The organism is Shewanella holmiensis, assembly GCF_025370255.1.
In the GTDB taxonomy this organism is placed as follows: domain Bacteria; phylum Pseudomonadota; class Gammaproteobacteria; order Enterobacterales; family Shewanellaceae; genus Shewanella; species Shewanella holmiensis.
The window spans coordinates 1-57,671 of the sequence record NZ_JAMTCD010000008.1 but is presented as its reverse complement, the minus strand read 5'-3'; the positions used below and the strand labels follow the sequence as shown (position 1 = coordinate 57,671).

Annotated in this window: 49 protein-coding genes, 1 tRNA gene and 3 pseudogenes (1 of these 53 running past the window's edge); 28 read left to right on the top strand and 25 right to left on the bottom strand. The window is 40.1% G+C overall.

Going from position 1 to position 57,671, the window contains the following annotated elements; translation table 11 throughout:
* From ccoP to ttcA, 8 genes are all read left to right on the top strand, one after another.
* Positions 1-157: the 3' portion of a cytochrome-c oxidase, cbb3-type subunit III gene (gene ccoP / locus NE535_RS08265; RefSeq protein ID WP_261298255.1), read on the top strand. Its footprint begins 800 nt before the window's first position; 157 of the gene's 957 nt are visible here — the last part of the coding sequence; its start codon lies off the left edge, out of view; the stop codon is at positions 155-157.
* A gap of 117 nt (positions 158-274) precedes the next feature.
* Positions 275-754, top strand: a complete 480-nt coding sequence (locus NE535_RS08260) for a FixH family protein (RefSeq protein WP_261298167.1) — start codon at positions 275-277, stop codon at positions 752-754.
* Between the two features lie 23 nt (positions 755-777).
* Positions 778-3,174, top strand: a complete 2,397-nt coding sequence (locus NE535_RS08255) for a heavy metal translocating P-type ATPase (RefSeq protein ID WP_261298166.1) — start codon at positions 778-780, stop codon at positions 3,172-3,174.
* Positions 3,171-3,386 carry a cbb3-type cytochrome oxidase assembly protein CcoS gene (gene ccoS, locus NE535_RS08250; RefSeq protein ID WP_261298165.1) on the top strand — a complete coding sequence of 72 codons (216 nt, stop codon included), beginning with the start codon at positions 3,171-3,173 and terminating at the stop codon, positions 3,384-3,386. The genes NE535_RS08255 and ccoS overlap by 4 nt, the downstream gene beginning before the upstream one ends.
* Complete coding sequence (locus tag NE535_RS08245; RefSeq protein ID WP_261298164.1) at positions 3,383-4,069, top strand: sulfite exporter TauE/SafE family protein; 687 nt, start codon at positions 3,383-3,385, stop codon at positions 4,067-4,069. Before ccoS ends, NE535_RS08245 begins: the two co-directional genes overlap by 4 nt.
* 58 nt (positions 4,070-4,127) lie before the next feature.
* On the top strand, positions 4,128-4,883 hold the full coding sequence (etrA, locus tag NE535_RS08240; protein WP_261298163.1) for an electron transport transcriptional regulator EtrA: 756 nt from the start codon (positions 4,128-4,130) through the stop codon (positions 4,881-4,883).
* 94 nt (positions 4,884-4,977) lie between these two features.
* Positions 4,978-5,907, top strand: a complete 930-nt coding sequence (uspE, locus tag NE535_RS08235) for a universal stress protein UspE (protein ID WP_261298162.1) — start codon at positions 4,978-4,980, stop codon at positions 5,905-5,907.
* A 90-nt stretch (positions 5,908-5,997) separates the two neighbouring features.
* Positions 5,998-6,942, top strand: a complete 945-nt coding sequence (ttcA, locus tag NE535_RS08230; RefSeq protein WP_261298161.1) for a tRNA 2-thiocytidine(32) synthetase TtcA — start codon at positions 5,998-6,000, stop codon at positions 6,940-6,942.
* A gap of 121 nt (positions 6,943-7,063) precedes the next feature.
* On the opposite strand, the gene NE535_RS08225 is transcribed toward ttcA, so the two are convergent.
* Positions 7,064-7,699 (bottom strand): DUF2987 domain-containing protein, encoded by a 636-nt coding sequence (locus NE535_RS08225; protein WP_261298160.1) that lies wholly within the window; start codon positions 7,697-7,699, stop codon positions 7,064-7,066.
* Between the two features lie 176 nt (positions 7,700-7,875).
* On the opposite strand from NE535_RS08225, the gene yvcK reads away from it, so the two are divergent.
* Positions 7,876-8,784, top strand: coding sequence for a uridine diphosphate-N-acetylglucosamine-binding protein YvcK (yvcK, locus tag NE535_RS08220; RefSeq protein ID WP_261298159.1), 909 nt, complete (start codon positions 7,876-7,878; stop codon positions 8,782-8,784).
* 42 nt (positions 8,785-8,826) lie between these two features.
* Here yvcK and NE535_RS08215 read toward each other — a convergent pair whose 3' ends face one another.
* The 4 genes from NE535_RS08215 to dnaQ form a co-directional block, all read right to left on the bottom strand.
* Positions 8,827-10,020 carry an amino acid aminotransferase gene (locus NE535_RS08215; protein WP_261298158.1) on the bottom strand — a complete coding sequence of 398 codons (1,194 nt, stop codon included), beginning with the start codon at positions 10,018-10,020 and terminating at the stop codon, positions 8,827-8,829.
* A 357-nt stretch (positions 10,021-10,377) separates the two neighbouring features.
* Positions 10,378-10,454, bottom strand: a tRNA-Asp gene (locus NE535_RS08210).
* A gap of 176 nt (positions 10,455-10,630) precedes the next feature.
* On the bottom strand, positions 10,631-11,968 hold the full coding sequence (locus NE535_RS08205; protein WP_261298157.1) for a TIGR03503 family protein: 1,338 nt from the start codon (positions 11,966-11,968) through the stop codon (positions 10,631-10,633).
* 8 nt (positions 11,969-11,976) lie between these two features.
* Complete coding sequence (gene dnaQ, locus NE535_RS08200) at positions 11,977-12,705, bottom strand: DNA polymerase III subunit epsilon (RefSeq protein WP_261298156.1); 729 nt, start codon at positions 12,703-12,705, stop codon at positions 11,977-11,979.
* Positions 12,706-12,776: 71 nt separating this feature from the next.
* On the opposite strand from dnaQ, the gene rnhA reads away from it, so the two are divergent.
* Positions 12,777-13,250: a ribonuclease HI gene (gene rnhA / locus NE535_RS08195; RefSeq protein ID WP_261298155.1), complete on the top strand. Its 474-nt coding sequence runs from the start codon at positions 12,777-12,779 to the stop codon at positions 13,248-13,250.
* Here the strand turns inward: rnhA and NE535_RS08190 are convergent.
* On the bottom strand, positions 13,247-13,984 hold the full coding sequence (locus tag NE535_RS08190; RefSeq protein ID WP_280925401.1) for a class I SAM-dependent methyltransferase: 738 nt from the start codon (positions 13,982-13,984) through the stop codon (positions 13,247-13,249). The genes rnhA and NE535_RS08190 overlap by 4 nt on opposite strands.
* A gap of 89 nt (positions 13,985-14,073) precedes the next feature.
* Here NE535_RS08190 and gloB point away from each other — a divergent pair, with 89 nt between their 5' ends.
* Complete coding sequence (gloB, locus tag NE535_RS08185; RefSeq protein WP_261298154.1) at positions 14,074-14,859, top strand: hydroxyacylglutathione hydrolase; 786 nt, start codon at positions 14,074-14,076, stop codon at positions 14,857-14,859.
* Positions 14,860-15,012: 153 nt separating this feature from the next.
* Positions 15,013-16,566, top strand: coding sequence for a LysM peptidoglycan-binding domain-containing protein (locus NE535_RS08180; RefSeq protein WP_261298153.1), 1,554 nt, complete (start codon positions 15,013-15,015; stop codon positions 16,564-16,566).
* Positions 16,567-16,697: 131 nt separating this feature from the next.
* On the opposite strand, the gene NE535_RS08175 is transcribed toward NE535_RS08180, so the two are convergent.
* The 3 genes from NE535_RS08175 to NE535_RS08165 are packed head-to-tail and all read right to left on the bottom strand — an operon-like array spanning position 16,698 to position 19,586.
* The gene (locus tag NE535_RS08175; RefSeq protein ID WP_261298152.1) at positions 16,698-17,231 is read right to left on the bottom strand and encodes a BsuPI-related putative proteinase inhibitor; all 534 of its coding nucleotides are present in this window, start codon (positions 17,229-17,231) and stop codon (positions 16,698-16,700) included.
* A complete protein-coding gene (locus tag NE535_RS08170; protein WP_261298151.1) occupies positions 17,231-19,051 on the bottom strand; it encodes an AsmA family protein in 1,821 nt (606 codons plus the stop codon). Before NE535_RS08170 ends, NE535_RS08175 begins: the two co-directional genes overlap by 1 nt.
* 52 nt (positions 19,052-19,103) lie before the next feature.
* Positions 19,104-19,586 carry a putative 4-hydroxy-4-methyl-2-oxoglutarate aldolase gene (locus NE535_RS08165; protein ID WP_261298150.1) on the bottom strand — a complete coding sequence of 161 codons (483 nt, stop codon included), beginning with the start codon at positions 19,584-19,586 and terminating at the stop codon, positions 19,104-19,106.
* A 244-nt stretch (positions 19,587-19,830) separates the two neighbouring features.
* Here NE535_RS08165 and NE535_RS08160 point away from each other — a divergent pair, with 244 nt between their 5' ends.
* On the top strand, positions 19,831-20,145 hold the full coding sequence (locus NE535_RS08160; RefSeq protein WP_261298149.1) for a hypothetical protein: 315 nt from the start codon (positions 19,831-19,833) through the stop codon (positions 20,143-20,145).
* Between the two features lie 255 nt (positions 20,146-20,400).
* Positions 20,401-20,535 carry a hypothetical protein gene (locus NE535_RS08155; protein WP_261298148.1) on the top strand — a complete coding sequence of 45 codons (135 nt, stop codon included), beginning with the start codon at positions 20,401-20,403 and terminating at the stop codon, positions 20,533-20,535.
* 209 nt (positions 20,536-20,744) lie between these two features.
* Here the strand turns inward: NE535_RS08155 and pgm are convergent, their stop codons facing one another.
* Together pgm and seqA are read right to left on the bottom strand one after the other, a co-directional pair.
* A complete protein-coding gene (pgm, locus tag NE535_RS08150; protein ID WP_261298147.1) occupies positions 20,745-22,388 on the bottom strand; it encodes a phosphoglucomutase (alpha-D-glucose-1,6-bisphosphate-dependent) in 1,644 nt (547 codons plus the stop codon).
* 21 nt (positions 22,389-22,409) lie between these two features.
* Positions 22,410-23,117, bottom strand: a complete 708-nt coding sequence (gene seqA / locus NE535_RS08145) for a replication initiation negative regulator SeqA (protein WP_261298146.1) — start codon at positions 23,115-23,117, stop codon at positions 22,410-22,412.
* 308 nt (positions 23,118-23,425) lie between these two features.
* Here seqA and NE535_RS08140 point away from each other — a divergent pair, with 308 nt between their 5' ends.
* The 9 genes from NE535_RS08140 (at position 23,426) to NE535_RS08100 (ending at position 31,082) form a co-directional block, all read left to right on the top strand.
* A complete protein-coding gene (locus NE535_RS08140; RefSeq protein WP_261298145.1) occupies positions 23,426-24,190 on the top strand; it encodes an alpha/beta fold hydrolase in 765 nt (254 codons plus the stop codon).
* A 111-nt stretch (positions 24,191-24,301) separates the two neighbouring features.
* Positions 24,302-24,523: a DUF2788 domain-containing protein gene (locus tag NE535_RS08135; protein ID WP_261298144.1), complete on the top strand. Its 222-nt coding sequence runs from the start codon at positions 24,302-24,304 to the stop codon at positions 24,521-24,523.
* A gap of 8 nt (positions 24,524-24,531) precedes the next feature.
* Complete coding sequence (gene ybfE / locus NE535_RS08130) at positions 24,532-24,804, top strand: LexA regulated protein (protein WP_188839772.1); 273 nt, start codon at positions 24,532-24,534, stop codon at positions 24,802-24,804.
* A gap of 51 nt (positions 24,805-24,855) precedes the next feature.
* A complete protein-coding gene (gene fldA / locus NE535_RS08125) occupies positions 24,856-25,383 on the top strand; it encodes a flavodoxin FldA (RefSeq protein ID WP_188839773.1) in 528 nt (175 codons plus the stop codon).
* A gap of 158 nt (positions 25,384-25,541) precedes the next feature.
* A complete protein-coding gene (gene earP / locus NE535_RS08120; protein WP_280925400.1) occupies positions 25,542-26,729 on the top strand; it encodes an elongation factor P maturation arginine rhamnosyltransferase EarP in 1,188 nt (395 codons plus the stop codon).
* Between the two features lie 51 nt (positions 26,730-26,780).
* Positions 26,781-27,341 carry an elongation factor P gene (gene efp / locus NE535_RS08115; protein ID WP_188839774.1) on the top strand — a complete coding sequence of 187 codons (561 nt, stop codon included), beginning with the start codon at positions 26,781-26,783 and terminating at the stop codon, positions 27,339-27,341.
* 237 nt (positions 27,342-27,578) lie between these two features.
* Entirely contained in the window at positions 27,579-28,793 is a 1,215-nt protein-coding gene (locus tag NE535_RS08110; RefSeq protein WP_261298143.1) for a pyridoxal phosphate-dependent aminotransferase, read from the top strand.
* Between the two features lie 103 nt (positions 28,794-28,896).
* Positions 28,897-29,499, top strand: a complete 603-nt coding sequence (yfbR, locus tag NE535_RS08105) for a 5'-deoxynucleotidase (protein WP_261298142.1) — start codon at positions 28,897-28,899, stop codon at positions 29,497-29,499.
* A 170-nt stretch (positions 29,500-29,669) separates the two neighbouring features.
* Positions 29,670-31,082 carry a TonB-dependent receptor gene (locus tag NE535_RS08100; RefSeq protein WP_261298141.1) on the top strand — a complete coding sequence of 471 codons (1,413 nt, stop codon included), beginning with the start codon at positions 29,670-29,672 and terminating at the stop codon, positions 31,080-31,082.
* A 139-nt stretch (positions 31,083-31,221) separates the two neighbouring features.
* Here NE535_RS08100 and NE535_RS08095 read toward each other — a convergent pair whose 3' ends face one another.
* The 7 genes from NE535_RS08095 to NE535_RS08065 all read right to left on the bottom strand — a co-directional run bounded on the left by NE535_RS08095 (position 31,222) and on the right by NE535_RS08065 (position 46,131).
* A complete protein-coding gene (locus tag NE535_RS08095) occupies positions 31,222-32,901 on the bottom strand; it encodes a glycogen synthase (RefSeq protein WP_261298140.1) in 1,680 nt (559 codons plus the stop codon).
* A 9-nt stretch (positions 32,902-32,910) separates the two neighbouring features.
* The gene (gene glgC, locus NE535_RS08090; RefSeq protein WP_261298139.1) at positions 32,911-34,176 is read right to left on the bottom strand and encodes a glucose-1-phosphate adenylyltransferase; all 1,266 of its coding nucleotides are present in this window, start codon (positions 34,174-34,176) and stop codon (positions 32,911-32,913) included.
* 100 nt (positions 34,177-34,276) lie between these two features.
* The gene (locus NE535_RS08085) at positions 34,277-36,787 is read right to left on the bottom strand and encodes a glycogen/starch/alpha-glucan phosphorylase (protein ID WP_261298138.1); all 2,511 of its coding nucleotides are present in this window, start codon (positions 36,785-36,787) and stop codon (positions 34,277-34,279) included.
* On the bottom strand, positions 36,774-38,942 hold the full coding sequence (gene glgX, locus NE535_RS08080; RefSeq protein WP_425347450.1) for a glycogen debranching protein GlgX: 2,169 nt from the start codon (positions 38,940-38,942) through the stop codon (positions 36,774-36,776). Before glgX ends, NE535_RS08085 begins: the two co-directional genes overlap by 14 nt.
* Before the next feature lie 53 nt (positions 38,943-38,995).
* Positions 38,996-41,278 carry a 1,4-alpha-glucan branching protein GlgB gene (glgB, locus tag NE535_RS08075; RefSeq protein ID WP_261298137.1) on the bottom strand — a complete coding sequence of 761 codons (2,283 nt, stop codon included), beginning with the start codon at positions 41,276-41,278 and terminating at the stop codon, positions 38,996-38,998.
* A 36-nt stretch (positions 41,279-41,314) separates the two neighbouring features.
* Positions 41,315-43,648, bottom strand: coding sequence for a 4-alpha-glucanotransferase (malQ, locus tag NE535_RS08070; RefSeq protein ID WP_261298136.1), 2,334 nt, complete (start codon positions 43,646-43,648; stop codon positions 41,315-41,317).
* A gap of 467 nt (positions 43,649-44,115) precedes the next feature.
* On the bottom strand, positions 44,116-46,131 hold the full coding sequence (locus tag NE535_RS08065) for an NADPH-dependent 2,4-dienoyl-CoA reductase (RefSeq protein WP_261298135.1): 2,016 nt from the start codon (positions 46,129-46,131) through the stop codon (positions 44,116-44,118).
* Between the two features lie 163 nt (positions 46,132-46,294).
* Between NE535_RS08065 and sppA the strand changes: the two genes are divergently transcribed.
* From sppA to ardB, 4 genes and pseudogenes are all read left to right on the top strand, one after another.
* The gene (gene sppA / locus NE535_RS08060) at positions 46,295-48,139 is read left to right on the top strand and encodes a signal peptide peptidase SppA (protein WP_261298134.1); all 1,845 of its coding nucleotides are present in this window, start codon (positions 46,295-46,297) and stop codon (positions 48,137-48,139) included.
* Positions 48,140-48,255: 116 nt separating this feature from the next.
* Positions 48,256-49,269, top strand: coding sequence for an asparaginase (ansA, locus tag NE535_RS08055; RefSeq protein WP_261298133.1), 1,014 nt, complete (start codon positions 48,256-48,258; stop codon positions 49,267-49,269).
* A 311-nt stretch (positions 49,270-49,580) separates the two neighbouring features.
* Positions 49,581-51,022, top strand: a pseudogene (gene ardA, locus NE535_RS08050) (acrylate reductase flavoprotein subunit ArdA).
* 28 nt (positions 51,023-51,050) lie between these two features.
* Positions 51,051-51,404, top strand: coding sequence for an acrylate reductase cytochrome subunit ArdB (gene ardB, locus NE535_RS08045; RefSeq protein WP_261298132.1), 354 nt, complete (start codon positions 51,051-51,053; stop codon positions 51,402-51,404).
* A gap of 190 nt (positions 51,405-51,594) precedes the next feature.
* On the opposite strand, the gene NE535_RS08040 is transcribed toward ardB, so the two are convergent.
* Positions 51,595-52,461, bottom strand: coding sequence for a LysR family transcriptional regulator (locus tag NE535_RS08040; RefSeq protein ID WP_261298131.1), 867 nt, complete (start codon positions 52,459-52,461; stop codon positions 51,595-51,597).
* A 118-nt stretch (positions 52,462-52,579) separates the two neighbouring features.
* On the opposite strand from NE535_RS08040, the gene NE535_RS08035 reads away from it, so the two are divergent.
* Positions 52,580-53,221, top strand: coding sequence for a TetR/AcrR family transcriptional regulator (locus tag NE535_RS08035; protein ID WP_261298130.1), 642 nt, complete (start codon positions 52,580-52,582; stop codon positions 53,219-53,221).
* A 483-nt stretch (positions 53,222-53,704) separates the two neighbouring features.
* Here NE535_RS08035 and NE535_RS08030 read toward each other — a convergent pair whose 3' ends face one another.
* The 6 genes and pseudogenes from NE535_RS08030 to NE535_RS08005 form a co-directional block, all read right to left on the bottom strand.
* Entirely contained in the window at positions 53,705-53,995 is a 291-nt protein-coding gene (locus tag NE535_RS08030) for a type II toxin-antitoxin system RelE/ParE family toxin (RefSeq protein WP_261298251.1), read from the bottom strand.
* Positions 53,992-54,249: a type II toxin-antitoxin system Phd/YefM family antitoxin gene (locus NE535_RS08025; protein ID WP_261298129.1), complete on the bottom strand. Its 258-nt coding sequence runs from the start codon at positions 54,247-54,249 to the stop codon at positions 53,992-53,994. Before NE535_RS08025 ends, NE535_RS08030 begins: the two co-directional genes overlap by 4 nt.
* Positions 54,250-54,623: 374 nt before the next feature.
* Positions 54,624-55,601 (bottom strand): transposase, encoded by a 978-nt coding sequence (locus tag NE535_RS08020; protein ID WP_261298128.1) that lies wholly within the window; start codon positions 55,599-55,601, stop codon positions 54,624-54,626.
* 419 nt (positions 55,602-56,020) lie between these two features.
* A complete protein-coding gene (locus NE535_RS08015; RefSeq protein ID WP_261298127.1) occupies positions 56,021-56,419 on the bottom strand; it encodes a hypothetical protein in 399 nt (132 codons plus the stop codon).
* Between the two features lie 226 nt (positions 56,420-56,645).
* Positions 56,646-57,512: pseudogene (locus NE535_RS08010) on the bottom strand (transposase); the annotation flags it as partial.
* A 10-nt stretch (positions 57,513-57,522) separates the two neighbouring features.
* A pseudogene (locus NE535_RS08005) lies at positions 57,523-57,671 on the bottom strand (IS3 family transposase); the annotation flags it as partial.

Here is a 57,671-nt window from a genome sequence, read left to right as displayed (position 1 = left end):
AACTGACAATGCTTGGTTATATGGTGGCAGTCGTGGCGCTATTGTTGAATCTATTAAGTATGGTCGTGCTGGTGTGATGCCTGCATGGAAAGATATATTAGGTGAAGAGAAAGTTCACGTAATTACAGCATACGTTTATAGCTTATCAAACAAATAGTTACATAAATGAAAAATAAAGGGCCTCGTGTTAATCGAGGCCTTTTTTTTAAGTGATTATTCAGGTTCAACCCTGTAAAATGACCGCACTATAATGATTTTAACTTTAAGGTTCACCATGTCAGATATTCAACCTTGGTATAAACAGTTTTGGCCGTGGTTTTTAATTATACTGCCTCTTTGTGCTGTTGTTGCTAGCATCAATTTGTTATTCATTGCATTAGATAACTCTGACTCATTAGTTGCAGAAGATTATTACAAAGAAGGTAAAGCCATCAACATGGATTTACGTAAAATCAATTATGCTAAGCAGATTGGAATGCAGTATCAGGCCAAAATAGATGACAACATGGTCGAAATAACCCAACATGGCGGCCCTGCTTATACCGCAGCGCTAAGTATCGATTTGTACCACAGAACCATTAAAGAATCTGATATCAGTTTAAAAGTTACGGCCGATGGCGCGGGTATTTATCGAATTCCTTTAGATGAATCGATAAAAGGCCCGTGGGAAATTCGCATTGAAGGGTTTGATGGTCAGTGGCGCATTCAACAACGCATTGATATTACAGACGACGTAGAGTACTGGTTAAATTAATCCCCTGATCTGAGCTGTATATCATGACCACCTGTTTTCACTGTAATGAACCTGTATTAACGGGTGATAAGTTCTTCACAACTATAGATGGGCAAGCACAAGCTATGTGTTGCCCAGGCTGCCAAGCAGTATCACAAGCCATTATCGATTCTGGATTAGCTAATTATTATCGTTTTAGAAGTGAACCAGGCAATCGACAAAACGCATTGGTTCCCGATGAGCTTAATCAATTCAGCGCTTATGATTTACCCGAAGTACAGCAGGATTTAGTTCACCGTCAGGGTGAACTAGATAGTATTTCATTAACCATTGATGGCATTACTTGTGCAGCATGTGCATGGTTAATTGAGCATAAAGTAAAAACCTTAAACGGCGTTACCCAAATTGGAGTTAATTCAACCACGCAGCGCGTCATGGTTAGCTGGCGACCTGACACTATTGCTCTGAGTACAATTTTAAAGCAGATAAGTGATATTGGTTATCAAGCAGCGCCTTATCAGGTTGATGACCAAGAAAAACTGAGTAAAGCTGAAGGACGCAAATTTTTACTTCGCCTAGGATTAGCAGGCTTTGCCACAATGCAGGTAATGATGTTTGCTTTCGCATTGTATTCTGGATATTTCACTGATTTAGACGTTGAATTACGTGATTATTTTAGATGGGTTAGTATGATTTTTGCTGCTCCAGTGGTCTTTTATTCGGCACAACCTTTTTACTTCAGCGCCATAAGAAGCCTACTCTCTGGCAAATTGAATATGGATCTATCAGTATCAATTGCTATTGCTGGTGCCTATATTGCAAGTTGTATTGCAACGGTTAATGGCACAGGAGAAGTGTATTTTGAATCGGTTTCAATGTTCACCTTCTTTTTATTATTAGGTCGATACTTTGAGCAACAAGCAAAGCAAAAAGCGTCTGTCAGCTCAAGTAATTTACACAAACTTATTCCAGTTACAGCCCATCTTATTCAAGATGGACAAACCATAGAAATTGCCGCTAAAAAATTAAAAGTAGATGATATTATTCTAGTGCGCCCTGGCGATATTGTTGCTGCAGACGGTGATATTATCTCTGGATTATCAAGTGTCAATGAGTCGATGCTTACCGGCGAGCAAATGCCAGTAACCAAGAATATAGGTCAAAAAGTATTTGCTGGCACAATTAATATAGATCAACCATTAGAGATAAAAGTTAAAGCGCTCGGTCAAGATCAACTCGTTGCCGAAATTATTCGCTTGCAAGAATTTGCATCAAATAATAATCCTAAAATTGCTTTATTAGCAGACAGATTAGCCAGATATTTTTCAGCAACAATTTTGACCATCGCTACCCTCACCTATTTCATCTGGCTGCAAATATCACCTGACGATGCTTTTTGGATCACGCTATCTGTTTTAGTCGCCACTTGCCCATGCGCTTTGGCCCTTGCAACGCCAACCGCGGTAACCTGTGCCACCGCAATCTTTACTAAACTTGGCATTATTACTCGCAAATCAGGTGTATTTGAAAAACTGCCCCAGATCAATCATGTGGTTTTTGATAAAACAGGTACATTAACTTGTGGCCAATTATCATTAGGAACAGTGAAACTTTTTGCAGATATAGATCAAGAGGCGGCATTGTCTTTAGTGGCGAACTTAGAACAAGGATCGTTACATCCTATCGCACAAGTATTTACCCCGTTTAGTGATAAAAATTTGTTAGTCACCAACATTAACCATCAAGTGGGCAAAGGTGTTCAGGGTATTTACCAACAACAGGTGATAAAACTAGGCTCACTCGCTTTTTGTATACAAAATTCAGACAATTTGAACATTGATGTCCATAGCCACCATCAACATGTTTATTTAAGTATTAACGATAAACTCATCGCTTCATTCGAACTAAATGATCTCATTCGACCTGACAGTGAACAAGTTATTAAAACGTTAAAGGCACAATCAATCATGGTCAGTATGGCCACTGGCGACAGTTCTGGCCATGTTAAGTATTTAGCTGACAGATTGCATATTACCGATATTCACTCAGGTATGAGTCCTGAGTCAAAGTTAAATTTAATCAATACATTACAACAGACCAAACACGTTGCTATGTTTGGTGATGGTATTAATGATGCCCCAGTACTGGCAGGCGCGAATATTTCAATTGCAATGGGTAGTGGCAGTGCAATTGCAAAAAACAGTGCCGATTTAATTTTGCTCGGTGATCATTTGTCACGCTTCAATGATGCCATTACCGTTGCAAAATATACTAACAAAATTATTAAACAAAACTTAGCCTGGGCTTTTGGGTATAATGTTATTATTTTACCTTTAGCTGTAACAGGTCATGTTGTCCCTTACATTGCCGCTATTGGAATGTCGTTAAGTTCTATCATTGTAGTAAGTAACAGCTTAAGGCTGCTTAGGTTAAAATTATGAGTATCATTTACGTACTAATTCCGATTGCGATGCTATTTGTGTTAATTGCAGTCGCTATATTTTTTTGGGCAGTAAAATCGGAACAATTCGATGATCTTGATAGACAAAGTGTTTCGATCCTATTTGATGATGATAATCAAAGCTCTCCTTCAAAACCTAACGCCCCCAAAAATGAACCGTTAACCAAAGAACAACCTGAGCTCCCTTTGTGATTGAGTATAACTATCTCGGTGCTTTCGTCGTTGGGCTAATGGGGGCGGCACATTGTTTTGGCATGTGCGGTGGACTTATCGGTGCGTTTTCAACCAACATACCAAAGCAGCCAGGCAACCAGCTTGCCAATCAACTCAGCTTCTTACTAAGTTACAACCTCGGCAGAGTAATAAGTTACACCATAGCGGGGGCACTTGTTGGTGGCAGTGCTGCCGCATTAGGCCAATTGTTTGCCGTTGATAACTATCTATTATATTTACGTTTTTTTGCCGGTATTATGATGATTTTGACCGGTCTGTATATTGCACAAATTTGGTTTGGCATTGTGTATATTGAGACACTAGGAAAAGGTCTTTGGAAAATATTACAACCACTGACCAAAAGGGTCTTACCCATTAAACATCCTAGCCAAGCCGTTCTGGCAGGCATGGTTTGGGGATGGCTCCCCTGTGGTTTAGTGTATAGCACCCTAACATGGTCTGTTGCTTCTGGCAGCGCACTTAAAGGCGGAATAATCATGTTTGCCTTTGGATTAGGCACTCTTCCCGCATTACTTACGGCAGGTCTAGCGGCTAAAACACTTGCCTCTTGGGTGCAAACAAAGGCGGTTAGATTAGTCAGCGGCCTACTATTAGTTATCTTTGGTTTACAGACAATCTATGTAGCAATGCAGCAACTTTAGTGGCTGCAAAATTTGATTTAGTTTAACATGTTAATGTCATCAAGATTTAGGAACAGATATGTCAAGTGATTCACTCAAAGTTAAACGCCCAAACACTGGTGGTTGTGCCATTCATTGTCATGATTGCAGCATGGGAACGCTTTGTATTCCTTTCACTCTGAATAATTCAGAGCTTGATAAACTTGATAATATTATTGAAAGAAAGAAGCCTGTTCAAAAAGGCGATCAAATCTTTAAATCTGGTGATAATCTTCGCGCGTTATATGCAATTCGCTCTGGAACCATCAAAAGTTATACCATTACCGAACAAGGTGACGAACAAATAACGGGCTTTCATTTAGCGGGAGATGTCATCGGATTCGATGGTATTCATTCGCAAATGCACCAAAGTTTTGCTCAAGCTCTAGAAACATCTATGGTATGCGAAATTCCCTATGACACATTAGATGAACTGTCTGGCAGTATGCCAAAATTAAGACAACAAATAATGCGTTTAATGAGTAATGAAATCATGATTGATCAAGAAATGATTTTATTATTGTCTAAAAAGAATGCCGAAGAGCGTTTAGCTGCATTCATTTATAACCTTGCCAATCGTTTTGGTGAACGTGGTTTTTCGCCTAAAGAATTTCGATTAACCATGACACGAGGTGATATTGGTAATTATCTTGGGTTAACCGTTGAAACCATCAGCCGCTTACTTGGTCGTTTTCAAAAATCAGATTTTATTGAGGTAAACGGAAAATATATCTCAATTATAGATCATCGTGCCTTAGGTTTATTGGCTGGTCATTCGCGTCTATCAACAGAATAGTGAATGTTTGATCTAGCTCAAGTTATATTCATTAGTAAAAGGTGATACTGCTTATATCACTAACTGCTTAAATTTAAATAGCTTTGGAGGTTTTATGAAGGAATATAAAAAAATATTGGTTATTATTAACCCCACTACAGACCATCAAGCCGCCTTAGATAGAGCCATTGAATTAGCCTCTAAAAGCCAAGCAACAATTACTGCCTTTTTATCAATCTTTGACTTTTCTTATGAGATGACTTCTATCTTGTCTGCACATGAACGTGAAGCCATGAGACAAGGTGTTATTGATCAACGCACAGCTTGGTTAAACGAACTCATCAGCAAAATTAATCTTGAAAAAATAGACATAAATGCTCAGGTTGTATGGCATAACCGCCCTTTTGAATCTGTCATTAACTATGCGATACAAGGCGATTATGATTTGATCGTTAAAAGTACCCATGCACATGACAAACTTAAAGCAGTGATTTTTACCCCTACAGATTGGCATTTAATGCGAAAAGCACCTCAACCAGTATTAATGGTTAAAGAGCATGATTGGCCTGTTGCAGGTAAAATACTCTGTGCTATAAATGTCGCATCAGAAGATGAAGACCAACAAAATCTCAACGGCAAAATCATTCAGTACGCGCAAGATTTAGCATTGAAGTTTTCTGCCAGTGTGCATTTAGTTAATGGTTACCCCGGTACACCGGTTAATTTAGCCATTGAATTACCTGATTTTGATGCTAACGCATACAATGACAGTGTCCGTATGCAGCATGAACAACGCGTTCAGTACCTGGCTGATTCATACAATATCCCTATTGAGAATTGTCATGTTGAAGAAGGCTTACCTGAAGATGTTATCCCTGAACTGGCTGAAAAACTGGATGCTGAACTGGTAATATTAGGCACAGTTGGTCGTACTGGTTTTTCCGCGGCACTTATTGGTAATACGGCCGAACATGTGATTGATAGCTTAAATTGTGATTTATTAGCATTGAAACCTGACGGATATAAATCACCTTTAGCTGAATAACTACACTATAACGTAGACTTGTACTTTACCCAGTAACCGATTACTGGAATAATACGCGCCCTGAAACATATAGTTACTGGGCGCATTTTTATGTCTGAAGTCGATCTACAAGAACAAGTTAAAAAAAATACCACCCGCATGAACAAACTGCAGAAACGCTTACGTCGTGAAGTGGGAACTGCTATCGCTGATTACAATATGATTGAAGATGGCGATCTAGTCATGTGTTGTTTATCTGGTGGTAAAGATAGCTATGCCATGCTTGATATCTTAATTAACCTTCAACAACGAGCGCCAATCTCTTTCAACATTGTTGCGGTAAATCTTGACCAAAAACAACCTGGTTTTCCTGAGCATATCTTACCTGCATACTTAGATACATTAGGGATTGCTTATCATATTCTTGAAAAAGATACTTATTCTATTGTCAAAGATAAGATTCCAGAAGGTAAAACGACTTGTTCATTGTGTTCTCGTTTACGCCGAGGCACTTTATACGGATTTGCACAACGCATTGGCGCAACTAAAATTGCCCTTGGCCATCACAGAGACGACATTATAGAAACATTATTTTTAAACATGTTCTATGGCGGAAAGATGAAGGCTATGCCACCAAAATTATTGTCTGATGATGGTGCGAACATGGTGATTAGGCCATTAGCCTATAGTAGAGAAAAAGATATCGCAGAATATGCCGCATTAAAACAATTTCCGATCATACCTTGTAACTTATGTGGCTCTCAGGAAAATTTAAAGCGTGGTGCAATTAAAGACATGCTTAATTTATGGGATAAGCAACATCCAGGCAGAATTGAAACCATATTCACTGCCATGCAAAATACCGCACCATCACAGGGTGTTGATCGAGAAAACTTCGATTTTTTAAGTCTTAAGCGTGATGAGAATGCGCCATTAAAAGGTGATGTTGCAGAGTCTGACTTACCAGCATTCGATTTTCTCGATATTAGTAATAATGGTCATATTGATCTTGATGCAGCGCAACGTATCGATATCGTCACCACATTTAAACCTTAAGCCTAGTGATTACATTCGACAACATTGAATGATCATTCTTGTTAAGGTTATGGATTAGATATTAGCCATCACAGAAATAAAAAGCCCTGTTGATTCAGGGCTTTTTGTTACTGAACTTTAGCTAATTCACCCAAGGGCTTAATACACTAGGCTTATGAGAAAAGGATAATTCCTCCAGCGTTTCAATCTGCTCTGAACTTAACGTAAAGCGAGGCTGAATTGATACCGCTTTGCCATTCATTGTCATAGTTAATGGAGTATCATCTGAAAATTCAAATGTTAACCCCGTTAATGGCTTTCTGAAGTATTTCATTGGAAAACCTTGTAAGGTGTCAAGCAAGCCATTCATATCATCAAGTACTAACTTTAATTCTTTACCCGTGTATTGAATCAAGGTTTCACGTGCCCTGACCTGCATAGCAATACCGCATTGACTAGAGTCGCCCTGCACTTCAATATTTACGAGACCACGATTTGATTTTAAATCGTCATCAAATGGCATAAAAATGCGTTGTTCTTTAGTATAGGTAAGTGGAAACGTTTGCGACTCAGTGCTGATATTCCCTGAAACTATGGTGCAGTTTTCCGATTTAGGTACGCTAAATACTAATTCAACATAGGGATAACTTGCCTTGTTGACCCGTTTTAATGGGTTGTAAAAGCCACTGTATTCTAAAGAAACGGTATCTGAAATTGCATTGAAACTCGTAAACACTAATAACGTTAGCCCTAATACAACACTCTTACGTAATAACATACAACAATCCTGTTCAAACAATAAACAACTACCAAATATGCATTAAATAATGCATTAAATAATGCATTAAATAATGCATTTATTTTGCGTTTATTACTGTAATTTATAATACAATCGTGGCCAATATTCTATCACAATAATTCACTTAAATTCTCAAGGAAAGAGACTGTAATGATATGTTAAATCAACGATTAGCCAGTTTTAATAAAGTAGTTGCGATTGGCGGTGGTCACGGACTTGGTCGCGTTTTAGCCTCGTTATCTTTTTTAGGAGACAGGTTAACGGGTATTGTGGCGACAACGGATAATGGTGGTTCGACTGGGCGCTTAAGGCAAGACCAACACACTATCGCATGGGGTGACTTAAGAAATTGTCTGTCTCATTTAACGCCAAGACCTTCGTTAAGTTCACAGCTGTTTGACCATAGGTTTGTTGGCAACAATGAACTATCTGGACATAATTTAGGTAATGTTATTCTGCATGCCCTAGATCAACTTTGTGTTAGGCCACTTGATGCCGTCAAGCTTGTCAGTTCTTTACTAAAAATCAACACATCAATTATTCCGATGTCTGAAGCCTCTACACATTTAACTGCATTAACTTACTGTGGCAATAAAATTATTGGTGAATTAAGTGTAGATGAAATGAAAGAAGCTCCCGTTGCATTAAGTCTTGAGCCAGAAGTGGATGCCACTATTGAAGCATGTGATGCCATTGTAAATGCAGATCTTATTATACTGGGCCCAGGCAGTTTTTTGACCAGCATCATTCCGCCATTACTCTTGCCCAAAATAGCTAAAAGCATTCAAAATTCACATGCAAAAGTAATATTAATCGATAACTTAACTGATGAGTTTTCTGTCGCAAATCAATTTAGTATTTGTGAGAAAATAAATTGGATCCATCAGGTTGTTGGCGCTGACATTATCAGTGATGTTATTCAGCAATATCAACTACCTTCAACACATATTACCGAGTATCCAGCAATTAAATTTCATCAATTTGATTTAGTCAGCTCACATCATAAAGGCTTACATGATAAAACCGCATTAGGCGATGCTATCTGTCAGATTACTCGGATATAAAAAAGGACTGCATTGGCAGTCCTTTCTACTGAAGTTTAAAAGTTACAGCACTTTTGCTATCGCTTTACACACAGCAGGCATATTGTCTTTAGTCAGACCTGCCACACTAATCCTACCTGAACCGACAATATAAATAGCAAATTCATCACGTAAACGATTCACTTGATCTTTGTTTAATCCTGAGAAGCTGAACATGCCATTTTGACGTGAAATAAAGCTAAAATCTTGGGTAACACCTTCAGCTATCAAAGATTCAACCAATAATGTACGCATTTGCGCAATACGTTGACGCATTTCAGTCAACTCAGCTTCCCATTCACTTCTTAACGCATCATCAGCCAAAATAGTGCTTACAATTAAACCACCGTGTGCTGGCGGATTTGAATAATTTGAACGGATGGTCTTCTTAATTTGACTAAAGCTACGCTCAGCGGATGCTTTATCTTCAGCTACAAGGGTAACGGCGCCAATACGTTCGTTGTATAAACCAAAGTTTTTAGAAAAAGAGTTAGCGACTAATAATTCAGGAACCACCTTAGCCACCGCACGTAAACCTTGAGCATCTTCTTCAATTCCGGCACCAAAACCTTGGTACGCGAAATCAAACAAAGGCAATAATGACTTTTCTAAACAAAGCTGTGCAACCAGTTTCCATTGTTCAATGTTTAAATCTATACCCGTTGGGTTATGGCAACAGCCATGAAGTAATACGATATCGCCAGCAGATGCTTGATCTAAGTCAGCTAGCATAGCTTCAAAATCCATATCATGGCTCGCAGCTACGTAATATTGATATTCCTTAACCGTTAAACCAGCCGATTCGAAAATATTGTGGTGGTTAGCCCAAGTAGGATTGCTCACCCAAATGGTTTTTGATGTTGTATTAGTGGCTAAAAACTCAGCGGCAACACGTAAAGCACCTGTCCCACCTGGCGCTTGCGCAGTCACTGCACGATGTTGATTAACTAGTTCGCTGTTTTCACCGAACAATAAGGTTTGAACAACCTGGTTGTAAGCTTGAACACCTTCGATTCCAAGGTAGTTTTTGCTTTTCTCTATTTCAAGTAACTTAGCTTCAGCTTTTTTGACAGACTTAAGAACAGGCGTTTGCCCTGCTTCGTCTTTATAAATCCCCACCCCTAAATTCACTTTATGGGCACGGTTATCCGCTTTAAATGTATCAGTTAAACCTAAGATAGGATCCGCAGGTGCTTGAGAAACTTGAGAGAAAATCATTACAACATTCCTAAAAATAGTAGAGTACAGGTTAATGTAGCTCTTTATACCACCCTAAAGGAATTCTGAGTAGTGAGAATTTTGATTGATTAATCGATAAAGGCAGTAAACTTAAGATATATCAAAAAAATGACAAATTTATGCAGATTATTAAATAAATCGGCTTAATTCTTGTTATCCACGATTTGAACTTTTTTAATGAATGAGGGAAATTTATCACACTGCAAATAATACTTTAAGGCTCAGATTTGTAGATAAAATGTAACAGAGTTAAAAAGCGCAAACTAAACACACGCTAAGTAATTTTTAAATCAGCCATAAAAAAAGCCTCATCGATTGATGAGGCTTTCTCTAATTTGGCGGAGCGGACGGGACTCGAACCCGCGACCCCCGGCGTGACAGGCCGGTATTCTAACCAACTGAACTACCGCTCCAAATTCTTTATATGCTAATTTACTTAATTAACATACTGAAAACTAGACTTAATCACCATCATAAGATGCATGCTGTTCTCAATTGCGATGAATAATAATGCTGGCGAATTAGATCGTCAACCCTTTTCTTAAAAAATAAATTTGTTTTGTCAAAAAATGAACAACTGCATCAAAATCTAGTGCTTATCATCGGGTAACATCAAGTCGATATCATCTAATGCAAGATTATCTGCTGAGCCTCCCTTTTTAAGCTCTTGCTCTTTCAAGCGTATTTCAGCTGCGGCCAGAGCCTTAGCTAGCGCTTGTTTCTTACGCCAGATAATAAATCCAATAATACCAAACAAGAGCAACACACCATTTACTGTTGCAATCCAGAAAATGGCATCATCTTTAGCCATTTGTTCTTCGATTAAGGCAATTTGGGCCGCTTTCTCAGCCAGTTCATCTGCACTTGGAGGCGGAGGTGGCGGCTCAACCAGGTTAAAGAACATTTCTGGAATATTAAGTAAAACTTCACGTCCACGTATTGCAGTGGTAGCAACGGTGCCTTTCACTCGGTAACTGCCATATTCAGAGACAGCAGGCAGCGGCAGCATGTATTCAGGAGTGGGAATATCCATCAGCACTACAGGAATTTGCAAGCCAGCAGGTCCTACTAATTCAAGTTGTAAATGCGTTTGTGAAAGGAGCACTTCAGCTTCATTGACTGATATAGCCAGATGCCAAGTACCCGTTAAAGGATCCTCTGGCGCAATCATTTTGACGGTAATTGGCTGCCTTGATAATAAAAAAGGCATGTTGTATTCACGTTCAAAAATATTATTACGTGCCGTAACACTTAATTTATAGTGACCTGCGGGTTGTTCAAGATTGGTACTGCCAGTAAATATGCCATCATCGGGACGCTCATCTAAATCTTCGCCGTTATCTTTATATGCTCCAACAATAATCGTACCCGTCGCAAAATTATCATCTCCGGGTAGATGTTCACTGGTGAACTTTGAGGTCCACTCGATCATAAATTCTAAACCAGGCATACGCATGGTCAAATCATCTGCTGTGAGTCTAGAAACTACTTTTAGGCGCTCGCCTTGATATAAAGGTTGCGGTAGCGGTTCAACTGCAATATTGATTTCAGATACTTTTTCAATTTTTGAACCGGGTAAAACATCACCGAGCAACTGCCAAGGTCCGGGAGTGGGATTAGCAATGGCAATGATATCACCCGTGATGCCATCAACCCATTTTACGGAGCTAGGGTGACGCGATGAGTACCATTTGCTGCCATCTGGTTGTACAACGACAACTGGGGAAGAACCATAACCGCGTTGCACGATTAAGGTGACTTGATCCACTTTATGATCAATTCTAAAACGATTTTTTAATTCCATTGCATAAGGTGCAGGAACATATTCACTGAAGGAGTCAGTGTGATTAGCGGCATTCGCTACCACTGGCAGCATAAAACAAACGCTAAATAAAGCGGCGAAAAGTTTGGCACCCGGTATTTTCATTAAACGATTTATCCTCTCCAGAGGCACTTCCCTGATTTAGCAACTAAATCAAGTCTTTGTTCATGTCGTATTATTTCATCGGCCGATGCGTTGATCACTTTAAGATTAAACGCATTTTGTTCTATTCTTTTAATACCGCCAGCCTCTTGCCCCGCTTTCTCACTGGATAAATTAAATTTGATTTGACCACCAGTCATAATCAAATACACATCCGCTAGAATTTCCGCATCAAGCAGTGCGCCGTGGTATGTTCGGCGTGAATTATCTATGCCGTAGCGGCGACATAATGCATCAAGATTATTTTTCTGCCCTGGATGTAAACGTTTAGCAATGGCTAAAGTATCAAGAATGTCGCAGATATCTTTGGTCTTGGGTCCGACGGGATTGAGTTTGGAAAATTCATGATCCATAAAGCTAACATCGAAGTTGGCATTATGTGCGACGATTTCGGCGCCATCAATAAAATTGATAAAGTCTTGAGCTATTTGATGAAACCTTGGCTCACCAGCAACGCGCTGATCAGTAATACCGTGAACTTCAATTGCTTCTGGGTCTATCAATTGCCCAGGATTAATATATTGATGATAAGTACGCCCAGTAAGACGACGATTAATCACCTCTACACAACCAATCTCAATGATCCTATGCCCAATATAAACAGGACCACCGGCTTGGTTCATACCGGTTGTTTCAGTATCTAAAATAATTTGTCGTGATGCGGATGAAATGATATTCATTTATTTAGTCATCTTCATGTTGTGGTTATACTAACGCCAAAGTTTTCTTAATGATTAAGTGTAGCAATTCAATGACTGAACTAAAACAACTTCATATTTATACTGATGGGTCATGCCTTGGTAATCCAGGTCCTGGTGGTTATGGTGTCGTCATGAAATATAAACTACAGCAAAAAGAGTTGTCAGCCGGTTATAAATTAACCACCAACAACCGCATGGAGCTTTTAGCCCCCATCATTGCTTTAGAGTCCTTGTTTGACAGTTGTAATATTATTCTGATCAGTGATAGTCAGTACATGCGTAAAGGGATCACAGAGTGGATACATGGTTGGAAAAGAAAAAACTGGATTACTTCTGCCAATGAGCCCGTTAAGAATGTCGATTTATGGAAAAGATTAGATACCGTCAGTCAAAAACACAAAATTGATTGGCGCTGGGTTAAAGGTCATTCAGGCCAAATCGAAAACGAACGTTGTGATGAGTTAGCGCGCGTTGCTGCTATGGGTAAAAACCTGTTGGATGATGAACATTACCAACCAAACTAACTCTTTGTACGAGGTTTAAAACCTGCTCGTCCAGCACTTGGCGCAGTAGACCAGTTGGTGGATTTAACCTTTTGTTTATCTCTTATGGGTGTTAACGGTGTATCCACTTTTTTTGCCACAATAAGGTAAATTCCGCCTGTACTAGGTAGCCACTTTTCCAGTTGATTATGCCACGCAATTTTACCTGGGTATTCAGTTAATAAATGATGATATACCAATCTTTCATCGGATAATATTTGATACCCTAATAAACCAAGCCAATCCTTTACCCTTGATGGCATAAAAAAATGTCCACACCAAGGGGCTACATTTTGAAACTGGGGCAATAATTTTCCAAAAAAAATAGGGCTTACAGGATTAAATCCGCTCAGAATAATGTGTCCACCCGAGACAACCACCCTGTCAACCTCGCGCAGAACGCGATAAGGGTCTTGCTCAAACTCAAGTAATGAGTTCATTAACACTGTGTCGATAGAACTATTCTGTAATGGTAGGTCTTTTGTAGAAGCTTGGATGGCTCCGCCTTCAGTTTCAAAAAGGCTAAAATGATAATTTATTTGACACTGCAAACTGTTTATTTCAGCACTTAATGGGCCTAATTTTAAAAGATGATAACCAAATAATCTTGGCCACCAGAGATTTAAACGGGCTTCCAACTCGGTTTTCAGTTGATCACCTGAAGCGAACTCAAGCCAGCTTAATGGTGAACAAGCCTCGGTCGGAATATGTGCCAATGAAATCTCCTTGAAATGACCTGATAGATTGCAGTCAAACGCTGTAATGTTTACTCTAACAAATCTGTTAGCGAAACTCGAGAATCATAATGTATAAAACCCACCTAATTCCGGCATTTAACGATAATTACATTTGGGTTATTGAAGACTCTCATGGGGCGGCTTATGTGGTCGATCCTGGATGTGGGCAGAGTGTAATTGACTATTTAACCTCTAATGAGATTCAATTAGTGGGCATTTTAATTACCCATCACCATCAAGATCACACAGGAGGCATTGCATTATTACAGCAAGCCTATGGGCAACAATTGTCAGTTTATGGCCCTGCTAATGAGGCAATTGACGGTTTAACCGTCCGAATTTCATTAGCGGAACATACTTCAACAGAACTCAACCTGAAGCATTGGCAACTTCCTATTCTAGTTTACAGTGTGCCTGGACACACTATTGGGCATATCGCTTATCTTGCAGATGACATTTTATTTTGTGGCGACACTTTGTTTAGTGGCGGATGTGGGCGCTTATTTGAAGGATCTGCGGCTCAAATGAGTAAGTCACTTTGTATATTAGCTGCGTTACCTGATTCAACAAAAGTGTATTGCGCCCATGAGTATACTCAAACTAACCTTAAATTCGCTGTAACTGTAATGCCAAATAATCAAGCATTAAAAACCTATATAGAACAAGTCATTAGCCTGCGAAAACAAGGGTTACCCACGATTCCTTCAAGCATACGATTAGAAAAACAAATCAATCCCTTTTTACGTTGCGACCATAAAGAAATTAAATTAAATGTTAGTTCACATTTTAATCAAAAAATTACAGATAATATTCAAGTGTTTAAAAATTTGAGGCTATGGAAAGATAATTTTTAACCTTACATAAAGAGAGTTTAATAAGACAGGCAAATAAATTTCATCTACAATGCTTGATTCGATATTTCTAGGCTGAGAAAACATCTCGATTAAGTTAGAAAAACATCATATTAGATTTAGGCACTAAATCTTAGGTTTAGGGATTTTTATTCAATGAAAACAAAGTTATCACTACTTTCTGCTAGTGTAATATTAATGTTGGGCTGTCAGTCAATTACCCCTAATGTTAATGACGACGTGATTAACGATACTTCGTCGGCAAAAGTCCCAGCGAAAACCAGTAAACAACCTAGAACCATTGAAGACATCGAACAAGATGTGGCCGAGGTTAATGATGTTTGGCAACGAATTCGTGATGGCATGCAATTAAAAATTGCTGAAAAGGAACTCGTTGATAAATACCGACAGTGGTACATCGACAATCCTAGGCACCTAGAAATTGTCACTCAGCGTGCTGAGCCATTCCTTTATTTCATTCTTGAAGAAATCGAGAAACGCAACTTACCTACCGAATTAGCTTTGTTGCCTGTCATTGAAAGTGCCTATAACCCTACCGCTTATTCACCTAGTGATGCGTCTGGGCTTTGGCAGTTAACTTTACCGACAGCAAATGCATTTAAAGTTAAGACCAACTGGTGGTATGACGGTAGGCGTGATGTAAGAGCATCAACATTAGCCGCATTAGACTTACTTGAATACCTGTATGTTAAGATGGGGAAAAACTGGAATTATGCTATAGCCGCGTATAACTCTGGTGAAGGACGAGTCCTTAATGCCATCAAACATAATAAAAATAATGGTAAAGAAACTAACTTTTGGATGCTAAAACTGCCAAAAGAAACCGCGCATTATGTCCCCCAATTAATGGCGCTTGCTGATATTATTAAACACTCTGATGAATTGGGTATCAATTTACCTGCTATTGAGAATAAACCTCAAATAGCAATTGTGAATATTGAAAGTCAGTTGGATTTAAATTTAGCCGCTGAAATGGCGAAAATTTCAGTTGATGAATTAAAAACACTTAACCCAGGGTTATTACGCTGGGCAACTGCGCCAATGGGACCACATTTATTAGCAGTTCCCGCTGAAAGTGCTAAATCATTCAATCAATCTCTCGCCTCACTTGAACCTGATGCCCGTATTAACTGGGTCAGGTATAAGATCAAATCTGGTGACAGTATTGGTGAAATTGCTCAGCAATTTGAAACCTCTCCAAAAATGATCCGCAATAGTAACGGCATTAAGGGCAATAATATTGTTGCTGGTAAATTCTTAATTATACCTGTGGCCAGTAAAGATCCAGATTTGGCAAGTATGAATGCCGATCAACTACTTGCGCGTAAACCAGTTATTCAATCAAGCAATCAACGCCAAACATACACAGTAAAGTCTGGTGACAGTTTATGGGCCATTGCTAACAAGCATAGTGTTTCGATTGAGCAAATTACCACGTGGAATAAACTTAACAAAGATCAGTCTCTTAAAATTGGTCAAAGCTTAGTGTTCTATCCTAACCAAATTGCTAAAACTGACTCAAGTAATGAAAAAGTGGTCAGCTATAAGGTTAAATCTGGAGATTCTCTAGTACGTATTGCTGCAAGGTATAAAGTCACTGTTGCTGATTTGATTGAATGGAACAGTTTGAAAAAGAATAACTATTTGCAACCTGGACAGATGTTAAAACTGTTAATTAGTAATAGTTAATCATGTAAACGACCAACAAAAAAGCGGTTTAACCTGAGTTAAACCGCTTTTTTAATGTAATGAATATACTAAATGGATATTTATAGTGTTATTCACACAAGTTAACCAACGTATGATCTAAAAACCAACGGTTATTCGGCAAACAGTAATTCTACACTAATATCATTCATGGTCGGTAAACTGCTTTCCAGGGCTTTTCCGGCAAACTTAGCCTGTAATCGGTAACCTTTGGTATTTATTTTTGCCAAGACATCAGCAGGCACATTAAAACTTGCCTTGACTGACTTACCTGCACCAATTGTTACTTTCCTGAGCGCTTGGGTAAACATCATCGTTTCAGACCATGCCCACACTTTAAGGCCTTTAGGATCTATCAACCATAAATCAGCCGTCATGCCCGAATTGAATTGAATAGCAACCCCATGTTCAGCTTGGTTTGTTACTGTTAATGAGACCGGCATTGATTTAGCACTCTGATAAAATGGCACCACATCCAAATGACCATGCAATACAGCTTGACTCATGACTTGCATTGCTTCTCCTGCAGACAACTTAATGATCTGGTTGATGTTTGGTTTGACATGATCGGCTTTAACATCAGAATCCACTGCCCCAGCACAACCAATCAAGGCGAATAACGAAATAGCGCCGAATATTTTGCGCATTACAATCCTCCTAATTTTTTAAATAAACTGTCTTTCAATTTGTCAGTTTCTTTGTTTAATTTACCTTTTAATAAAGCTTGAGTATCTAATCGATATTTAGGCTCTTGAAAACTGCCTGTAATCTTCAACGGAATATCAATACCTGATAAAGCATCTTTCTCTCCCCCCTGTCCTGCAAGTGAACCAACTACTTTAGTGATAAGGCTATAATCAATTTGGTGGCTGATAATGTTTGCAGTCCCTTTACCATCTAAACGAATTAATGGTGAGGCCATAGCAAGATCTGGATTTGTTATTACACCATCAAGTAGAGAAAAACCACCCGCTAAACTGGTAAAATCAGTTTTCAACTCTTGACTGTCTTGCGCGGATAAATCGCCGGCTAACTTCTTTTGACCACTGCGGATCATTTGAGGAATATTGACGCCATACAAAGATCCATCAGCAATCTCAAATTGTCCATTGGCAATGAGTTGCTGTTTAAGCTTAGCGGGAATAAGGCTACTGCCATGACCTTTAACTGTAAAGTTTGCGGTACCAGATAATAAATCCACTTCAGCTAAATCAGTCAATAATGGTCTAATTTGTAAACCGTTAAGTTGATTATTAAATTGATAGCTTGGTACCTTGTTACGCGCATCAATGGATGCTTTAACATTGATATTACCCTGATACAACTCAGCCGTAAGCTGTTTGATATCAATAAGCCCTTGTTTAACTGTGGTGTTTAGCTGCCAATTTTGGGTCAGTAAGTTATCAAGCTTAATTGACTTCGCCTTAAGAGCTAAAGTTAAGTCGATACCTTTAAGTGAGGCAAGATCTGGCTCTGACGTCACTTCAGCATCCTGCTCTGAAGTACCATTTTTATCAGTGTCACTTTCTGCAGATTTAGGCAATAAGGAATTTAAGTCAATGTCACCAAATTCAATATTGAAATCAATTACCGGGACTTTTTTTGCATAGTTAACTGCCAGTTTGGCTGATGCTTGAATACTGTCAACTGAAAGTTTACTGATAACTAGATCAATATTTTTAGTATTTAGTGCCACAGACAAATCAGCCGCTATTGTCGATTTAACGGTTTTATTAGGTAGATTTTCACCCTCAACTAGATTCTCAATTAACAAGTCGCTGATTTGAATATGATCAATCTTCTGTGAAACCTTGATTTTGCCTGAGCCTGATGAAGATAATTTCATATCAGCTAATTCAGCTTCAAATTCGTATTCCATGTCTGCAAATTCACCCAGTGAAAACTCACCTAAGGTAAATGATGTAAGGGTAAAGTGTTGCTCTGAATTTGTTTGCATATCAATAAGATTAATATGCATGTTGGTAATAGATACGCCACCGACATTAAGACTTGATAATGGCATGCTTTTATCAATTTGGTCTGATTCGACGTCTTTTGATTTATCATTCTGAGCAGTTGAGGTTAAACCATCAAAACTGGTATTCCCTTGTTTATCGGTGATTAAATTGAGTGTCAAACCGTCTAAACTTAAATTATCAACTTTAACTTGCTGACTAAATAATGGCAGTAAAGCAACGTTAGCTACGGCCTGATTTACTTGCAACATCTGTTGAGGTTGAAAATTATCAGGATTACTTAACGCAATTGAACCAACGTTGATCCCAAGGGTAGGAAAAAAACTCCAGCTCAAATCCTGATCAATTGTTAAAGTTCGTCCGGTATGTTGCTTAACCGCATCAACGACTTGGGGTTTGAAATCATTAATATTGAAAAACACAGTGAGATACAGCACAGCACAAATAACGATTGCAAATATTGATATCACCAACCATTTTATTAGTTTCATAACCAATCCTTAGCTTAAATTTGTTCAAGATACAGGTATTAAATAATCGTCATTATAGTACTAATGCAGTGTCACTTATTGCCACACCATTTAAGTCAGCATAAACAGTCATGCCATCCTTGACCTCGATTGAATTTATTTCAATGTTAACACCAATTTCGCCTAGATCTTTTTTGTCCGTTTTAATCGGATTAACGCCTAAAGCCTTAACACCAATATTCATGGTATTAATCGTTGCAACATCTCGAATACAACCATATATAACAATTCCTTGCCATCCATTATCCACAGCACTTTGTGCAATCATATCACCTAATAGCGCTCGTCGAGTAGAGCCGCCACCGTCAACAACTAGCACTTTACCCTGCCCTGGCGTTGCCAAAATAGACTTAACCTTTGAATTATCTTCAAAGCACTTAACCGTGACAATTTGCCCGCTAAAAACGGCATGTTGACCAAATGTTTGCCATGGCAAATTGATCAGTTGCAATTCTTGTGGGTATTGGTCAAAAAGATCAGGAAGTAAATCAAGCATAATGCCTCCATGCGACATAAAGAAAAGATTGGATCAGATGTTAAGACTAAATAAATACCTATGAACAAACAAGTGCTTATCTTGCCAAAAGTGAAAGAGTACTTAAGCCACCTGATATTGATGAAGACACATTATCCTCAATGGTGACTCATTTTGTATTACAGGTAAATTAACTGACTAATTTAAGTGACTAATATTTGATTGTTATTTATACTTTGTTTTTTTATTGAGACACAGATTACACATGAAAAATGATTTAGAGCTTGCTCGGGTTATCAATGCCTTTGATGAACTTGAATTTGAGCAGCGTACCACTACCAACCTTGAAAATGCCCGTAACAAACCGCAAATGCGCACTTATATTCAGTCATTGGATTTCAGTCTGCGCCGTCTAAAAATCCTTCAAGAAACGATTAACGAACTTGTTGAAGACAAACAGTCTGATCTATTGCGACAAGAGAAAGTACAAACATATAAAACTAAAATTATTAATTTATCCCGCCAGTACAATATCAGTTATCAAGACGTGCTCAATATTATGGCAAAATCAAAAAAATAAGGATGTATTGATTAATAGGCTCTTTTTGGCTGAATCTTTTAATTCGGTTGTTTTTACCTTTTCTAAGTAGGAAATTTCGCCTATCACGATAAAGATACTGCAACTTTAATATCAACTTCAACATGCAAATATGGCCAATTAAGCATCTGGCATATTAGTGTATAAAACGATTTAATAGTAAATCTCTATAGCTATCATCATTCGAGCAATACACCAGTTATAAACCTTGCTTTAAAACTCGCATCACCAAATACAATGGCTATTTCTGGCGCCGCTTTGGCCCATGAAGGACATGGTGCGCCTGGGTTGTTTCATCATTTTGAAAAAATGGCGCCTGCAATCATTTTAGTCGCTGTAGTCGCAGGTATTATTTGGAAAATGAAAAAATAGTTAGCCAATACTGGCAAACAGCTTCAGCTAAAAAGTATTAATTGACTGGGCATGACATTCAATATGTGATGCTAAATAACCTCGGCTCTGGTAAAGAAAAAGGCTAACCAGTAGCTCAGGTTAACTATACTCGCTTGTTAATCCATACTCGCTGCAAACAAAAACGCACTCAGTTGAGTGCGTTTGTTTATATCATCTCAATGTTTTAGTTAGCCTTTTAATGCGCTATCAATCATTTGCTGTGCTTGTAAAATGATGGCATCTAAATGTTGTTGGCTGATAAAACTTTCGGCATAGATTTTAAACAGAGCTTCCGTGCCAGATGGTCGAGCGGCAAACCAGCCGTTTTCTGTAGTCACTTTAATCCCCCCAATCGGCGCATTATTGCCAGGTGCGTGTGACAAAATTGCAGTTATCGTTTCGCCAGCAAGAGTAGTATCAGTAAAACTTTGACTATTTAATTGCTCAAATTTAGCTTTTTTCTTCAAGCTGATCGGGCTATCAATTCGGCTATAGAAGCTTTCACCAAACTCGGCGGTTAACTCTTGATATCTTTGCGACGGCGTTTTTCCTGTCACAGCAGTCATTTCTAGGGCCAGTAAGGCCAAGATAAAACCATCTTTATCTGTACACCATGTGCTACCATCTCGTTGCAAAAATGCTGCACCAGCGCTTTCTTCACCACCAAACGCAATGGTACTGTTGGCCAAACCATCGACAAACCATTTAAAGCCAACTGGCACTTCCAAACAAGCACGATTTAAACTGGCACATACTCTGTCGATCATGGCACTCGATACCAATGTTTTACCGATTGATAAAGACTCTGCCCATTGTGGGCGATGACGAATTAAGTAATCAATCGCTACCGCTAAATAATGGTTGGGATTCATTAAACCAAATCCAGGACACACAATACCATGGCGGTCATAATCAGGATCGTTTCCGACGCATAAATCAAAGTTTTCGCTGTGTTGTAATAAACCGGCCATGGCAAAAGGTGATGAACAATCCATACGGATCTTGCCATCTTTGTCTAATGTCATGAAACTAAAGGTTGGATCGACCAACTCGTTTACTAAGGTAATATCTAAACCATAACGCTGGGCAATATGCTGCCAATAATAAATACCTGAGCCTCCTAGAGGATCCACACCTAAACGCAAATTGGCTTTTTTAAGGGCTTCAAAATCAATCACCTCAGCTAAAGACTCAACATAAGGCGCAATAAAGTCGGTTTCTTTTACCCAACCTGAAGCAAGTGCAACGCCATAATTGACTTTTTTAACGCCACTTAATTGCTGCGCTAAGTATTGGTTCGCTTTATCTTCAATTTGCTTGGTGATTTCACCTTCAGCAGGACCACCATGTGGCGGATTGTACTTAATCCCACCATCTTGAGGAGGATTATGTGACGGAGTGATAATTAAACCGTCAGTTAAAGCAACAGGTTTATTTTTGTTAGCACTAATGATGGTTTGTGACACCACAGGTGTAGGGGTAAAACCATCATTGGCTTGAATCAGCACATTAACTTGATTCGCCGTCAGCACTTCGACAACAGACATAAATGCGGCATAGGATAAGGCATGAGTATCATAGCCGACAATCATAGGCCCGGTAATGTTAGCGGCTTGACGATAATCAACCACAGCCTGAGCAATAGCCCAAATATGATTCTGATTGAAGCTTGATTTAAAAGCACAACCACGATGACCGGAAGTACCAAAGGTCACTTTTTGTTGAACATCTTCAACATTTGGGATCATTCGGTAGTAGTAACTCATTAACTTAGGAATATTCACTAAATCTGCTGGTAATGCTAACGTCCCTGCTCGCTCATGAATTGCCACGCCGCGTCTCCTTGTTATCGATTAAATGTATTTTGCTATAGTAGAAGCTTGTTGGGCATCACACCCAAGATGGATAAGGACTTCAGATAAAATGGTTTGTTTTTTTGCAGTATTATTATTAGTTGTTACCCAATAACCACTTTGTCCAATTTCTTTCGGATTTGCAGATTGACTTGCATCTAATAATGCTTGTTTTGAACGGGCAAAATATAGACGCCCTTTGCCTTGAATTTGCAATACCTGATCAAAATGACTGCCTGCTTGGTTAGCCAATGCATCAAGCAAAAACATAAAACGACCAACCGCACCCTTCTGCTGACTGATCAAATGTTCGTTAATCACAGCGTTAAAATCCATAGTTGAAGATGAGGCATTAACGGATTTTGTCGCTTCAGCCACTTGCGCGGCAGGAGGGGTTGAAATCGATTCGGTTGTTACTGATGCCTTAACGGGCTCATTAACCTGCTTTGATGTTTCAGCTTTGACTTGAGCGCGATGATTGACTAATTGCTCAACAATGGTTTTTGCCTTATTAAATAAAGCGTCCCTTGCATTGGCGTCAAGCGCATCAAGACCAGGCTGACTAATAGAGTCAGGTGTATGATCGGCAACATATTCAACGGGAAGACCTAACAAACGACGTAAAATCTCTGAAGCACTCTCACCAATTCTTTCAGTCTTGCTTGCAATAAAACGGTAAAGTTCTTCATCAATTTCAATGTATTTCATTTCAATCATCCTTTTGTGTGTCGAAGATATAATCACAATTGCAGTTAACAACGGCGTATAAGACCATACCTTGCGAATTCAATTTATTCTTTTTAGATCGATTGCGATCGTTTATCGTGCCAGTTTAAGCTAAGCCTCGGGCAAGAATAAAGCCCCAAATTGATTAATTGATAGATATTCAACATTAACTGACTACTTTATTCATAAATCGCTATCATGTTGCAGATTAAATCGACAACAAAACTTGATTTGCTCCCCGTCATCACGCAGAATTTGCCGCCATCAGAGTCAGATAGTTAGGCAAGTAAATGCATTACGTCACCTCAGGCAATGGCGAACCCGTTATTTTAATCCACGGTTTGTTTGGCAATTTAGATAATTTAAAGTCATTAGGTTTATCCCTTGAAGCAGATTTTCAAGTGATCCGTGTTGATGTGCCAAATCATGGTTTAAGTGAACATTGGAACGCAATGGACTACCCAACCTTAGCCAAAGCCGTTATAGACTTAATCGATAAACTTGGATTTGATTGCGTAAAACTCGTCGGCCATTCCATGGGCGGTAAAATCGCTATGGCAGCCGCGCTATTATATCCTCAGCGCATCTCCAGTATCGTTGTCGCAGATATTGCACCTGTTAGCTATCAACCTCGTCATCAACTGGTTTTTGCCGGGCTGACCTCATTACCATTGAATCAAAACACAACCCGTAAATCTGCGCTAACTCATTTGATTGATGCTGGTATTGATGAAGGAACGGCTCAATTTCTGCTGAAAAATTTACAGCGCACTGAGTCAGGTTTTGAGTGGAAGATGAATTTATCTGGGCTAATTGATTGCTACGATCGTATCATTGATTGGCAGTTAACAAAGGATAATCGACCACTACAATACAATAAACCTTGCCTGTTTATTCGTGGCGGAGACTCAAACTATGTCACTGCTGAACATCGTGATGCCATTATTCAGCAGTTTCCGAAAGTCACAGCTAAAACACTAAATGGTACAGGTCATTGGTTACATGCACAAAAGCCTGAGATATTTAATCGAATTGTCGGCGAGTTTTTGCGCTAAACCGACGGCTATTTTTCAAGCATTTACACTGAGGCAGATAGCCGTTGCGAGTATGATGTGATATATTCGCGCCTCTTTTTTGCCGTAAAAGAAATCTTTAAAAGGTAAAGTATGCTGAATCAATATATGGAACAAATAGAAAGCCTCAGTTTGGATTTCTTTTTTGCAGCAATTTTCTTTTTTATTGGTATGGCCATCAGGGATGTACTCAATCAAGGTAATGTACCGAAATTCGGGCGATTAATCGTCTGGGGTGTATTATTTTTAGGCTGTGCTGGTTTTGTGGCAAAAGGCATTATTCAAATGACCTGGGAAGGTTCAGGTATTGGTTAATAAGAGATATGGCAAAAGAAACAGCAGATAGAACGACCATTGACCTTTTTGACAGTGAAAAACGACGTGGAAGACCCAGAAGTAATCCACTGACTCGTGAACAACAATTAAAGATCAATAAACGTAACCAAATTCAGCGTGATCGCGCTAACGGTTTAAAGCGAATAGAGTTAAAGGTGTCACAAGATTTATACGACGCCTTGAATCAACAGGCTTTGGCCAGTAACATCAGTCGTAGCCAGTTAATCGAGCATATTCTGCAACAGCAAGTCGACAACTGATTCATTTTTCGAACATCGCACTAAGCGAAATTGATATTGAAAGGATACCCCATGGCAACTGTAGGTCTATTTTTCGGTAGCGACACTGGTAACACCGAAGCTGTCGCCAAGATGATCCAGAAGAAACTGGGCAAGCAAATGGTTGATGTTAAAGACATCGCCAAGAGTACTAAAGAACAAATCGCAGAATATGATCTGTTATTATTCGGCATCCCAACTTGGTATTACGGAGAAGCACAATGTGACTGGGATGATTTTTTCCCTGAACTTGAGCAAATCGACTTTAATGACAAGTTAGTGGCTATTTTTGGTTGTGGTGACCAAGAAGATTACGCTGAATACTTCCTAGACGCTATGGGCATGGTCCGTGACATCGTTGAAGCGCGTGGAGGTATTATTATTGGTCACTGGCCAACCGAGAGCTATGATTTTGAAGCTTCAAAAGGCCTTGCAGACGCAGACCACTTTGTGGGCTTAGGTATTGATGAAGATCGTCAACCTGAATTAACCGAAGAACGTGTTGATGCCTGGGTTAAACAAATTTACGAAGAAATGTGTTTAGCGGAACTTGAAGGTTAATAATCACCAATTAACTTTCAATAAAAGCGGCTAAATTAGCCGCTTTTTCGTTTAATTAATTTGAAAATATACAACACAAATATACAGCTACAAGAATTTACTAGAATCGTCTCACATAATGATCGTTTGTTTATCTTGTATGGCTACAGGAGCATATTTTGGATTTAGACTCAACGCCTATCAATGCTAACCACTGGGACATTTTTTGCGTTGTTGTTGATAATTATGGTGATATAGGCGTCACCTGGCGTCTAGCCAAACAACTGGCTGCTGAATACGCAATCACGGTTAATTTATGGGTGGACGATCTTAAAAGCTTTTCTCACATTTTGCCTGAACTTGATGCTGGTCAAGCCTATCAGACCTTTTTTGGCGTTAACATTATTCACTGGAATGATTCATCAATTGAAGAATATTCACCAGGCCAATGCTTAATTGAGGCTTTTGCCTGTGAAATACCTTCATCGATAATTGAAGGGCTGACTAAATTAAAGCAAACTAATCCAATAGAATTGCCAATCTGGCTCAATTTAGAATACTTGTCGGCAGAAGATTGGGTTGAGGGTTGCCACGGCTTACCCTCATTTCAAACCAATGGATTACAGAAGTATTTCTATCTGCCAGGATTCACAGATAAAACCGGAGGATTAATTTGCGAGCAAAATCTGTTTCAATTACGTGATAACTGGCAAAGCGATGATGCCAATAAGATGGCATTGTTTAACCAATTAGGTTTACGTGGCATTGAGCCTAATCACCACGTCATTTCAGTATTTAGTTATGAAACACCATCATTGTTAGGCTTAATTCAATCCTGGCAGGCAGAGAAGTCCCCTATCCATGTGCTTATCCCAAAAGGAAGAAGTTTAAATAGCCTCACATCCATATTAGCTTGTTCGGTTGATAAGCTTGTCGCGGGTCAGCAATTCAACTTAGATAATGTGACATTGCACATACTGCCGATGACAGATCAACAAGGTTACGATCGACTATTATGGAGTTGCGATTTTAACATTGTTCGCGGTGAAGATTCCTTTTTACGCGCTCAATGGGCTGCAAAACCGTTTATTTGGCACATTTATCCGCAAGAAGATGATTATCACCTAATAAAATTAGAAGCTTTTATGCAAATTTACTGCGATAATCTAGCGCCTGATTTAGCTAAGCCATGGTGCGAATTGAACCGGTCGTTCAACCAAGGTAATCAAATTGACACAGTCAATCATTGGCAAAAACTCGAATTTAATCATTTGCCCTTATTGCAACACGCAAAAACATGGCCAATGACAGCATTAAATAGTGCAGATCTTGCTACTAGACTAGTTCAATTCGTGAAAAGTCGCTAAGATACTGCTCGAAATTAAAATCGATATCGATAATTTATAGGAAATAGTGTAATGAAAACTGCTCATGAAATCCGTCCTGGTAACGTGATCATGTTAGATGGCAGCCCATGGGTTGTGCAAAAAACTGAAACAACTCGTTCTGGCCGTAACGCTGCAATCGTTAAGTTAAAACTAAAAAACTTATTACTTGATTCAGGTACTGAACAGACGTTCAAAGGCGAAGACAAGTTAGACGATATCATTCTAGAACGTCTTGATTGTACTTATTCTTACTTCGCAGATCCTATGTATGTATTTATGGATGAAGAATACAACCAATATGACGTTGAAGCTGATAACTTAGGTGATGCAGCAGCATATATCGTTGATGGTATGGAAGATCAGTGTCAAGTGACTTTCTATAATAGCAAAGCGATTTCAGTAGAACTTCCTGTTCATATCGTGCGTGAAGTTATCTACACTGAGCCTTCAGCTCGTGGCGATACTTCTGGTAAAGTCATGAAGCCAGCTACCATCACTGGCGGCGGTACTGTGACTGTTGCTGATTTCGTTAAAGTTGGCGACAAGATTGAAATCGACACTCGTACTGGTGAATTTAAAAAGCGTGTTTAATCACATTTTGTAAATTCCCCAAAAGCCAGCTTAATCGCTGGCTTTTTTGTATCTTGGCAGCACAATATGCCAATTAAGATAAAATTCTCCCCATTAAATAAGATTTAAACACTAATTTTTAACATCAAAACAGCGTAAACCACTAAAAAACTCGAATAATTTCATTACCAAACACTTCCACAAAGCCATTAAATTCGTTATGGTTCGCCTACTTAGTTGTATTTTAACGAGAGCGGTATGCGTCCAATCATCAAATCCAATAAATTAGATACTGTGTGTTACGACATTCGTGGACCAGTTCATAAAGAAGCCCGTCGCTTAGAAGACGAAGGCCATCGCATTTTAAAGCTGAATATCGGTAATCCCGCACCGTTTGGATTTGAAGCCCCAGAAGAAATCGTTAGAGATGTCATATTAAACTTGCCCAGTGCCCAAGGTTATTGCGAATCTAAAGGCTTATTTTCTGCTCGTAAAGCCATTGTGCAACATTACCAATCCCAAGGGGTATTCGGCGTTGATATTGAAGATATTTATATCGGCAATGGTGCTTCTGAACTGATCGTAATGGCCATGCAGGGCTTACTTAACCCAGACGATGAAATGTTGATCCCGTCACCTGATTACCCTCTTTGGACAGCTGCCGCCAATTTGGCCGGCGGTAAGGCTGTACATTATCGCTGTGATGAAGAAGCTGATTGGTTTCCTGACATTGAAGATATCAAAAGTAAAATAACCCCTCGCAGCCGCGGCATTGTTTTAATTAACCCTAACAATCCAACCGGCGCTGTGTATTCAAAAGAATTAATCGAACAGGTCATTGAGCTTTGCCGTCAGCACGATTTGATTTTATTTTCTGATGAAATTTACGATAAAATTTTATATGACGAAGCGCAACATGTCCCAGCGGCGCTGCTTTCAGATGACATTTTAACTGTTACCTTCAATGGACTTTCTAAAGCCTACAGAGCGGCTGGTTTTAGAGTGGGTTGGATGATGCTTACCGGCAACCTCAAAGCTGCAAAAAGCTATATTGAAGGTTTAGAAATGCTTGCATCCATGCGTTTGTGCTCTAACGTACCTAATCAACATGCGATCCAAACAGCACTGGGCGGTTACCAATCTATCAATGAGTTAATTTTGCCCAATGGTAGACTCACAATACAACGCGATGCCTGCTATGAGATGTTAAACTCTATTCCTGGCGTGAGCTGTAAAAAACCCAAAGGTGCCTTGTACGCATTTCCTAAACTCGACATGAAAAAGTTTAATTTACGCGATGATGAACGTCTGGTTTTTGAGCTACTCAAACAAAAGAAAATTTTGTTGGTACAAGGAACTGCGTTTAATTGGCCAGAACCTGATCACTTAAGAGTGGTTTTCTTACCACATAAGGAAGATCTGACTAAAGCATTAAATGAGTTTGGCAATTTCTTAGAAGATTATCGCCAATAAACAGTTTTCATCCATATATCAAAAATGGGCTGATTGATTCAGCCCATTTTGGTTTCATCAGGTATGATAACTTATCCTAAAGTAATAATTGATAAGGAAAACAATGAAACAAAGTACCTTTATGGCATGGATAACTCGTTTGCCATTGTTAAAGAGATGGGCATTAATGCACTGTTTTCAAGAAGAAAATGTTTCAGAGCATTGTCATCAAGTTGCCGTTATTGCGCATTTATTGGTAGTAATTAAAAACACACGCTTTGGTGGCACACTAAATCCTGAAAAAGCTGCGACTTTAGCACTTTACCATGAAGTATCAGAAACCAAATTACAGGACATCAACTCAAATACTAAATACCATAATCCAGAATTCACCAAAGCATTTAAGCAACTAGAAGATTTAGCTGAAAAAGAATGCCTAGCCACCCTACCAGAAGATTTACGCGCAGCAATGGAGCCATTGATTGTGCAAGCTGAGGTTGATCCTGAATATAAAGCCATTGTAAAAGCGGCTGATATCTTACAAGCCTACGTCAAAACTAAAAATGAGCTCAGATTTAATAACAATGAATTTGAACATGTAAAACAAAATCTAGATCGCAAATTGGCAGAACTTGAAGCAAGCATGCCGGAAGTAAAATGCTTTATCGATATTTTCCTCGATAGCTGTACGACAACCTTAGATAAATTAAGTGAAGTGAAGTATTAATAAGCAATCCGTACTCACCCTTTTAACTCCTTAGTAGAAACACCGATTACAATTGCAGTATATTGTTTTTATCTTGGTTTAATTTAGTGAACACGTATTCAAGGCATTTAAAAAACTTGTTATTTACACTATGATTAGCCAGCTAATTTATAATTCAGATCGGAAGTAATATGGACAAGCTAGTGAGCTCTCGCAGTACCAAAGAAAAAGCCCTTAGACTTAATTTGGACGACAAAAAATACGGCACGATTGTAGAAATTGGTGCAGGCCAGGAAGTGGCGCGTAATTTTTTCGTAGCAGGTGCCGCCGCTGGGACGATTGCTAAAACTATGTCAGCTTATGACATGAAGTTTTCCGATGCAATTTATGGCGTACAACAAAATGGCCGTTATGTGAGTAAAGGCCGTGTACTTGCCATGATGGAGCAAGAATATGACTTAGTGGTAGAACGAGTTGCCGATGTACGCTCTCGCTCATCACGATACTTTAGTTATGCTGCCACTGTTGCCGCTAAAAGCTTTAATCGTGACAATGAATGTCATGCTTGGTGTGGCGTTAGAGTACAAATGTATCCAGGTGCAGAGCCTTCAAATATTGTGGTTCATGTCCGCATGTTTGATGATAATGCAGAAGCACAGCAGCATGCACTGGGAATTCTTGGTGTGAATTTAATTTATGGCAGCTATTATTATTTTGAAGATCCTAAAAAATTAATCGATTCGCTAACCGATAACATGAAAGCCAATCGTATTGAGATTGACTCGATTGAGTTTCAGGGGCCCTATTTTGAAGATATCGATAATAAAGCTAAAAACATTCATTTAATTCGCAGTTGGAAAACCCGCGCGGTGATGTTTAAACCCGATGGCACAATTGGTGTACCGGCAGAAATGCTGTACAAGAAAAACGTCCTTACCATTCGTGGATCATTTAAACCTGTCACCAAGTTAAATGTTGATATGATAGAGCAAGGTCAAAAGGCGTTTTCTGAATTAGAAGGTGTTGATGTTGATAACACTATTTTAATCGCAGAAATCTCCTTAAATGATTTACAAGGACATGATGCCAACATGTCTGAAAAAGACATTCTTGAGCGAGTCCGCTTACTGAATTTGCTCGGTTATAACGTGTTAGTGTCGGATTATACCCGTTACTTTTCATTACGCGCCTATTTCCGTCAATTCACCAATCACCAAATTGGTATCGTTGTCGGGATGATCAACATTAAGCAAATTTTTGATGTTGAGTTTTATCGCGGTCTTGAGGGCGGTATTTTGGAAGGTTTTGGTAAACTATTCCCTGATAATACCCGTTTGTTTGTCTACCCAGAACTTGATGATAAAGGTGTATTAAACGACTTATCTAATGTGACTGTACCTTCAAACCTACGCTACTTGTATCGCCATCTTGTCGAAAACGATTTCATTAAAGGCATTGAAACCAGCAATATTGAACTATTCAGTATTTATTCTCGTGAAATCCTTAAGCAGCTTGCTCGCGGCTCGGATGAATGGCAGCAAGCGTTACCTGACAGTGTTGTTGATGAGATTATCAAACACAAATTATTTGGCTATCGTGGTTAACAATCAATGTAGCGTAACTGATTAGCACTTTCTGACTAATTAGGCTTCAAACAAAATAATCTCATGAATTTGGATAGCGAAAAGGCCATTTACTTAGGGTAAATGGCCTTTTTTTGCATTTTGATCAAAACAATACTGCCTATTCACTGTACAGTTGCTCATTGTAGCTTAGTGCTACATTAGTCCAATCGAAACGCGCTTGAGATGCAGCAAGCTTAATATTAGCCAAGGTCTCAGTATCACATTCAAGACAAACCTTAAACTGCTCAACAAAGTGCTTCGCTTGCTCTGCAGCATCAATACCATCAAATACCCAGCCATTTTGCTGATGTAACACAGTATCCTTTAAGCCCCCCACAGCATGAACTAAACAGGGCTGTCCGTGCTTCATTGCCAACATTTGGCTTATTCCGCAGGGCTCAAAACTGCTGGGCATTAAAAACAAGTCACCTTGCTGATATAAGTCATCTGACAGGGCTTCATCATAACCATTTAAGAAAAGGCAATTAGTATGTTGAGCTGCAATAGTTTTAATTTGATTCGATAAGAACTCATCGCCACTGCCCAAAATGATCATCATGGCTTCTGGATTATGCGAATACAAATCACTCAGTATTTGTGATAATGCCGATTTACCATTGGTCAATTTTTGCAAAAACAACATCACTTTTTGCGAGGTTAAGCGTCCAACGGAGGTGATCAGTAAACTGGCATTGGCCGTTTTACGTGCCGCTGACAATTTTATTAAGTTTTGCTGCAACCTTTGACTGGCAATAAAATCAGCACTACTGACAGAGGCCTTATGTGCCTGCCACTTAATCAAGGCATCTTGGGCTTTATTGAGCAAAGACAGTCTTTGTTTTACCTGAATGGCTTTGTCATTAGCATGGCTATTCTCAGCGTAACTGCAGCCATTGATAATCCCCACCAGCTGATGTTGATCCGCTTTGTGTTGCAAGTCTTGCTCTAAGCCCTCTCCGCCAACAAAACCTTTTTGTGGTTCTGATTGTTGTAATATTTCTTTGGCATAGGTGGGCGACACTACATGTACCGTATCACTCAATACTATGCCCATGCGCATGGGGTTAACGCAGCTACTGTAACGCGGATCCAGTATGGCTTTTGATAACCATTGATTTTGATGAAGCGAATCAACCGAAAACCATCGTGCAAACCAATGGCAGAAAGACGATTTCTCCCCAGAAAAGGGCCTAATGCCCTGTAAGGCAAGATTGTGGATCGTAAAAACACACTTTATGGTTTTTAACGGGGCAAACTCTGTCACCACCGCCCTTAACATGGCTATCATCGCACTATGCCAGTCGTGTAAGTGCATCACCTGATAATCACCCAGTTTGCGTTCTAATAAAGCCTGCGCAACCGCTAAACTGAACAAGGCGAATTTATTGGCATCATCGGCAAAAGGCCTATCTGCGCTTCCCTGAGTGTATATACTGCCATCAACTTGATTGAACAATGGGTGCGCAAACAAATACACCCAATTTTGTTGCTGATTTGCCGTTGTATTACTATCAGCGTTCAATTGATCAGCATCAACTACAACGTGTTTTGTTTCAGGCCGTAACATTTTATAAATAATGACCGACTCAGTACTATTTCCATAGGAGACTACGACTTCTGCCGTCTTTGTTGCTGCGTAATAGTCTTTTAAAAAACCGTATTCTGGCATGGCCACATCAGCAGAAACTGCACAAGTATTTAATGCCACGGGAAGATCGCGAATAACATCCCCCATCCCCCCGACTTTGGCGTTAATCAGTGCATCATTTTCTGCGGCAACAAGTAACACTTTTTTCATCAACAATCCTTATTCGTAGCCAACAGCAAGGCCAAGCATTTTACGGGTCACTAAGGTAATGCCCTTTTCTGACACCCTGAAACCTCGAGCTTTATCATGTTCATGGTTGTAACCAATCTCCATACCCTCAGGAATGATACAGCCGCGATCCAGTATCGCATTTTTGATTTTGCAGTTTTTTAGCACCACGACATCTGGTAACAACACCGAATCCTTCACTAAGGAATATGAACAAATGCGCACTTCATCAAATAACACACTGCGTTTAACCTTGGCGCCTGAAATAATACAGCCACCCGATACAATCGAATCAACCGCCATGCCGCGACGGTCTTCATCATCAAACACAAATTTCGCCGGTGGTAATTGTTCCTGATAGGTCCAGATAGGCCACTTAGCATCATAAAGATTCAATGCCGGCGTTGGCGATAATAGCTCCATGTTGGCTTGAAAAAATGAATCCAACGTCCCTACATCACGCCAGTATGCGGGTTCATCTTCAATTGCACTCACAAATGGGAACGCATAAACATTATGTTCTTTAATGATTTTAGGGATAATGTCTTTGCCAAAATCACGTTCTGAACCTTCACTAACAGCATCTTTTTTTAATTGGTCGAATAAGAACTTAGTGTTGAATACATAGTTACCCATAGAGGCTAAACATTTGTCAGGTTTGCCTGGAATAGGTTTGGGATGCAGAGGTTTTTCTTCAAATCCAATAATACGATTATTTTCATCAACCTCCATCACCCCAAAAGCACCTGCCGCTTCTTCTAAAGGCACTTCTAAACAGCACACTGTCATATCCGCATTAGATTCAGAATGTTCAGCTAATAAACCCGCATAGTCCATTCGATAAACATGATCGCCCGATAAGATCATCACGTACTTTGGTATTTCATGGCGAATAATGTCAATATTTTGAAAAACCGCATCGGCAGTACCTTCATACCAGTTACCCGAAGTTTGTTGTGACGCGGGTAATATCTCAACCGATTCGCCTAATTCCTTTTTAAAATGACCCCAGCCTCGGGTGACATGACGGATCAATGAGTGCGATTTGTATTGCGTCACCACTCCCACTCGTCTAATACCTGAGTTAATACAATTCGACAACGGAAAATCAATAATCCTAAATTTACCGCCAAAATATAACGCAGGTTTTGCACGCCAATCGGTTAACTCATGTAAACGAGATCCCCGGCCACCAGCTAAAATGATCGCATAAGTATCACGCGTTAAATTACTAATATAACGAACACTTTTATTCATACTACTCACTCCGTGAAAATCATGGTTAAATCGGGTTATTACGTCCCTGTGTTATGCAATGTCCATCTTGCTGGCCATCATTAGTTTTACTGGTTGTTGCTTAAACGAACGACTCCTTAAGCCAGATATGTTGTTGATACCCTTCAATTGTCTTATCACTTGAAAATCGACCACTTGCCGCAGTATTACGAATACTGGTTTTCTGCCATTGGGTTGGTTTGGCATAAAGCGCGGATACCTCTGCCTGGGCGCGACAATAATCATCAAAGTCTGCAGCAAGCATCCACTGGTCGTTTGGATCACAAATCGCATCAATGATGTTGTCGAAAATACCGGGCTCAACGAGGTTAAAATGTCCCCCGCGCAGCATATTCAACACCCCTTGTAATGCAGGTGATTTGTCGATGTAGGTTTGTGGGTTGTACGAAGCTTTTAATTGCTGAACTTCTGCGGTGGTTAAACCGAATAAGAAGAAATGCTCTTTACCCACTTCTTCAATCATTTCTACGTTGGCACCATCTAACGTCCCTATTGTGAGAGCACCGTTCATCATGAATTTCATGTTGCCAGTGCCAGAGGCTTCTTTCCCCGCTGTTGAAATTTGTTCAGATAAATCGGTACCAGGACAGATTTTTTCCATCGCGCTGACGTTGTAATTGGGTAAAAAAGCCAAACGAAGATAAGGCGTGACTAACGGATCGTTATTGACCATGTGTGCAACATTGTTGATTAATTTGATGATTTGTTTCGCCATGGCGTAACCAGGCGCGGCTTTGCCGCCGATTAATACACAGCGAGGAGCCATGTTTGCGGTATCACCATTGAGAATACGTTGATATAAATGAATAACGTGCATCACATTCAGCAATTGACGTTTGTATTCATGAATGCGTTTAACTTGCACATCAAACATCATATTCGGCTCAAAACGAACGCCACTTTGTTCGAACACAAAATCCGCTAGCACTTGCTTATTAGCTTGTTTTACTTCGGCCCATTTTTTTACAAAGGCTTTATCAGCAGTAAAAGCATTCAACGCGGTTAAGTGCGATAAATCATGGATCCACTCGTTACCTAAATGACGGGTTATCAGTTCAGTTAACCGCTGATTGCAATTGACTAGCCAGCGTCTTGGGGTGACCCCATTAGTACGATTATTAAACTTATGTGGCCATAACTGGTAGAAATGATTAAAGAGTCCAGCTTTGAGTAGTTGAGTATGCAACCCTGCCACGCCATTGACCGAAAAACTCCCAACAATAGCCAGATAGGCCATTCTCACCTGCTGCTTTTGGCCCTCTTCAATAATTGACATTGCAGCTAACTTATTACTATCACCAGGCCATTTATGGGCTACTTGCTCCAGAAATCGGGCGTTAATTTCATATATAATCTGCATGATGCGCGGCAACATATGCTGCATTAACGATACTGGCCAACGCTCAAGCGCCTCTGGCAATAATGTGTGATTGGTATAAGCCATACATTGGGAGGTAATTTGCCAAGCGTTATCCCAACCTAAACCATAAACATCCATTAGCAAGCGCATCAATTCCGGCACCGCAATACTGGGATGCGTATCATTAAGTTGAATCGCATTCTTAGCGCTAAACTGGCTAAAATTATCACCATAAACTGCCACATAGCGTGTAAGTAAATCTTGTAAGCTTGCCGAGCTTAAAAAGTATTGCTGACGTAAGCGCAATTCTTTGCCATTCTCGCTGGCATCGTTGGGGTACAGCACCATGGTAATTTGTTCAGCAAGGTTTTTATCTGCTACCGCTTCAGCATAATCACCGTCATTAAACTCGGCGAGATCAAAGTCATCATTGGCCTCTGCTTTCCATAACCGCAATGTATTGATGCGCCCATTACGGTATCCAGGAACGGGCATATCATAGGGCACGGCTAATACATGCTGACAATCCTGCCAAACATGTTGAGTGTAACCCGCTTTGTCTTGATAACTGGTGCAATGGCCAAAAAATGGTACCGAAACTATACGGTGCGGCATTCTTACTTCCCAGGGATTCCCCTGACGAAGCCAGCGATCGGGCTTTTCTACCTGGTAGCCATTGACAATTTTCTGGGCAAACATGCCATATTGATATCGAATACCATAACCCGTAACCGCTAAATCTAAGCTGGCACAACTATCAAGGAAACACGCCGCTAAACGTCCTAAGCCGCCATTACCTAAACCAGCATCATGTTCACATTCTTCAATTGTTTCTAAATCCACCGCATATTCAGTTAGCAGCGCTTTAGTGTCTTGAGTTAAGTCTAAATTCAATAACGCATTGCCTAAGGCGCGGCCCATTAAAAACTCTAACGACAAGTAAGCCACTTGTTTTTGTTCAAATTGATTATCTTTAAGGCGCGTATTTCTCCATTGGTCTAGCATTTGCTCTTTAACCCCAAATGCTAAGGCATCAAATATTGCCGAATTTGCCTGCTCGTTATGACACAATCCATAGCGAATTTGGCGTGCAACACCTGCTGATAAGGTGTCGCAGGGCTCACAGGGAACCTTAGTGGTATGAACATGCTCACTTTGTTGTGGTGTTGGTTTAACGGGCTTCTTTGAACGAGCACTTTTAGTGACTGTCATGTTCAACTCCTTGAAAATTGCAATGAAAAATCATTAAACTGCGGGACTGTAAACGGTATTGACCATCTGGGTTAATCACATTCGATTGTCCATCTGTATTGTCTTGTGTGTGCAAAAGGCACGCCCATGCTTGAAAATGCGTTAACTTAGGCAAACTGAATGTGTGCTGAGTATCATCGGCATTGAATAGCAGTAATAAGGCCTGAGTATTTTCTGGCACTGCACCGATGTCGTTCTCAAGTAAGTTACCAGTGACAATCACACTTAAGGTTTTGCAGTGGTATTCACCCCACAAGACTTTGGTCATCGGCTCGCCTAACTTATTGAACCAAGCTATGCCGTTATCAAATAATGCTTGAGGTTGGTGGATAAATTGCTTATGACATAACAACGGAAATTGTTTGCGTAGCTTGATAAGCTGGCGGGTAAAATCAACTAGATCCCAATCAATTTTTTGCCAGTTAAACCAATTCTCTGGAGTATCTTGGCAATACGCATTATTGTTACCCTGCTGGCTATGCCCTGCTTCATCACCCGCCAACAGCATAGGTACGCCATGGGACAATAATAACGTCGCCAGAAAATTTCGTTTTTGTCTTAATCTAACCGTGTTTATCGCTTCATTATCGGTTTCACCTTCAACGCCATAATGGCAACTGAAGTTTTCTTGATGTCCATCGCGATTCTCTTCGCCATTAACTTCATTATGTTTAGCTTGATATGTCACTAAATCATGTAAGGAGTAGCCATCATGGCTGGTAATGAAGTTAATACTGGCAGAAGGGCCACGGCCATTATGTTCAAATACGTCGCTGGAACCATGAAATCGTTTAGCAAACTCTGATAACATGGCATCGTCACCACGCCAAAATCGACGCATAGTGTCTCTATATCGATCATTCCACTCACTAAACACCACGGGGTAATTGCCTAATTGGTAACCACCAGGACCAATATCCCAAGGCTCAGCAATTAATTTCACCTGACACAACACAGGGTCTTGCATCAGGGCATCAAAAAATCCGCTACCGGGATCAAAGCCATAGTGTTCACGGCCCAAGCAACTGGCCAGATCAAATCTAAAACCATCTACCCCCATCACTTCTACCCAATAACGTAATGAGTCCATTACCAACATCAGCACTTGTGGATGATTTATATTGAGGGTGTTACCGCAACCCGTATCATTAATGTAAAATCGGGCGTCATTAGGCATCAGCCGGTAATAGCTGGCATTGTCGATACTTCTGAAGTGATAACTTGGGCCAAGATGATTGCCCTCAGCGGTATGGTTATAAACCACATCTAAGATCACTTCGATACCTGCCTGATGCAGACTTGATACCATTTGACGAAACTCACTAATATCATCTGAGCTGAGATAGTGCGGATGGGGAGCAAAAAATCCTACCGTGTTGTAGCCCCAGTAATTGGTCAGCTTTTTCTCTATCAAGAAAGGTTCATCAACAAAAGCATGAACGGGCAGTAATTCTATTGCTGTTACCCCGAGTTGGCTGAGGTAATCAATCACCTCAACACTGCCTAGCCCTGCAAATTTACCGCGGCTTTGCTCACGCAATTCAGGATGTAATTGAGTAAAACCTTTCACATGGGTTTCATATACAATGCTGTGGTTAAGCTCGCGCTTTATCGGTGCAATCTTTATCTTGGCAATAGCTTGAGTATCCACTACCACAGATTTTGGTACATAGGGTGCATTGTCTTTGGTGCAAAATGACAAATCAGCGTTTACATCATCAATATCATAGGCATAGATAGCATTATCATATTTCAGATCACCCACCAGTTGTTTGGAATAGGGATCCATGGCCAGTTTATGATGATTGAATCTATGGCCTAATTCAGGCTGATAAGGGCCAAATACTCGATATCCATAAACTAATCCCGCCTGTGCCCCCACTAATTCACCATGCCAGATATGATGGGTTTTATGCGTTAATATATATTGCGCTACTTCGACATGCGTTTCAGGGTCGAACACACATAACACCACCTTAGTGGCATTGGCAGAAAATAATGAGAAATTGACACCATGCTGAGTCATCGTTGAACCAAGCGGATAAGCTTTGCCAGCAGCCAAGCTGATTATGCTGGCAGTCCCTATTGGTTGAGGTCCATTTTTGGGTGTATTCATCGCCATTAAGTCCTTTGTTGTCAAAGCCACGTACTTACCTTTGTTGGGACACCCTATTTTGACAAGTCATTGCTCAAGTCAATGTCCGCCTGTAAGTCCACCTTGGCCTCTATTGGCGTCAAGAACACACAAGCCAATGGCGGCACAGTAATGAGCGCGCTAAAGGGCTGACCTTGCCATGCCAGCTCTTGAGGGATAATAGGGTTTTCATTAACGACATTAGCGCCGTTATAACAGGCTTTATCGCTGTTTAATGTCTCTTCATAGATAACATCATGAGGTAAACCAATACGAAATCCGTGCTGAACCTGAGGTGTCATATTCACAACAACCACCACGTGTTGATCAACCGCTTGTGCAAATCGGGCAAACACCAACACACTATTGACATCGTTATGACAATCTAACCAACTAAAACCAGTGTGTTGATGGTCTAAAGCAAACAAAGCGGGAGTTGCTTGATAGAAGTGGTTCAAATCACGCACCCAATCTTGAATGCCCTGATGTGGTAAATATTCAAGTAAATGCCAATCTAAACTTTGATTATGATTCCACTCATTACGCTGAGCGAATTCACTGCCCATAAAGATCAGTTTTTTACCCGGATGCGCCCACATGAATCCGAAATAGGCGCGCAAAGTTGCAAATTTCTGCCAATCATCACCTGGAATTTTGGCGATTAAAGCACCTTTACCATGCACCACTTCATCATGACTTAGTGACAAAATAAACTGCTCGGTGAAAGCGTAAACCAGTCCAAAGGTCATCTCGTTATGATGGTATCGACGATATAATGGATCGCGACGAAGATAACTTAAGGTGTCATTCATCCAGCCCATATTCCATTTATAACCAAAACCCAAGCCATGATGCTCAGTACTTTGGGTAACACCGCCCCAGGCTGTCGATTCTTCAGCTATCATATCGATACCCGGAAATGCTGCGTACATCAGGGTGTTTAAGCGTTTGAGAAAGGCAATAGCCGCTAAGTTTTCACGACCACCAAATTCATTAGGCAACCATTGGTCATCGGCGCGGGAATAATCTAAATACAGCATCGAAGAAACCGCATCGAGTCTTAAGCCATCAAAGTGAAACTCGCTTAACCAGTAATGGGCATTACTGAGTAAAAAGCTTTGAACTTCAGCTCGGCCATAGTTAAAAATCAGCGTATCCCAGTCAGGATGTTCCCCCAAACGAGGATCCGCATGTTCATATAAGCAGGTACCGTCAAAATGCGCTAAACCATGGGGATCTTTCGGAAAATGTGCAGGCACCCAATCTAACAGCACCGCCAACCCTTGTTGATGACACTCATCAATAAAGGCTTTAAGCCCGTTAGGCTGACCAAAACGATAAGTCGGCGCAAACAGTCCTACAGGCTGATAACCCCATGAGCCATCGAATGGATATTCACTGATTGGCATTAACTGTAAATGGGTAAATCCCATTTCTATTACATAGGGGATCAGTTCATCGATGAGTTGTTGATAATCATAGTAATCCTGTCCTGAATCCCCTTTGCGTCGCCATGAGGCTAATTGCACCTCATAAATTGACATAGGTTGTTGATGACTTTGACTGGCTAAGGTATCTCTTTTGTGCTGGCGCTGGCTTAACCACTGTTGGTCTTGCCATTGATAATGCCCTTTTTCAGGCACAACAGAGGCGTTACCCGGCGCAGCCTGCATCATGCGAGCATAAGGGTCGGACTTTTCAATGCGATGACCATTGGTTAATTCAATATTGAATTTGTAGTGCATGTGAGGCTCTACATCAGCAATGAAAATATCCCACAAACCACTAGCGGGATGACGACGAAGTATATGTCGATGTGTATCCCAATGGTTCATATCCCCCACTAGCGAAACCTGCTTGGCATTGGGCGCCCATACACAAAAATGTACTCCGTCAATGCCCTGATGATTTTTCCAGTTAGCGCCTTGAAATTGATAGGCACTAAACTGATTACCTTCATTGAATAAATACACATCCTTATCGTCTAACAAGGAACAAAATTGATAGGGATCAATGATATCTTCAACGCTTAACGGATAAGTCACCCGAAGTACATAAATAAACGGCTTTTTACGTCTAGGTATAATGGCGGAGTAAAAACCATTTGGGTGGAGGTTTTCTAAACTTGCAACCTTCCGATTCGTCTTTAAATCAATAACATCCACATTTAAAGCTTGTGGCAAAAAACAACTCACCACTAAGGCATTTGAATCAGCTTGACGGTGCATTCCTAGTACAGAAAAAATATCAATATATTGTCCATGACTGATCGCTTCGGCTATTGCTGCATTAATATTAGGGGCATTCGTGGTCATCATATTGGCTTCCATAAAATGATTTTGTTGTCGCTCTGGTTAAAAATCTTTTTTCAAACAAGATGTTTGCCGGCGCACTGCAGCAATTAACTGGCATCGCTGACGCATTTTTTTATCTTGTTTTAAGTGATCGATTGTTGTGGTTAAGCGTCGTTGCCAATTCGGAAATGATTTCCACGTTCCAGGAATATTGATGCTGTGTTTATCAGCCATCAAATCGCTCAGTTGTACGCAAAACAGACTCGATTCACTTATGGCTGCGACCATTAACCAGGCATCTAGCAGTTGATCAAAAGCCAAGTTATCCAATGCCCCTAAAGCTAAACCGTTATCCACGCTGTTGGCAATTAGGCTAGTGATTTTGGCACTTAAGTTATTAAATTCTGAAGCTAAGGCAACATCCGAATCCGACAGTGTTTTTAAACCCACATCAATCCATTGCAGTAATTGATACCTCTCTTTTTCTCGCTGCCGTTGCTCATCTTGGTATTGTTGTGAATTTGGGTATAACGCAAGACGATCTCTGATATGTAAATCGTCGCCCTGCCACCACCCTTTTAGAGGCGCAACATCGTGGTTAGCCAGCATCATCAAACTGTGAGTCTTATGTTGCTGCGGAGCAATAAAGCCATGTTGATTTTGGCTAAAATAAAACAATTGATTGGATAACAAGTGACGTTGCTGCATTGCTGTACTGATTTCAGGCGGGACTATCCCTAAATCTTCACCAATGACAATGCATTTAGCGCGTTGGCTTTCTAAGCAGACGATTGCCAGTAAAGTGTCTAATGGATAATAAACATAGGCTCCATTGCCTAAGGATTTATTGAGCGGCCACCACCACAATCGCAGTAACCCCATAACATGATCGATTCTTAAGGCCCCGTAAAACTGCATATTGGTGCGCATTAGATCAATGAAATGGCTAAAGTTATGTTGTTTAAGTTTGATTGGGTCAAGCGGTGTTAAACCCCAGTTTTGACCAGAGGGTGAAAACCTGTCTGCAGGCGCGCCGATGCTGGCATGAGTACAAAACTGCTCAACGTGGCTTTGAACCTCGTTGCCCTGCAATATCGCACCGATAGCTAAATCGCCAATTAGGCCGATTTTCATTCCTAAGCACAAACAATATTGTTGGCAGGCTCTAAGTTGCTCAACCGCGATAAATTGTAAATAGGCGTAAAAATCGGCAGGCATAGATAGCCATTCTGGTGCATGGGCAATTTGGTCTTTGCAAAAAGCAGCTAACGAACTGCCTTGTTGTTTTTTAAACGCGGTAAATAACGCATATCGTATAGTCGAAGACACTTGCTGCTGCGAACAAAATAATTCATATAACTTAACAAAAATTTTATATTTAGATTCAAAAACCCTTTTATAACTAATTAGTTTAATGTGATTTAAATTCACCTCTATATCTAGATTTTCAGTATTTATACTATTAGCTTTAGCCTCGGGGACCTCATCAATATTGATATACAAGGGATTAAGACGACGTCTATCACTAGGGCTATATGGACTGCAGTTGTCAGCATTGGCGATATCCAGTGCATGCAGTGGATTTAGCATGACGAAATCGGCCCCCTGTTCAGCACTAAATTCTATGAGTTGTTTTAGCGCTTTGAAGTCACCTATTCCATCTGTGGGGTTATGTGAACTTTTTAAGCTATAAAGCTGAATGCTTATTCCCCATAGCTTGGTATTGGCAGGCTTTATAATATCAATAGTAGATTTGATTGGGTCTTGAGTGTTATTGGCAATAGCGCCTTGAAAACACGTATCAGGTGCAATCATTAAGGTGCCAGACGCTGAATCAAGCTCACTAACAGCATCAGTGTTAGTAACATTGACGGCAGTGAGCCTGTGATAACCTAATGGTAATGTCTCACTAATGTAATCCATTAAGGAAACTTGATAGCGACAGTAACGGATATTGTCGTGGCGATAATCGCCGATAATCTGTAAGTCCTTGGTATGAGATCGCCACTCAAACACCGTCTTACCAGATGATAACTCGACGCCATCTTCAAATTTCAGTGTGAAGCCAATTTCAGTTAACTGTTCTGCTAGATATATTATGATGACCGGACTAGATAAATAACAAAATTGGAATGAAGGTAATAATGATAACCAAGGAGCAACATCAAGATCGTGTGTTTTATCAGTGATAACCGACTCATCGATATCCAATGAGAGAGTTGAATCAACTAGGGGGACTGGATCAGCATTTTCATAAGGTTTAGCCAGCATAGAGGCTAAAATACCTAATCTATCGCTTGGCGTGATATGGGCGTGTTGACCATAACAGTCAATATATTCCGCCCCTACACCTTGTAGATAAAGTAACTTCTCCAGCCCCATATTTGTCTCCATGCCAACCACTCTCCATAATCAGAGCAGTTACCATGCCAGCATTAAATAACAATAAGAAGACAGATTAATGACAGTTATAAGACAATATATTTGATTTGTTACAATAACTTATAGATTTATGATAGGTGATTACTTGAACACTCAACTTTTTCATCATTGAATATTTGCACAATTTTGAAGCAGTAAGTGCGCAATAATCGGGCATGGCACTTAAGTCTTGACCCTTGAGTCTTGACCCTTGAGTCTTGAGTCTTGAGTCTTGAGTCTTGAGTCTTGAGTCTTGAGTCTGCAAACAACATTAGAATATCGACGAAAAGCGAAATAAAAAAACCGCCTAACATTGGTATGTCAGGCGGTATTTAGCTTCCATTAACTTAGCTTACTTTAGATATATAAATCTCAATTTGGTTAAGAGATGAATAAACAAGGTTTAAAACACTAAGCCGCTTATATTCAACTGATGATGCTTAAATAGACATCGCCAGTTCTGCACCCTGTCTGATAGCCCTTTTGGCATCTAACTCAGCAGCAACATCAACACCACCAATTAAGTGCACAGGTAAACCCGTTGCCTTCATTTCATCCACTAAGGTGCGATTGGATTCTTGCCCTGCACACAACACAACATTATCAACAGCAAGGACTTGCGATTCCTCACCCACTTTAATGTGTAGCCCTTGTGAGTCAAACTTCTCATAGCTCACACCAGTGAGCATATTAACCTGATGCTGTTTCAGAACAGAGCGGTGGATCCAGCCCGTGGTTTTACCTAAGCCTTTACCCATTTTTGAGGTTTTGCGTTGCAACAAATAAATTTCGCGGCTTGGATGATGCTCAGCTTCATCGGTCAGACCGCCGGCTTGCTGATATTGTTTATCTATGCCCCATTGCTTTAACCACTTATCAGGCTGCAAAGTTGAGGATTCATTTTCACATAAAAAATGTGCCATATCGAAGCCAATACCGCCGGCGCCGATTAATGCGACTTTCTGGCCAATTTCAACTTCACGATTTAACACTTGTTGATAATTCACCACTCGTGGATCATCAAAACCCGCTAATTTAAGATCGCGCGGCACAACACCTGAAGAAATGACCACCTCATCAAATTTTTCTTGCGCTAACACTGCGGCATCTAACTTAGTATTTAAGCGTAAATCAACCTTATGAAGCTTAATTTGATTAGTAAAGTATCGAATGGTTTCATTGAACTCTTCTTTACCTGGAATTTTACGTGCAAGGTTAAATTGGCCACCCACTTCACTTTTAGCTTCAAATAACACCACCTCATGACCACGTGTTGCTGCATAAACTGAAAACGCCATACCAGCAGGTCCAGCGCCCATTACTGCAATGCGCTTTTTATGGGTAGTAGGAACAAAATTAATCTCTGTTTCGTAACAGGCTCGCGGATTAACTAAGCAGGTAGCACGCTTCATTGAAAACGTATGATCGAGACACGCCTGATTACAGCCAATACAGGTATTAATTAATTCACTTTGATTAGCCGCAGCTTTATTAACAAATTCAGCATCGGCTAAGAATGGACGCGCCATAGACACCATATCAGCTTGACCAGAGGCAATGATGTGCTCAGCAATTTCAGGGGTGTTAATACGGTTAGTTGCCACTAAAGGCACGTTAACTTCCGCTTTAAGTCTTTCAGTTACCCAGGCAAACGCGCCTCTTGGTACACTGGTAGCAATCGTCGGAACGCGCGCTTCATGCCAACCAATCCCAGTATTGATAATACTCACGCCAGCGGCTTCTAACGATTTAGCTAATTCAACCACCTCATCCCATGTTGAGCCATTATCGACCAAATCCAACATAGATAAACGAAAAACAATAATGAAGTCTTTACCCACTTTGTCACGAATAGCTTTTACAATCGCTAACGGAAACTTCACTCTATTTTGATAACTTCCGCCCCATTCGTCGGTACGCTTATTCGTGCGCGAACTGATAAATTGATTAATAAGATAGCCTTCAGATCCCATCACTTCTACGCCGTCATAACCCGCTTTACGGGCTAAATTAGCACTGCTGGCATAATCCTTGATGGTATTGTTGACTTGCCTTGCAGACATAGCTGAAGGGGTAAAAGGCGTGATAGGTGATTTAATTTTACTTGGAGCTAAGCTAAATGGATGGTAACTATAACGGCCAGCATGCAAAATTTGCATACAGATTTTACCGCCAGCATCATGCACTGCATCGGTAACGATTTTATGTTTACTGACTTGCCACGGAAAACTTAATTGGCATGCATGTGGCGCTAGACGCCCGCGCATATTCGGTGCGATACCACCGGTAACAATTAAACCGACTCCGCCTGCAGCTCGCTCTTTATAAAACGCTGCCAGTTTCTCAAATCCGCCTTTTTCTTCTTCTAAGCCAGTGTGCATTGAGCCCATTAACACACGGTTTTTCAACTGTGTGAAGCCTAGATCTAAAGGTTCTAGTAAGTGTGGAAACGACATTCAAACATCCTTTTTAAACAAGTGATTGAAACCAGCATAACCTTAACTTTCTAAAAGCTCAATCACTGAACGAGTAGATTGTCAAAATCGTTTACAATTCAATTTACCATTTCGTTGCATTTTCAGTTAGGATGACATTATTAGAATGTTGAAGGAGTGGCTAATGTCCGCTAAACCCCCGTTTTTACAAAGATTATTCACCTTACTGTGGAATATTATTAACACCACACGTAAGTTGATCATTAATTTCATTTTTTTCACTGTATTAGCAATAATCATTATTGCCATAGCCACATCAGATGAAGAAATTGTCCTCGATAATCAAACAGCACTCGTGCTAGACCTTTCGGGTAATATTGTTGACCAAAAACGCTTCGTCGATCCATTTGAAGCGATTTTGTCTCAAAGTAATAATGACAATGCCGATGCTGAAATACTGTTAGCGGACATCCTTTATGTGATTCAAAATGCCACTCAAGATACGCGAATTTCAACCATCGTTCTGAATTTAAGTAATTTACGTTCTGCTGGTGTCAGCAAAATGACCGATATCGGCAACGCTTTGAACGAGTTTAAAGCCGCAGGTAAACAGGTTGTTGCCATGGAAAATGGTTACAGCCAAAATCAGTATTTTTTAGCCAGTTACGCCGATACGGTATTTTTAAACACTAAAGGTATGGTCAGTTTAGACGGATTAAGCCGTTACCGTTTATTTTATAAGTCTGCATTAGAAAAACTGAAAATTAACACCCACGTGTTTCGTGTCGGCACCTTCAAGTCTGCTGTTGAACCTTTTATTCGTGATGACATGTCAGACGCCGACAAACAAGCAAGCAACCAGCTTTTGGCTGATATTTGGGCCAGTTATTCAAGCATTGTTGCCAAAAACCGCGGCATTAGTCCAGATCAGTTAGTGCTAGATACCGATACCTATTTAGCACAGTTAGATAAAGCCGAAGGCGACAGTGCTCAAATGGCAATGAATATGCATTGGGTCGATGAGTTAGTTTCTGCTGAACAATTCCGACTAGCCATGATAGAACAGGTTGGAGCCAATAAAGATGGCGACTCTTTCCGTCAAATTAGCTTTAATGATTATCTGTCGCTGACCGCCCCTTTACCGCAGTTTGTTGAAAAAGACTCAGTCGGTATAGTTGTCGCAAAAGGCAATATTCTTAATGGTGCCCAACCTGCAGGTCAAATTGGTGGTGATACCACTTCAGAATTTTTACGCAAAGCGCGTTTGAATGACAAAGTTAAAGCCGTCGTTTTACGAGTAGATAGCCCTGGTGGTAGTGCATTTGCCTCTGAACAAATTCGTCAGGAAGTATTAGCACTTAAAAATGCAGGCAAACCTGTTGTTGTCAGTATGGGCAGCTTAGCCGCTTCAGGTGGATATTGGATCTCAGCCAGTGCAGATTATATATATGCGACACCAACCACATTAACTGGATCAATTGGCATATTTGGCATGTTCGCAACATTTGAAGACGCCCTCACCCATTTAGGGGTGAACTCTGATGGTGTAGCCACATCTGACTGGGCAGGGTTATCGCCAGCCCGTAGTTTAAACCCTAATGTAAAAGCCGTTATTCAACGTCATATTGAGCGTGGTTATCATGAGTTTATCTCACTTGTTGCCACCGAGCGAAATATGACAATTGAACAAGTAGACAGCATCGCTCAGGGGCGTGTTTGGACAGGCACTCGGGCACTTGAGTTGGGGCTTGTTGATGAAATTGGTGATATGAAGCAAGCCATTGCCAAAGCGGCTGAGTTAGCGGAAATGGATCAATTTGATACTAAGTTAATTGAACAGGAACTCACTACCGAGCAGCAATTCATTCAACAACTTGTTGGTGCTTCTGCTGCGTATATTCCACAATCTGTACATAAATCATCAATTCTTGAAAGCATGTTAATGCAGTGGAGTGAAGTAATAGAAGACTTTGCCAAGTTTGATGATCCACAGGGAATGTACTTATATTGTGAGCAGTGCGATTTCTAAATCTAGCGATTAAATAAACATTCAATAAAAAAAGCCTGCATTGCAGGCTTTTTTATATCGATTAATCAATATAACTCGTATAATTTACACAATTCGTAAAATTCATGAGTAACATAATGACAAAACGCGCAATATACGTCGCCTACACTGGCGGTACCATAGGCATGCAAAAAACGGCTAACGGTTTTGCCCCTGTTTCAGGTTTCTTAACTGATTGCGTTCAGTCGATGCCAGAGTTTTATCATGAAGAGATGCCCAGCTTTGTCATCCATGAATATTGCCCGTTAATAGACTCATCAAATATGGCCCCAACCGATTGGCAATTAATTGCTGATGACATTAAGGCTAATTACGAAAAGTACGATGGTTTTGTTATCTTACACGGTACAGACACCATGGCCTACACCGCCTCAGCACTGTCTTTCATGCTGCAAGGGTTATCTAAACCTGTCATCGTAACCGGTTCACAAATTCCGCTGGCGCAGCTGCGTTCTGATGGTCAAATTAATTTATTAAACTCATTATATATTGCGGCTAATTACCCCGTTGCTGAAGTCAGTTTATTCTTTAACAACAAATTGTTCAGGGGCAATCGTTCGACCAAAGCCCATGCTGATGGCTTTGATGCTTTCGCTTCGCCCAACTTCCCTTTGCTACTTGAAGCAGGGATCAAAATTAACATTAAAGCGGGCAAGGTATCTGAACCAACCAATTACCCATTAGAGGTTGTAAAAATCAAACCACAACCTATTGGGGTGGTCACTTTATACCCTGGCATTTCTACCCAAATTTTTGAAAACATGCTGCAACAGCCGGTAAAAGCGCTAATTTTATTAACATTCGGTGTGGGTAATGCGCCACAAGATCCACAGTTACTACAAGCTTTAAAACAAGCGGATGAACGCGGAATTGTTCTCGTTAACCTAACCCAATGCTTCCAAGGTAAGGTCAATATGGGCGGATATGCTACCGGTAATTCACTGGCAAAAGCCGGAGTCATAAGTGGCATGGACATGACCATAGAAGCGGCCTTAGCAAAATTACACTATTTACTATCAAAAAATTTAACACCAGAAGCTATTAAAAAATCGATGCAACTGAATCTTATTGGTGAGTTATCTGTAGATTAATCAATTCCTTGTAACTTAAATCGGATTGAAATATTTCACTGAAAAAGCTCGTTATTTGACGAGCTTTACTTTAAGCATCAATTTATTGCAACTCAAAAACAATCATTAATCCCCTCACTATGCTGTTAATCAAGATTTGGAACCCCTTCCAAAACACTTGCTTGTTAACACACTGCTGCAGAAATGCTACCTACAATTGATTAGTGACAATCAACTAACCTACAAACCATAAAATTAACATTTACTCTCATTTTGGAATCCATTCCATCTTTAAGATACACAGGTCAATTAAAACTAAAGGGTGATGACCTATGAATAAAGTAGATCTGTTAGGACGCCGTAAATTTATCACGGGGTTAGGTGTTGCAGCTGGCGCAGCAATGGTTGCACCTGCTATGGCAATTTCTGAAAAAGCTGACGGCATAAAATGGGACAAGGAAGTTGAAATTGTCATTATTGGTTCTGGTTTTGCCGGACTTGCAGCAGCAATTGAAGCCAAAAAGCTTGGCGCAAAAGACGTTCAAATATTCGAAAAAATGTCTTATTTTGGCGGTAACTCAGCCATTAATGGTGGACTATTTGCTGCACCGGTTACGCCAATGCAGAAAAAAGAAGGTATTGAAGATTCAGTTGAGCGTATGGTGGCAGACCAGCTTGCCTCGGGCCGCGGAATTGCCGATGAAGCATTACTTCGCCATGTTGCATCACATGCAATGGAAGCATTGCAAATGACATTAGATGCGGGCTCAGAATACCACCCTTACCTACAACAACTGGGTGGTCATTCAGTCGCACGTACTTACCAAACAACAGTAAGTTGTGGTGCAGGAATAACCCAGCCATTACTAAAAAAATGTCGTGAACTCGGTGTTAAGACCCATAACCGTGCAAAGTTTGAAGGGTTTCTAGTGGGCAATAAAGGCGAAGTGTTAGGCATTAAGATGCGTGAAAACTACCACTTTGGCGAAGACCAACCTGGCAAAGTGATCAATATTCGTGCGCTACGCGGTGTGATTATGGCCACTGGCGGCTTTGCACAAAATGTCAATTTACGTATGGCACAAGACCCAACCCTAGACGCTGAAGTAGGCTGTACTAACGCGCCAGGTGCTACCGGTGAAGGTATGTTTGAAATGTTCAGACTAGGTGCAATCCCCGTTCACCTTGCTCACATTCAATCGCGATTAACCGTTTAACAGGTAAACGCTTCATGGATGAAATTGCCGACAGAAAAACCCGTGCTGATGCAGAACTGGCATGTCGCGATGAAAAAGGTAATCCGTTACCGCCTATTTTAATCACGAGTTATCAGGACTCTAAACAGCATCCGAATACTGCCAAAGTGATTAAATATAATGTGGGCTGGAAATTTGAAACCATTGAAGAGTTAGCCAAACATTTCAATGTACCTTTAGCACCGCTAAAAGCACAGATAGAAGAATATAACGGTTATGTGAAAACGGGCAAAGACACCCAGTTTGGTAAAAACATGACTAAAGCAGCTGATAAATATATTAAAGCGCCCTTCACTGTTGTGCGTTTATGGCCAAAAGTTCACTACTGCCAAGGCGGCGTAATGGTTAATACCAATGCAGAAGTCAAAGACAGTTTTACTGGCGAGCCAATTCAAGGTTTGTATGCAGCGGGTGAAGTGTGTGGTGGTATTCACGGAGTCAGTCGTTTAGGAAGTTGTTCAATCCCAGAATGTATGGTGATGGGTATGACCGCAGCACGTAGCATGATGAAAGCTTAGCCGCGCAAATTAACAAGAGGAATTATTGATGAAAACATTAAAAATTATGCTTGCGCTGGGGATGTTAAGTTTAGCCAGTTTATCCTTACAAGCTGTTGAAATTAGAGATTACCATAAAGATGTGATCGGCAAGAATTGTAAATCATGCCACGATAATGGCATAAAGCAATTCCCATCAGATCAAGCCTGTTTACAATGCCATGATGTAGACGATTTAGCCGAACAAACGGCTAGAAGTGAAGAAGACAAGTGGCAAAACCCACACAATAACCTTCATTATGGTAAAGAGCTACCTTGCCAAGAATGCCATAGCGAACATGAAACTAAAAAGCCGCTCTGCAGTAACTGTCATACCTTTAAATATGACAAACACAAAGAGTAGTCGTTAATCCATTCGCTTCACCTTCTTACCTCATTTTGAGGTGGCCGCATTAAGAAATTAATGCGGCTTTTTATGTTGTTCAAGTGCTTAAAACAATATTGAGTGTTATCAGCTATCTATCGAAGCCATATATTTATCTGCTGAGAAAGTATTTGAATGGAAAGTAAACAAAACTCGGCTTAAATCAACCTTATGAACCAGATCTCGCCAGCTCAACCACATTGGATTTAATTAACGCAATCAATTGCGCGGTAGCCTCTGTTTGGGTATCAGGGTTCAGATAGAGAGATTCATTAAATGTCGGCAATGGCGGTAAATTGTGTTCAGTGGCATCTAAAATAGTCATGTTTGGTGTAATTCTAAATTCTGCAATTGGCGCAATCGCCAAATCATTTTCAACCGCCATGCACAAGGCATGGGGTGACGGTGTTGAAAGTAACACATTGATCGGCCGCATAGACATTTGATGATTCGCGAATACCTGCGCCCGAATTGGACAGTTTTCAGGGTATAAAGCCATCGGAATGGTATCTCTTAAATGCGCATTGCCATCTTTAGCGCAAACCCAGTGGAATTTACGCTCAAACAACAGTTCACCTTGTGACGGTAACAACCAATGAGTTGCCACAATGAGATCAAACTCGCCTTGCTGTAAGCGTTTATATAAATTACCGCTAACGTCGGTATCTATCACCAATTCAATACAAGTAAACTCGCGAATAAACTCCAACAAACAACTGCTTAAATAGCACTTAATATAATCAGTGGGAACGCCTAAACGAATGATCTCTCTATTCTGACAGTCTTTTATTTCATCTAACGCCTGTGAACTAAGTTGAAGCATTTTATAGGCATAGTTAAGCAGGGTTTTTCCGGAGTCAGTTAATGTTACGCCTTTATTGTCTCTTAACAATAAAGGTTGGCCGACACTCTCCTCCAGCTTTTTGATTTGCAAACTTAAAGCTGATTGAGTCCGACAAATTCTGTCAGCTGCTTTTGATAAGTTGCCACACTCTGCTACCGCAATGAAGCTTTCAAGTAATTCTATTTTTAACATTGGTTATCATAAAAGTTCATAGTGCTAACAGTATTACTCATTATCGATAGCCACAAAAGCTTGTTAAAGTGTGATTGTGAAGCGTGATTAAAAATCCAAGTCATTTACAGGAGCGAAAATGAGTAGTTGGGAGCAACGCGGTGATTATTTAGTCAAAGTCTCGTTAAGATGCTTAAAAGGCCATAAAACGTTTAATTTATGTCGCTCGCATTTAGTGCAAGCTAGCCAGATATCTAAAGGGACAATTTATAATCATTTTACCAGTGAAGCAGACTTAATTGTTGCCGTTGGCAGTGCGCAATTTGAACAATGGCTTGCACAAGCAAAAGCTGACGATAAAAATTATCCTGATCCTTATCAACGATTTATTTTTCACCACTGCCAACGTCTCTACGTAATATTATCTGAACAAGATTTCGTCATGGAAAGAGTACTACCCAATGAAACCCTGCTTAATAATTGCAGTGACATATATCGCCAGCGCTATTTAGAACTTAAAGCACAAGCTTATCAATGGAATGCTGACACTATGCAGCAAATTGGTCATGTTGCCGGTTTTGATCGACTAGATCTAGTGATCAATTACTTACGTGGTGCATTAATTAATATTGATGACAGTCGCAAACGATTTGATGATCCTAAACTCTACTATCAATTTAGTTATGCCTTAACCCAACTTATGGGCCATTCTTCCAAACGCATTCCAACAGAAAGTGTTTTTACCCATTGGATTGCCAAGCAATCTCAAACTGAACATTGAGACTTATGCTTCATAATCGAGAGTACACTTGTGATAAGGACGCAGCTGCATGCGGCCTATCCTTATTCGTTAACTTAACTTTTGCGCCGAGTGTATTTTTTTAATAGTTCTGAAAAACTCAGAGCCCCCCCAAACACCAATACTAATGATGCAAACTTGCAAAATGCTAATTGAGTTTAAATTAAATTCATTAGAATAAAGAGAAAAGCCTAATAAATAGCTTACCTGAACAACACCTGATATTGCGGCGAGTGCGCAAACTAAAAGTAATAACCAATTTGATAAATCCACTTTATTCGACATAAATACTCCATTCTATATTTGTAAAGCTAATTTAGTGATATGACTAATTAATGAACACTCATGCGATTATCCTGACTTAAACTGGCTAAATTTTTAAAAATCGAAAGATCTGACTGCTATCTACGTGCCAGAGCCTGAAAATGACCGCTAGAATGGGGGGCCATGTTTATTGCAGTATATTTAATTACTTAACAGATATTTACGTAAGTCCCTTTCTTGTCTCATAACATGTAAAATATAAACATTTTCAGCTTCTATTTTATAAAAAATACGACAAGGGTTAACTACAACTTCAAGATAATTAAGATTGCTCAGTTCTATTGGTTTCTTACATGACTCAGGAAAGGCTTCAAGCCTATCTACTTTATCAAATATCTTTTTAACCAATTTCTTAGCCGCAAGCATATTACTTATCGAAATATATTCAGCTATGTCATTTAAATCATCTAGTGCTGGGATTGTCCATACTATTTAAGCCATTTATTCATTTTCTTTTTAGCTTCAATATTAGAGACTATTTCACCACGACTAATTGCTTGTTCACCTTTAGCAAGAGCCTCAACAATTGCCATGCACTTCTGCATAAACTCAAAATCGTCCACATCAACAAGATAAGCCGATGGTTGTCCATGCTCAGTGATCAGCACAGGTTCTTTAGAAGAATAAAGCTCTGACAAGATCTTAGTAGCTTGTCGCTTTAGTGTTGTGACTAATTCTACTCTCATGGTTATATCCGATATAAAAAGTGCCACTATAGTAGCACTCCAATCCAATTTAGGAATACTACTAACGCCAGCCACATGGGCCGAAGGGCGAAGCCCAGAAGGTCCAACAACAGTGATAGTAAGGCGTATCTTCTAGGCTAACTAATAAAACATAGCCATCCATTTTAAGAAAATTACATAAATCGTTTTGATTTCTTTTGCGACAGTTACATTCTTGGTACTCAATCCAATTATTTGAATCGATATAGCTGAAAATTAGCGCTACATTAATCGTTGATTAATCATCTAGTTAATTTAATACAGCAAAAAAACTTGATATCAATCAAGTATATGTTGGAAACGCTATTTGGAGAAAAGTTAACTTTTAAGCACGGTTAAGCGCACAACCAGCGCTGACAGTTGGCAGCTCCTTGTCGCCGTTTTCGGTCTAAATGCTCACAATAGTCAGTTAATGCAGGTAAAGCCCCTACTGCACCTTTGAATAATCCGCCAAACTCGGTAGTGATTTTTAACCAGTTTTCAGCAGGAATATTTAGTCTATTGAGAATACCCTGGCTACTTGCGCTAATGGCACCGCGTTTATCCTGTCGAATTATCCTGCCGGTATCTTCAACCAGTACTATGTAGTCTTTTACACTGAACATTAACCCATTAGGCATGTTCAAACGCTCATTGCCCACAAAAGGCAACAACTCTGTTGGTTGCTCACCTTTTATCGCTGAATTTATTCGACGCTGAATACTGGTATAGTCTGAGCTTTCGGGTGTGGTGGCCATTTTGGCGCGAATAGGATTCAAATCGACATACACCATACAAGCTAATACTGCTGCTTCATCTAATAATGCTTGAGACTTGAACCTACCTTCCCAGAAGCGACCTGTGCATTTATCTTCTTTGTTAGCCATTCTGGCTATTGGCTCACTAAGCGAACGCATAAACCAGCTGATACCGATTAAGCGTTGTCTATATTGAGTTATGCAATCATTCACAGTATTAAGTTCAAATTCATTCAGGTCTTCACCTTTTACAAACTTATGTGTCAGTAAGGTACCTTTAAAGCCTTTATGCCACTGCATCAGTACGTCTTTATCTGACCAGTTTTTTGCTTTATCTGCGTCCACTTTAACCACTACATGCAAGTGATTGCTCATCACGGCATAGGCACAGATATCAATAGCGAAGATGGTTGCTAATTCAAGGATACGGGCATCGACCCATTCGCGTCGATGCTCAAAATTCTCACCCGTAGATTTATCAAAGCCGCACAAAAACGCCTTACGTACCACACGCGAACAACAGTGATAGTAAGGCGTATCTTCTAGGCTAACGATAGTTTGTCTTGGTCTGGCCATCTTCAAATACCATTTAGGAAGGGTACATAAAGCGTAGTTTAGCGGTTAATATTTAGCCAATAATTTTGGGTGGCCATGTTATTTGCTGTGGGGGTGCATGCGCGACCGACAAGCTTTTTTAGGCAAAAAACAACGACACCTAACGCCACTGTTTAAGCCGAGGAATTAGAAAGTTAACACTTAAGAGGCAAAACAATAAAAGTATCAGGAGGTGCTAAGGTATTGATATTTTGAGGTAACGAAATTAGCTAGCGATGCTAAGGGATCGATGCGGCTAGTGAAAAATGTAACTGCTCTGCACACATCGAAAAAGCGTAAGATCTTACGTCGATATTTACACTATAAAGGTATCACTCGGGCTTGTTCAACACTTGGGATAAGGACGCGGCTGCGCGCGGCCTATCCTTATTCGTTATGTTTTACAGTTCGCTACGAGGAGCTACTTTAGCTGTACCATAGAATTTTACAGGTACTCGATTCCTATTTGATGGAGCTGCTTCATACTTTACTTGTGGCATTTCATCCAATTTACTTTGTGTCATAAAACCTTCTGGAACTGAGCTTATCAAAGTTTTCTCGACCTCATACCCATTTGAATCTATTACCGTTAAAACAGTCCATTCACCTTTACCTTTTGGCAGCCAAGTAGGACGTTTCTTGAGCATTTTAACTTTTGTGTTCTCGAAAACCCAGTAGTTAGACAATTCATCCGCTTTGATCTCAATAGTTTCGGAAGCAAAAACAGGCTCTACTTTTGTAGAGGTTGTTTGACATCCAAGAAGGCTTAGGGTTAGTAAGATTGAACTGATTTTTTTCATAGGACTCTCCATGTGTGGGTAAAACATAACGAGCCTGTAGAATTACTCGTTTTATAATTTATTTTGATTAATGAACAAACAATATCTGAGTTTATATTTTGATTCAATTATTTAGTGGTGTTTAGATTATTATTTAACATGCAGTTTTGTTGGGGTTTTTAGTGCGCTTTAGGGGTGATCGAGGCGGGGTTATAGCGTTTTTTGAGGTAAAAAGGGCTTCCCCTTCTTAGTGCATCGCGTGTTGCAGCTTTTCTATGTTGTGAACAAGGCAGTACAGTTGCCACTGGGCATTAACTTTGACTTGGCCGCGTAAGGTCAATTTGTTCATCCCTTTGTTAACAGTAATATTCCCAAACACAGGTTCGATACAGCCCAGTCGTTTGCTATATTGCCGCCGCCCCATTGGGCTGTCTATTTTCACTTTCATCTTATCGGTGTAACTCAGTCTTTTGCGTGAGGAATCATTTTTAAACTGCACTTGCCGACCCGTTTTTATCGGCGGTTTTCGCATACATTGCTGTTGCAATGGACAGGTTTTGCAATCTTTTAAATAACCACAGAATCGGGTGTACTCTTGATGATGGCTTTTAACATTGATGCCGCTTCGCCACATCTCATTGCCTGCCGGACATCGGCAGGTTTGTGTTGCTTCGTCATAATGAAAGTCATCACTGGTAAACAATCGTGGCTTACCGTTACGTCGTTTTAGTCTGCGTTTTTCTTGTTCGGTTTCGTAAGTTTCACTTTCTTGAAACAACGGGTTTCGTTTTCTAAATTGATTATCTGCGATGTAGGTATCAAAGCCACTTTGTGCCATAAATGCCAAATTGGCTTCGCTGTTGAAACCACTGTCTGCGATGAATTTTATGGTGTGCTCGCTTGAAGGTGTAACAGGATTAAGCTTATCGAGTTGTTGTTTTAATTGTGTGACTGCGGGCTGAAGCGTTTGTTGTTCACCGACCGAGCCCCACGTTTGTGCTTGTAAGATAATTTGATGTTTATCATCGTTTATCGCAATACCATTGTAGCCTTGAATGGTCCCTTTGGAGGTGGTCATCTTTGCGCTGTCAGGGTCGGTGATATTACTTTTTACAGTGTAGTGGTCAAGTAAAATTGGCCACGGTTTTAGAGTCATTCCAATATAAACGTTCTGACTCATTTGGCGTTAACCCACCATTATATTGATGGGGTCTGGTCTCACTGTAATATCCAGTGATGTAATTTGTGATCTCTTTATCTGCTTCTGTAAAAT

Excerpts from the sequence above, each read along its gene's own strand:
- NE535_RS08260 (WP_261298167.1), top strand. The coding sequence starts at position 275 with ATGTCAGATATTCAACCTTGGTATAAACAGTTTTGGCCGTGGTTTTTA.
- NE535_RS08255 (WP_261298166.1), top strand. The coding sequence starts at position 778 with ATGACCACCTGTTTTCACTGTAATGAACCTGTATTAACGGGTGATAAG.
- ccoS (WP_261298165.1), top strand. The coding sequence starts at position 3,171 with ATGAGTATCATTTACGTACTAATTCCGATTGCGATGCTATTTGTGTTA.
- etrA (WP_261298163.1), top strand. The coding sequence starts at position 4,128 with ATGTCAAGTGATTCACTCAAAGTTAAACGCCCAAACACTGGTGGTTGT.
- uspE (WP_261298162.1), top strand. The coding sequence starts at position 4,978 with ATGAAGGAATATAAAAAAATATTGGTTATTATTAACCCCACTACAGAC.
- ttcA (WP_261298161.1), top strand. The coding sequence starts at position 5,998 with ATGTCTGAAGTCGATCTACAAGAACAAGTTAAAAAAAATACCACCCGC.
- NE535_RS08225 (WP_261298160.1), bottom strand. The coding sequence starts at position 7,699 with ATGTTATTACGTAAGAGTGTTGTATTAGGGCTAACGTTATTAGTGTTT.
- yvcK (WP_261298159.1), top strand. The coding sequence starts at position 7,876 with ATGTTAAATCAACGATTAGCCAGTTTTAATAAAGTAGTTGCGATTGGC.
- NE535_RS08215 (WP_261298158.1), bottom strand. The coding sequence starts at position 10,020 with ATGATTTTCTCTCAAGTTTCTCAAGCACCTGCGGATCCTATCTTAGGT.
- NE535_RS08205 (WP_261298157.1), bottom strand. The coding sequence starts at position 11,968 with ATGAAAATACCGGGTGCCAAACTTTTCGCCGCTTTATTTAGCGTTTGT.
- dnaQ (WP_261298156.1), bottom strand. The coding sequence starts at position 12,705 with ATGAATATCATTTCATCCGCATCACGACAAATTATTTTAGATACTGAA.
- rnhA (WP_261298155.1), top strand. The coding sequence starts at position 12,777 with ATGACTGAACTAAAACAACTTCATATTTATACTGATGGGTCATGCCTT.
- gloB (WP_261298154.1), top strand. The coding sequence starts at position 14,074 with ATGTATAAAACCCACCTAATTCCGGCATTTAACGATAATTACATTTGG.
- NE535_RS08180 (WP_261298153.1), top strand. The coding sequence starts at position 15,013 with ATGAAAACAAAGTTATCACTACTTTCTGCTAGTGTAATATTAATGTTG.
- NE535_RS08175 (WP_261298152.1), bottom strand. The coding sequence starts at position 17,231 with ATGCGCAAAATATTCGGCGCTATTTCGTTATTCGCCTTGATTGGTTGT.
- NE535_RS08170 (WP_261298151.1), bottom strand. The coding sequence starts at position 19,051 with ATGAAACTAATAAAATGGTTGGTGATATCAATATTTGCAATCGTTATT.
- NE535_RS08165 (WP_261298150.1), bottom strand. The coding sequence starts at position 19,586 with ATGCTTGATTTACTTCCTGATCTTTTTGACCAATACCCACAAGAATTG.
- NE535_RS08160 (WP_261298149.1), top strand. The coding sequence starts at position 19,831 with ATGAAAAATGATTTAGAGCTTGCTCGGGTTATCAATGCCTTTGATGAA.
- NE535_RS08155 (WP_261298148.1), top strand. The coding sequence starts at position 20,401 with ATGGCTATTTCTGGCGCCGCTTTGGCCCATGAAGGACATGGTGCGCCT.
- seqA (WP_261298146.1), bottom strand. The coding sequence starts at position 23,117 with ATGAAATACATTGAAATTGATGAAGAACTTTACCGTTTTATTGCAAGC.
- NE535_RS08140 (WP_261298145.1), top strand. The coding sequence starts at position 23,426 with ATGCATTACGTCACCTCAGGCAATGGCGAACCCGTTATTTTAATCCAC.
- NE535_RS08135 (WP_261298144.1), top strand. The coding sequence starts at position 24,302 with ATGCTGAATCAATATATGGAACAAATAGAAAGCCTCAGTTTGGATTTC.
- ybfE (WP_188839772.1), top strand. The coding sequence starts at position 24,532 with ATGGCAAAAGAAACAGCAGATAGAACGACCATTGACCTTTTTGACAGT.
- fldA (WP_188839773.1), top strand. The coding sequence starts at position 24,856 with ATGGCAACTGTAGGTCTATTTTTCGGTAGCGACACTGGTAACACCGAA.
- efp (WP_188839774.1), top strand. The coding sequence starts at position 26,781 with ATGAAAACTGCTCATGAAATCCGTCCTGGTAACGTGATCATGTTAGAT.
- NE535_RS08110 (WP_261298143.1), top strand. The coding sequence starts at position 27,579 with ATGCGTCCAATCATCAAATCCAATAAATTAGATACTGTGTGTTACGAC.
- yfbR (WP_261298142.1), top strand. The coding sequence starts at position 28,897 with ATGAAACAAAGTACCTTTATGGCATGGATAACTCGTTTGCCATTGTTA.
- NE535_RS08100 (WP_261298141.1), top strand. The coding sequence starts at position 29,670 with ATGGACAAGCTAGTGAGCTCTCGCAGTACCAAAGAAAAAGCCCTTAGA.
- NE535_RS08095 (WP_261298140.1), bottom strand. The coding sequence starts at position 32,901 with ATGAAAAAAGTGTTACTTGTTGCCGCAGAAAATGATGCACTGATTAAC.
- glgC (WP_261298139.1), bottom strand. The coding sequence starts at position 34,176 with ATGAATAAAAGTGTTCGTTATATTAGTAATTTAACGCGTGATACTTAT.
- NE535_RS08085 (WP_261298138.1), bottom strand. The coding sequence starts at position 36,787 with ATGACAGTCACTAAAAGTGCTCGTTCAAAGAAGCCCGTTAAACCAACA.
- glgX (WP_425347450.1), bottom strand. The coding sequence starts at position 38,942 with ATGAATACACCCAAAAATGGACCTCAACCAATAGGGACTGCCAGCATA.
- glgB (WP_261298137.1), bottom strand. The coding sequence starts at position 41,278 with ATGATGACCACGAATGCCCCTAATATTAATGCAGCAATAGCCGAAGCG.
- malQ (WP_261298136.1), bottom strand. The coding sequence starts at position 43,648 with ATGGAGACAAATATGGGGCTGGAGAAGTTACTTTATCTACAAGGTGTA.
- NE535_RS08065 (WP_261298135.1), bottom strand. The coding sequence starts at position 46,131 with ATGTCGTTTCCACACTTACTAGAACCTTTAGATCTAGGCTTCACACAG.
- sppA (WP_261298134.1), top strand. The coding sequence starts at position 46,295 with ATGTCCGCTAAACCCCCGTTTTTACAAAGATTATTCACCTTACTGTGG.
- ansA (WP_261298133.1), top strand. The coding sequence starts at position 48,256 with ATGACAAAACGCGCAATATACGTCGCCTACACTGGCGGTACCATAGGC.
- ardB (WP_261298132.1), top strand. The coding sequence starts at position 51,051 with ATGAAAACATTAAAAATTATGCTTGCGCTGGGGATGTTAAGTTTAGCC.
- NE535_RS08040 (WP_261298131.1), bottom strand. The coding sequence starts at position 52,461 with ATGTTAAAAATAGAATTACTTGAAAGCTTCATTGCGGTAGCAGAGTGT.
- NE535_RS08035 (WP_261298130.1), top strand. The coding sequence starts at position 52,580 with ATGAGTAGTTGGGAGCAACGCGGTGATTATTTAGTCAAAGTCTCGTTA.
- NE535_RS08025 (WP_261298129.1), bottom strand. The coding sequence starts at position 54,249 with ATGAGAGTAGAATTAGTCACAACACTAAAGCGACAAGCTACTAAGATC.
- NE535_RS08020 (WP_261298128.1), bottom strand. The coding sequence starts at position 55,601 with ATGGCCAGACCAAGACAAACTATCGTTAGCCTAGAAGATACGCCTTAC.
- NE535_RS08015 (WP_261298127.1), bottom strand. The coding sequence starts at position 56,419 with ATGAAAAAAATCAGTTCAATCTTACTAACCCTAAGCCTTCTTGGATGT.